Source organism: Streptomyces sp. NPDC058051 (assembly GCF_042885475.1).
GTDB lineage: Bacteria > Actinomycetota > Actinomycetes > Streptomycetales > Streptomycetaceae > Streptomyces.
Genome location: NZ_JBHVRW010000040.1, coordinates 1 through 48,495, shown reverse-complemented (window position 1 = coordinate 48,495; position 48,495 = coordinate 1). Strand labels below are relative to the sequence as shown.

Here is a 48,495-nt window from a genome sequence, read left to right as displayed (position 1 = left end):
GGGCCGGCCGGTGAGGCTCCGGCCGGCCCGGCACCCTGGCGGACGAGGACGGTCAGTCCTCGTGCCCCAGTTGGAGATCGCGTTCGGTACGTCCGCCACCCGCGACCTGGAGGACGGTGGCCACCGGCGGGTACCCGGCCGCGATCACCGTGTACTCACCGCTGGACAGGTCCACGAACCGGAAGGCGCCGTCGGGCCCGGTGGTGAGCGTGTCGACCACGTTGCCCGCCGCGTCCAGGAGCGTGACCCGGGCGTCCTCGACGGGCCGGCCGCCGCTCGCCCGTACGACCCCGCGCAGCACCGCTCCACCGGCCAGCTCGATGTCCTGCCGGGTCTCCCTGGCGGCCTGCACGCTCACCGGCAGCGCGGCGGGCCGGAAGGCGGGGGCGCTGGCGGCGAGGGTGTACTCGCCGGCCACCAACTCCGTGATCACATAGCCGCCTTCGCGGCCGGTGCGGGTGGAGGCGACCACCTCGCCCCGCACATCGGTGAGGGTGACGGCGGCATCGCGCACCGGGATGCCGTCGGCGGTGACGACGGTCCCGGCCAGGCGTCCGGCGCCGCCGAGGACCACATCGAGCTCGACGGGCCGTTCGCCCACGGTGACGCTGACGGCCTGCGGCTGGTGGCCGCCCGCCGCCGCGATGAGGACGTAGGAGCCCCCTCCGGGCACGCTCAGCGCGTACCGCCCGTCGTCCGCGCTCGCACCCCTTCCGACCTGTTGTCCCTGGACGTCGATGAGGGTGAGGGCGGCACGCGGGACCTTCGTGCCGTCGGGATGCTGGACGCTGCCGCACACCGGCACGCCCGACAGGTACACGGTCGGCGGTGGGGCGGCGGCGGCAGGGGCAGCGGTGGTGCGGGCGGTGGGGATCGGCGCGGTTTCGGCAGCGGGCTCGGGACTGTGAGAGGACACCAGCGGTTTCTCCTTGAGGAAGAAGGCGAGGAACAGGCCGAGCGCGAGCACCGGCACGAGGTAGAGGAAGATGCGCGGCATCGCGTCGGCGTACGCCTGGATGTAGCTGTCGCGCAGCGCGGGATCCATGGCGTGGACCAGCTGAGGGGTGATCGATTCGGGGTCGGGGAGGTCGACGCCGGACGGCAGTCGGACCGCGAGCGCGTCCGCGAGGCGGCCCGCGAAGAGTGTCCCGAAGACGGCGGCGCCGACGCTGCCGCCGATCTGCCGGAAGTAGTTGTGGGCGCTGGTGGCGGCGCCGATGTCGGCCGGCTTCACGGAGTTCTGCACGGCGAGCACCAGTACCGGCATGACCAGGCCGATCCCGGTGCCGAGCACGGCCTGCGCGATGCCGTATTCGAGGCGCGGGGTGTCGGTTTCGAGCCGGGAGAGCAACAGCATGCCGAGCACGGAGACGGCGCCGCCGGCCAACGGGTAGATGCGGTACCGGCCCGTCCGGGAGATCAGCTGACCGGAGACGATGGACGCAACGACGACGCCGCCCATCATCGGGAGCATCAGCAGTCCCGATTCCGTGGCCGTGGCGCCGTCGACCATCTGCAGGAACGTCGGCAGGTAGCTGGCGGCGCCGAACAGCGCGACCCCGACGACCGCGCCGACCAAGGAGGTGACGTTGAAGACCGAGTCACGGAACAGACGCAGCGGAATGATCGGTGCGGCGGCCCGTTGCTCGACGACGACGAACAGCAGGGCCGTACCGGCGGCTCCGGCGCCGAGCCCCAGGATGGTGGGCGAGCCCCAGGCGTACTCCGTACCGCCCCAGCTGGTCAGCAGCACCAGGCAGGTGGAGGCGGCGGCGAGCAGCAGCGCGCCGAGGATGTCGAGGCGGGGCCGGACGGTGGGCTTGGGAAGCTTCAGGACGACGGTGATGACGGCGAGCGTGACCAGGCCGAACGGCACGTTGATGTAGAAGCACCAGCGCCAGGAGGCGTGGTCGGTGAAGAAGCCGCCGAGCAGCGGGCCCGCGACGGACGCGAGGCCGAATGCCGCGCCGATGAGTCCCATGAACCGGCCGCGTTCCCTGGGCGGCACGACATCCGCGATGATCGCCTGGACACCGATCATGAGCCCGCCGCCGCCGATGCCCTGGACGGCGCGGAAGGCGATCAGCTCGTCCATGGTGCGGGACCAGCCGGCCAGGGCGGAGCCGATGACGAAGACGACGATCGCGAACTGGAAGACGCCCTTGCGGCCGAAGAGGTCGCCGAGCTTTCCGTAGATCGGCAGCCCGATCGTGGAGGCGAGGAGGTACGCGGTGACGGCCCAGGACATCTTCTCCAGGCCGTGCAGCTCGCCGACGATCTTGGGCAGTGCGGTGGCGACGATCATCTGGTCGAGCGCCGCGAGCAGCAGGGTGAGCATCAGCCCGAGGAAGATGAGCCGGATGTGAGGGGGGCTGGTCTCCGGTACGGCGGTGGGCGCGGCAGGGGCCGACGCCGCTTCCGCCTCGCCCGTCGCCTTACCGTCAGGGGGCGGGGACGGCGGTGCTTCCGCCGCCTCGGCACCCGCCGCACCGTTCGGTTCGTCCTCCAGCAGAGAGATCCCACCCACCACGCGCCACTCCCCTCGTCGCATCTGCGCCGCCCATTTCTCGCATCGAGCGACAAGGGAGGGCAAACGCGACGGGGGGCGCTGACGGCGCACTCAGGGGGCTTAGCCCCCGGTGGGAGGCACTACGGCGCACTACCGAGGGGCCGAGAAGACCACCCGAACCGGTGAGGCCGATCACAGCAGGGTGGGGCTACTTCTCGACCTCGGCCGCCAGGTTCTGCAGCAGCTCGTCGTAGATCCGCCCAAGTCCCTTGGGCGCGAAGGTCTTCTCGAAGAATCCGCCGATGCCCCCGGCACCGTTCCAGACGGTCGACACGACGGCCTTCGACCTGCCCTCGCCGGCCGGAGTGACCGTCCAGGTGGTGACCATCGAGGAGTTGCGGTCCTTCTCGACGAGCCGGCCGTCGTCGGGCTCGGTGACCTCCAGCAGGCAGTCGCGCACCCGCTTGCTGGTGGCCTGGAGCTTCCAGTGGACGAGGGTGCCCTCGCCGTCACCGCCCTCACGCACCTCGTACTCGCTGAACTGCCCGGGCAGCACCTTGCCCCGGGTCTCCCCGTAGTCGGCCAGCGCGTCGAACACCGTCTCCGCGTCCGCCGCGATGACTCGCTCTGTCGTGGCCTCGACCTGCGCCATGGCTGTTCCTCCAGCACTCGGTTGTTCCGGGTGCACCGAGCCAACCATCTCCGGGACGCGGCTCAAAATCCGGCCGGGGACGAAGGGGAGAAAACGATCAAGGGAACATGTGTTCTATTCTCGCTCCAGAGCTACCGAGGAGGCGTCCATGCGCTGGGAGAATCTGGTCGAGAACACCCGCGAGGCCGGGTCCGGCGCGCTCTTCGCCGCGGACGCGGTGACCTCGCACACGTTCGATACCCCCGAGTTCCGGGGCATCACCTTCCACGAGATCCGGGCCCGCTCGATCGTGAACCGGGTGCCGGGCGCATCCCGGATGCCGTTCGAGTGGACCGTCAACCCGTACCGGGGCTGCACACACGCCTGCGTCTACTGCTTCGCCCGCAAGACCCACAGCTATCTGGACCTCGACACCGGAACCGGCTTCGACTCGCAGATCGTCGTCAAGGTCAACGCCCCGGAGCTGCTGCGCGACCGCCTCGCGTCCGGCCGCTGGCACGGCGCACACATCGCGATGGGGACCAATGTCGACTGCTACCAACGCGCCGAGGGCCTTTACCGGCTGATGCCCGGCATCATCGAGGCGCTGCGCGATCACGCCAACCCCTTTTCGATCCTGACCAAGGGAACACTGATTCTGCGCGATCTGGAGCTGCTGCGGCAGGCGGCCGAGGTCACCGAAGTCGGCATCTCGGTCTCGGTCGGCTTCATCGACGAGGGGTTGTGGCGCACCGTGGAGCCGGGCACACCCTCCCCCGGGCGCCGCCTCGACGCCGTCCGCACGCTGAGCCGGAACGGCATCGACTGCGGCGTGCTGATGGCGCCCGTCATCCCGTTCCTCGGCGACCACCCGGACCAGTTGCGCGCCACGGTCCGGGCGATCGCCGCCGCCGGGGCGACCTCGGTGACGCCGCTCGTCCTCCACCTGCGGCCGGGTGCCCGGGAGTGGTACATGCAGTGGCTCGGGCAGCACCACCCCCATCTGGTGCGGCGCTACGAGCGGCTCTACGCCGAGGGGGCCTACGCTCCCACGTGGTACCAGCGGCGCATCACGCGCCACGTCCACGAGTTGGCGACCGAGTTCGGTATCGGCCCCTCACATCGCGGCTCGGCCCGCCGGCTCCCCGTGCGCCGGGAGCGGCGGTCGCCGGCCGACGGCTCCGAGCCCACCCAGCTCTCCCTGCTCTGACCCCGGCCCGTCCGGGGGCGGGGTGACCCACAGGCACGAGGACGATCCGCCCGTCCGGGGGCGGGACGATCCAGGCGTGCAGGGCGGGACGGCCCCGCACTTCCCGAACGAGCACACCGCACCCCGCCTCCCGAGCGGGCAAATGGGTCAACTCTCACCGGAACAGGTCCTACCGGGCGGGAATGCGGGGAGCATGCCGCGGGGGCTGCGCCCCACGCAGCCGCGTTCCCCCACCACGGGAGGCCATATGACGAAACGTCCAGCAATTCTGCTCGCAGCCGGGGCGACGGTCGCCGGTCTGGTGACCGCCACTCCGGTTCCGGCAACCGCCGACACCGGAGTGCGGCGCGCGGCGGACCGGCTCACCTGGACCGACTGCGCCACCAAGTCGTACCCGAGGCTCCAGTGCTCATCGGTCAGCACACCACTCGATCATGACGACCCGTCGGGTCGGCACATCACCCTCGCCCTGTCCCGGATCCCGCACACGGCGAAGGCCTTCCAGGGCCCGTTGTTCGTCAACCCGGGCGGCCCCGGGGGCAGCGGCCTGTCGATGGCCGGCTTCGTGGCGTCCTCGCTGCCGAAGGCGATTGCCGCGCAGTACGACGTGATCGGGTTCGACCCGCGCGGCGTCGGGAAGAGCGAGCCGGCGCTGAACTGCGTACCGAAGTACTTCGAGCCGCCGCGTCCCGACTCGGTGCCGGACTCGGCCGGCGTCGAGGAGGCGAACCGGAACCGGGCCCGTTCGTTCGCCGAGGCGTGCGGGCGCAAGTACCCGGATCTGCTGCCGTACATGGACACCGTCAGTGCCGCCAAGGACCTCGACGTGATCCGGCGGGCGACCGGCTCACAGCAGATCAACTATTTCGGCTACTCGTACGGGACCTACCTCGGCGCGGTGTACGCCAAGCTGTTCCCGGAGCGGGTGCGGCGTCTGGTGCTGGACTCGAACGTCGACCCGGAGGGCGTCTGGTACGACGACAACATCGGCCAGAACTACGCCTTCGACGCCCGCCACAAGGCGTTCGCCGCCTGGGTGGCGAAGCATGACAGCGCGTACCGGCTCGGCAGCGATCCGGCGGAGGTCGAGGCCGCCTGGTACGCGATGCGGGCGGCCGTCAAGGCGCGCCCCGCGGGCGGGAAGGTCGGGGCGAGCGAGCTGGAGGACACGTTCCTGCCCGGCGGCTACTACAACGGCTACTGGCCCCACCTGGCGGAGGCGTTCGCGGCGTATGTGAACGACCACGACGAGAACGCGCTGATCAAGGCGTACCAGAGGTTCGGCGCGGTCGACGCGGAGGGCGACAACGGGTACTCGGTCTACTCGGCCGTGCAGTGCCGCGACACCGAGTGGCCCCGCCCGTGGAACATCTGGCGCAACGACAGCTGGAACGTACAGGCCAAGGCACCCTTCTTCACCTGGAACAACACCTGGTACAACGCGCCGTGCGCCGACTGGCCGGTGGAGCCGCTGAACCCGGTGCGCGTCTCCAACAGCGGCCTGCCGCCGGTGCTGCTCTTCCAGGCCACCGAGGACGCGGCCACGCCGTACGAGGGCGGAGTCACCCTCCACCGCAGGCTGCGCGGCTCCCGCCTGGTCGTCGAGCAGGGCGGCGGCAATCACGGCATCACGCTGAGCGGCAACGACTGCCTGGACACCTATCTGGCGGACTACCTCGCCGACGGCACCGTCCCGCGCGGCAAGGGCGGTGGAGCGGAGGCGGACGCGGTCTGCGCCAAGTCCCCCGATCCGCAGCCGCTGACCGACCGGGCTGCGGCGAAGTCCGTCCACGGGACGGATTCCGTCACCCGGGGCAGCGTCCTGCACAGCCTGCTCGGGTTCCGCGGCTGACACCCCGCCGGGCCCGAGGCCCGATTCGCGTGCGGGCCGTCCTGGCCAGGTGTCAGGACGGCCCGTACGGCGTCGCGGACCATTCCCGGTCCGGTACCCGATGGTCCGGTACGTGCACCCCCTCAGCCCTCCCGTGCCCGCAGTCGGCTGAGGGCGTCCCGCGCCGCGCCGCCCAGGCGCGGATGCGGCAGCGCTGCCTCCAGAACCGGGCGGGCCTCCTGGCCCCCGAGCTGTCCGAGCCCTTCCACGCAGGCGAGCGCGACCCGCCAGTGCGGATCGTCCGGGGTCAGCAGGCGCCCCAGCGTGCTCATCAGCGCCGGCACGGACTCCGGGGCCCGGAGCGCCGTGAGCAGGAGCACCGGCTGCAGGGCGTACGCGGTGCGCAGGGGGTTCGTCGCCAGCGCGGCGGCGGCCCGGGGTGTACGGGGATCCGCCAGGCGCACCAGGGCGTGGGCGGCGCTGACGCAGCGCTCCGGGTCGCGGTGGTTGAGCAGCAGGACCAGCGCCTCGAAGGCCCGCCGGTCGCCGTCGCAGCCGAGCCGGAAGGCGGCGAGCTCCCGCGCCCAGAGCGGGCGATCTCGTTCCACGAGGACGCGGGCCAGTTCCTCGTTGTCGTCGGTGGCGAGCAGTCCGCGGAAGGCCGCCGACTCCCCCGCCTCGTCCGTCAGCCGGTCCGTCAGCGACCGGAACTCCTCGTCCATGACCCTCAGCGTATCGGCGATGACCGTGTGTGTGAGCCGGACCACAGCAACGCGGGGCTGGCGCGCTCGTTACCCACCGGTTAAGCTCATGTGAGCGGGACACACTCCCGTCGGCTCCGGTGGCCTGGTGACGCAGCCACCCGGAGTGCTTGTCGGTTCGGCAGCTTCGCGAGACGTGACTCCGGGACAGAGTCCGTCGCCCCTTCCCGGTCCGGACGCGCCCTTCGCGCCCGGGTCCTGAGCACCACGACACGCAATTCCCGCACGCCCTGCGCCCGTTCGGCGCGCGCCGTGCCTCCTCTCAGTCGTCACTCATTCTCTGGAGTCCCGTGATGGACATCCCGCTCAGCACCATCGCCGTCGTCGGTCTCGGCACCATGGGCACCGGCATCGCCGAAGTCCTGACCCGCGCCGGCCACGAGGTCATCGGTATCGACATCAGCGACGCGGCCGCCCGTCAGGCCGTCGCCGCCCTGGAAGCCACGACCGCGCGCGCCGTGCGGCGCGGGAGGATCACGGAGCAGGAGCGCGGCGACGCCCTCGCCCGGTTCCGTACCTTCGGCGACCTCCGGGCCGCCGCGGAGGCGGAGCTGGTCATCGAGGTCGTGCCCGAGTCGTACGAGATCAAGCAGCAGGTCTTCCGGGAGCTCGACGCGATCGTCTCCCCCACCGCGATCCTGGCGACCGGCACCAACGCCCTGTCGGTGACCCGGCTCGCCGCCGAATCGCAGCACCCCGAGCGCGTGCTCGGCCTGCACTTCTTCAACCCGGCGCCCGCGATGAAGCTGGTCGAGGTGGTCTCCTCGGTGCTGACCGCGCCACCGGCCGTCGCGGCGGTCACCGATCTGGCGCGCAGTCTGGGCAAGGAGCCGGTCGCGGTCGGCGACCGGCCGGGCTTCGTCGCCGACGGGCTGCTGTTCGGGTACCTCAACCAGGCCGCGGCGATGTACGAGGCGAACTACGCCTCGCGTGAGGACATCGACGCGGCGATGAAGCTGGGCTGCGGCCTGCCCATGGGCCCGCTCGCCCTGCTCGACCTGATCGGGATCGACACCGCCCGCACCGTGCTGGAGGCGATGTACTCCGCGTCGCGGGACCGGCTGCACGCCCCGGCCCCCGTCCTCAGGCAGCTCAGCGAGGCGGGGCTGACCGGCCGCAAGTCGGGCCGCGGCTTCTACGCGTACGCGGAGCCCGGCAGCCAGACCGTGGTGCCGGACGCGCACACCCCTGGGGAGGCGGCGTCGGCGGCCGGCGGTCGCGCGGTGCGGTCGGTGGGCGTCGCGGGCTCCGGGACGATGGCCTCGGGGATCGCCGAGGTCTTCGCGAAGGCCGGTTACGACGTGGTGCTCGCGGCCCGCAGCCAGGAGAAGGCGGACGCGGCGAAGGGCCGGATCGCCGCGTCGCTGGCGCGTTCCGTCACCAAGGGACGGCTGACCGCCGAGGCGCGGGACGAGACCCTGGCCCGGATCACCGCGGCAGACTCGCCGGACGCCCTCGCCGATGTCGATCTCGCGGTCGAGGCGGTCGCCGAGGACCTGTCGGTCAAGCAGCAGCTGTTCGGGACGCTGGACAAGGTCTGCAAGCCGGGTGCGGTGCTCGCCACCACCACCTCGTCACTGCCGGTCGTGGCGATCGCGCGCGCCACCTCGCGCCCGCAGGACGTCATCGGGATGCACTTCTTCAACCCGGCGCCCGCGATGAAGCTGGTCGAGGTCGTCCGTACGGTGCTCACCGCCGACGATGTCCACGCCACCGTCCGGGACGTGTGCGCCGAGGTCGGCAAGCACCCGGTGGACTGCGGGGACCGGGCCGGGTTCATCGTGAACGCGCTGCTGTTCCCGTACCTCAACAACGCGATCAAGATGGTCGAGGAGCACTACGCGAGCCTCGACGACATCGACGCCGCGATGAAGCTGGGCGGCGGCTATCCGATGGGCCCGTTCGAACTCCTCGACGTCGTCGGCCTCGACGTCTCGCTCGCCATCGAGAAGGTGCTGCACAACGAGTTCCGCGACCCGGGGCTGGCTCCGGCGCCGCTGCTGGAGCACCTGGTGGCCGCGGGCTGCCTCGGTCGCAAGACCGGGCGCGGCTTCCGCGAACATGCCCGGCGCTGAGCCGGGAGCAGGATGGGGCGGGCTGCTCGAACCTTCGGGCAGCCCGCCCCCACGGGCACCATCACCCGCACCGATGCAGTACGTTCACACCATGTCCCAGCCTGCCAGGTCAGCCCGTGCCTCCGCCGCGTCCGATGCCCCGGAGAGTGCCGCAGGCACCCGCGCCGCCGCCCAACGGCTCAAAATGCGCCGCGAGCTGGCCGCCGCCGCCATGGAACTCTTCGCCACGAAGGGATACGAGGCAACGACGGTCGACGAGATCGCGGGCGCCGCGGGAGTCGCCCGGCGAACCTTCTTCCGGCACTTCCGCTCCAAGGAAGAGGCGATCTTCCCGGACCACGACGACACTCTCGTCAGGGCCGAGGCCGTCCTCAACGCCGCCCCCGCGCACGAGCATCCGCTCGACACGGTGTGCCGCGGCATCAAGGAAGTCATGAAGATGTACGCGGCGAAGCCCGCGGTCTCCGTGGCCCGCTACAAACTGACCCGTGAGGTTCCCACGCTGCGTGAGGCCGAGATCGCCTCGGTGGCCCGCTACGAGCGGCTGTTCACGCGCTATCTGCTGGGCCACTTCGACGAGCGCGACCACCATGTCGGCAACGATGACCCGCTGCTCGCGGAGGTCGCGGCATCCGCCGTCGTCACCGCGCACAACCATGTGCTGCGCCGCTGGCTGCGGGCGGGCGGCGAGGGCGATGTGGAGGCCCAGCTCGACCACGCCTTCGCGATCGTCCGCGACACGTTCGGGACCGGTATCGGGGCGGGCCGGATCGTCGGCACCGAACCGGCGAAGCAGCCGGCCGCGTCGGTGACCGCCCAGGACCGGGTACTGGTCGCGGTGGCGCGGACGGACGCGCCGCTCGACGAAGTGATGCACACGATTCAGCAGGCGCTCAAGCAGCACTGAACGAGGGCGGGCGGGTCCGTTCCCGCGCGCCCGGGAACGGACCCGGCCCGCCCCGGCCGCCCCACGGGCCTGTGGGCCCCTCGGGCGGCCCCACAGGCCCGTGCGGCCCCGCGAGCCGCTCGCCCGTCGCCCCGCCCCCGTCGCCCCCGCCCTGGCCCTCGCCGCTCGCCCCGGGCCGAGCGGCCCCGGTTGCCGCGCCCGCGTCGCGGCGGAGCGCGGCGGCGGTTATCTTCAGGCCGACGCCTCCGATCGAAGCCGCCCGATCCTGCGACGCCTCGGCTTCCCGGCCCTGAGCACCCCACGACTCCGTACGTGTACCGGCTCTCGCACCGACCCCATCCACGGGGAGAAACCGCCCAGAACACCCCTCATATCGCTCATGCGTGCCCACTGGGTGACAGGTGAGAGAAATTGATGGCACCGAGTGCCTTGCAAGGTGTCACAGAGTGCCATACGTTGAAGTGGTCCGGGCGGCCGGCGTGCTGAGACCTCACGTACGCCGGCTGTCCCCGCAAGCCATGTGCCCGCGCGCCCGGACGCCTGCGTCACAGGCAAACCCTTCTGCTCCACAGAGCGAACCGCAGCCTCACCAGCCGAACCGACGGCAGCACCTCCACACCGCACAGCTCCCCCTCTGCTCGCAGGGATCCCCCAGCGTTCCCTCAGCGCCCTCATCCGCCGGAGGCACACCGTGAAGGACATCCTGGACGCGATCCAATCGCAGGACAGCACCGCCGCGGATTTCGCGGCCCTGCCCATTCCCGAGTCGTACCGCGCGGTGACCGTGCACAAGGACGAGACGGAGATGTTCGCCGGGCTCGAAACCCGCGACAAGGACCCCCGCAAGTCGCTGCACCTCGACGAGGTGCCGGTGCCCGAACTCGGCCCCGGCGAGGCACTGGTCGCCGTCATGGCCAGCTCGGTGAACTACAACTCCGTCTGGACCTCGATCTTCGAGCCCCTCTCCACCTTCGGCTTCCTGGAGCGCTACGGAAAGCTCAGCGAGCTCACCAAGCGCCACGACCTGCCGTACCACATCATCGGCTCCGACCTCGCGGGCGTCGTCCTGCGCACCGGGCCCGGCGTCAACGCCTGGCACCCGGGCGACGAGGTCGTCGCCCACTGCCTCTCGGTCGAGCTGGAGTCCTCGGACGGTCACAACGACACGATGCTCGACCCCGAGCAGCGCATCTGGGGCTTCGAGACCAACTTCGGCGGCCTCGCGGAGATCGCGCTCGTCAAGTCCAACCAGCTCATGCCGAAGCCGCAGCACCTCAGCTGGGAGGAGGCCGCGGCCCCGGGCCTGGTCAACTCCACCGCATACCGCCAGCTCGTCTCACGCAACGGCGCCGGCATGAAGCAGGGCGACAACGTGCTGATCTGGGGCGCGAGCGGCGGACTCGGTTCCTACGCCACGCAGTTCGCCCTGGCGGGTGGCGCCAACCCGGTCTGCGTCGTCTCCAGCGAGCAGAAGGCGGACATCTGCCGGAAGATGGGCGCCGAGGCGATCATCGACCGCAGCGCCGAGGGCTACGCGTTCTGGAAGGACGAGCACCACCAGGACCCGCGCGAGTGGAAGCGCTTCGGCAAGCGCATCCGTGAACTCACCGGCGGGGAAGACGTGGACATCGTCTTCGAGCACCCGGGCCGCGAGACGTTCGGCGCCTCGGTCTACGTGACCCGCAAGGGCGGCACGATCGTCACCTGCGCCTCGACGTCCGGCTACCAGCACGAGTACGACAACCGCTACCTGTGGATGTCGCTGAAGAAGATCGTGGGCTCGCACTTCGCCAACTACCGCGAGGCATGGGAGGCCAACCGCCTCGTGGCCAAGGGCAGGATCCACCCGACGCTGTCGAAGGTCTACTCCCTGGAGGACACCGGCCAGGCCGCGCACGACGTCCACCGCAACGTCCACCAGGGCAAGGTCGGCGTGCTGGCGCTGGCCCCCCGCGAGGGTCTGGGCGTGCGCGACCACGAGCTGCGCGAGAAGCACGTCGACGCCATCAACCTGTTCCGTGGCGCGTCGGCGGAGCGGACCGGCGAGCACAGCCGGGGTGTCTGACATGACAGGCCGCCAGAAGGACCGCCCGTGGCTCATGCGGACGTACGCCGGCCACTCCACCGCCGAGGCGTCCAACGAGCTGTACCGGCGCAACCTCGCCAAGGGTCAGACGGGCCTGTCCGTCGCCTTCGACCTGCCGACGCAGACCGGGTACGACCCCGACCACGTCCTCGCCCGCGGCGAGGTCGGCCGGGTCGGTGTGCCCGTGTCGCACCTCGGTGACATGCGCCGGCTGTTCCAGGACATCCCCCTGGAGCAGATGAACACCTCGATGACGATCAACGCCACCGCCATGTGGCTGCTGGCGCTCTACCAGGTGGTCGCGGAGGAGCAGGGCGCGGACATCGGCAGGCTCCAGGGCACCACGCAGAACGACATCGTCAAGGAGTACCTCTCGCGCGGGACGCACGTCTTCCCGCCCGGCCCCTCCCTGCGGCTGACCACCGACATGATCACGTACACGGTCAACCACATCCCGAAGTGGAACCCGATCAACATCTGCAGTTACCACCTGCAGGAGGCGGGAGCCACTCCCGTCCAGGAGATCGCGTACGCCCTGTCGACGGCCATCGCGGTCCTGGACGCCGTACGCGACTCCGGGCAGGTGCCCGAGGAGAAGTTCGGCGCTGTGGTCGCACGGATCTCCTTCTTCGTGAACGCGGGCGTCCGCTTCATCGAGGAGATGTGCAAGATGCGCGCCTTCGGCCGCATCTGGGACCGGATCACCCGTGAGCGGTACGGCATCACCGATGCCAAGCAGCGCCGCTTCCGCTACGGCGTCCAGGTCAACTCGCTCGGCCTGACCGAGGCGCAGCCGGAGAACAACGTCCAGCGCATCGTCCTGGAGATGCTGGCCGTCACCCTGTCCAAGGACGCCCGCGCCCGCGCCGTCCAGCTGCCCGCCTGGAACGAGGCGCTGGGGCTCCCCCGGCCCTGGGACCAGCAGTGGTCGCTGCGCATTCAGCAGGTTCTCGCGCACGAGAGCGATCTGCTGGAGTACGAGGACATCTTCGCCGGATCCCATGTCATCGAGGCGAAGGTGGGCGAGCTGGTCGACGAGTCACTCGCCGAGATCGACCGCATCCAGCGGATGGGCGGCGCCATGGCGGCCGTCGAGTCCGGCTATCTGAAGTCCGAGCTGGTCTCCTCGCACGCCGCCCGGCGGGCCCGCATCGAGGGCGGCGACGAGAAGATCGTCGGCGTCAACATCTACGGGGCGACGGAACCGAACCCGCTCACCGCGGACCTCGACGCGGCGATCATGACGGTCGACCCCGCCAATGAGGCCAAGGTCGTCTCCGCCCTCCACGAGTGGTGCGACAACCGCGACGAGGCCCGCGCCACCGACGCCCTGGCCGTGCTCAAGAAGGCAGCCGCGGGCACCGAGAACATGATGGAAGCCACGGTGGAGTGCGCCCGCGCGGGTGTCACCACCGGCGAGTGGGCCTGGGCCCTGCGTGACGTCTTCGGCGAGTACCGGGCACCGACGGGCGTCTCGTCGGCGCCGGTAGCGGTCACCGCCGAGGCCGGCACACCGCTCGCCCTGGTCCGGGAGAAGGTGGCCCGCACCGCGGCCGACCTGGGCGTCGGGCGGCTGCGGCTGCTGGTCGGCAAGCCCGGCCTGGACGGACACTCCAACGGCGCCGAACAGATCGCCGTACGGGCCCGTGACGCCGGCTTCGAGGTCGTCTACCAGGGAATCAGGCTGACCCCCGAGCAGATCGTCTCGGCCGCTCTCGCCGAGGACGTGCACTGCGTCGGTCTGTCCATCCTGTCCGGTTCGCACGCCGAACTCGTCCCCGATGTGCTGACCCGGCTGCGCGAGGCGGGCGTCGCCGACATTCCGGTGATCGCGGGCGGGATCATTCCGCCCGCCGACGCCGCGGCCCTGATCGGGGCCGGTGTCGCCGCCGTGTTCACCCCGAAGGATTTCGGTATCACGGAGATCATCGGCCGTATCGTCGACGAGATCCGGAAAGCGAACAAGCTCGACCCTCTGGAGGTTCCCGCATGACCCCGTCCGCCCACCCGTCTCCCGCCGCCGGCCTTCCGGGGAGCGGGTCCGCCACGCAGGTGACGAACCGTCTGCGTCCGCGCCGCTCGTGCCTGGCCGTGCCCGGCTCGAACCCGCGGTTCCTGGAGAAGGCCCAGGGCCTCCCGGCCGACCAGGTCTTCCTCGACCTGGAGGACGCCTGCGCGCCGCTGGCCAAGGAGGGTGCCCGGCACACCATCGTCGACGCGCTGAACAACGGCGACTGGACGGGCAAGACCCGGGTCGTGCGCGTCAACGACTGGACGACGCACTGGACGTACCGCGATGTCATCACGGTCGTCGAGGGCGCCGGCCAGAACCTCGACTGCATCATGCTGCCGAAGGTCCAGGACGCCCAGCAGGTCATCGCCCTGGACCTGCTGCTCACCCAGATCGAGAAGACGATGGGCTTCGAGGTCGGCAGGATCGGCATCGAGGCGCAGATCGAGAACGCCAAGGGCCTGGTGAACATCGACGACATCGCCGCCGCGTCGCCCCGCCTGGAGACCCTGATCTTCGGCCCGGCCGACTTCATGGCGTCGATCAACATGAAGACCCTGGTCGTCGGTCAGCAGCCGCCCGGGTACGGCGCGGACGCGTACCACTACATCCTGATGCGCATCCTGATGGCGGCCCGTACGCACGACCTCCAGGCGATCGACGGCCCCTTCCTCCAGATCCGTGACGTGGACGCGTACCGCGAGGTCGCCGGACGTGCGGCGGCGCTGGGCTTCGACGGCAAGTGGGTGCTGCACCCCGGCCAGGTGGACGCCGCCAATGAGGTGTTCTCGCCCGCGCAGGAGGACTACGACCACGCCGAGCTGATCCTCGACGCGTATGAATGGTGCACCTCGGAGGAGGGCGGCAAGAAGGGTTCGGCGATGCTCGGCGACGAGATGATCGACGAGGCCAGCCGCAAGATGGCGCTCGTCGTCGCGGGCAAGGGCCGCGCGGCCGGTATGCAGCGCACCTCCAAGTTCGAAGCGCCGGAGGTCTGATCATGCAGTTCGGACGCACCTTTGAGGAGTTCGAGGTCGGTGCGGTCTACAAGCACTGGCCCGGGAAGACGGTCACCGAGTACGACGACCACCTCTTCTGCCTGCTGACCATGAATCATCACCCGCTCCACCTGGACAGCAACTACGCGGAGCGGACGACCGACTTCGGCAAGAACGTCGTCGTCGGCAACTACGTCTACTCGCTGCTGCTCGGCATGTCCGTTCCGGACGTCTCCGGCAAGGCGATCGCCAACCTCGAAGTCGAGTCGCTGAAGCATGTCGCGCCCACCTTCCACGGCGACACGGTCTACGGCGAGACGACCGTGCTGGACAAGACCCCGTCGAAGTCCAGGAGCGACCGCGGAATCGTGTACGTGGAGACCAGGGGCTACAAGCAGGACGGGACGCTCGTCTGCGTGTTCCGCCGCAAGGTGATGGTCCCCACCGAGACGTACATCAAGGAGCGCGGCGGGGAGCAGCCCGGCCGTCCCGACCCGGACCAGCCTTCCCGGAAGAACGTGGAGAAGTAGCCATGACGCGACTTGCCCAGACCGCCGGTCTCACCGACGTCCAGCAGGAAATCCTCTCCACGGTCCGGGATTTCGTCGACAAGGAGATCATTCCGGTCGCGACCGGGCTGGAGCACCGTGACGAGTACCCGACCGAGATCGTCGAGGGGCTCAAGGAGCTCGGCCTGTTCGGTCTGATGATTCCCGAGGAGTACGGGGGTCTGGGTGAGTCGCTTCTCACCTACGCGCTGTGCGTGGAGGAAATCGCCCGCGGCTGGATGAGCGTGTCGGGAATCATCAACACGCACTTCATCGTGGCCTACATGCTCAAACAGCACGGCACTCAGGAGCAGAAGGACACGTTCCTGCCGCGGATGGCCCTGGGCGAGGTCCGTGGCGCGTTCTCGATGTCCGAGCCGGCCCTGGGTTCCGATGTCTCGGCGATCACCTCCAAGGGCGTCAGACAGGGCGACGAGTACGTCCTGAACGGCCAGAAGATGTGGCTGACGAACGGGGGCACGTCCTCGCTCGTCGCGGTGCTGTGCCGGAGTGACGAAGGCCACCCCGACGGGACCGCCCCGCACAAATCGATGACGACATTCCTGGTGGAAAAGGAGCCGGGTTTCGGCGAGGTCCACCCCGGACTCACCATTCCCGGCAAAATCGACAAAATGGGTTACAAGGGTGTCGATACGACCGAACTCATCATGGACGGGCTACGTATTCCAGCCAATCGAGTGCTGGGCGGCACCACCGGCCGAGGGTTTTACCAAATGATGGACGGGGTCGAGGTCGGCCGGGTAAATGTGGCCGCCCGTGGCTGCGGCGTCGCACAGCGTGCGTTCGAGCTGGGGGTTTCCTATGCCCAGCAGCGTCACACCTTCGGAAAGCCGATCGCACAGCACCAGGCGATCCAGTTCAAGCTGGCCGAAATGGCCACCAAGGTCGAGGCCGCCCATGCAATGATGGTGAATGCAGCGCGCAAAAAGGACTCCGGTGAACGAAATGACCTGGAGGCAGGGATGGCGAAGTACCTCGCCTCCGAATACTGCAAGGAAGTCGTCGAGGACGCCTTCCGGATCCACGGCGGTTACGGCTTCTCCAAGGAGTACGAAATCGAGCGCCTCTACCGGGAGGCACCGATGCTGCTGATCGGTGAAGGTACCGCCGAGATCCAGAAAATGATCATTGGGCGCCGACTCCTTGAGGAGTACCGGTTCCAGGGTTGATTGCCCCTTTCAAGGCGATTTGGCCGCGAAGAAGATCACACCCTGTCACCCTCAGGTGGTGCCTTCAAGCCGTCCGACTCGGCTGCTGGCTTGCCCAGTTGCGGCCCGCAACCGCTAACATCGCCGGAAAAGCCGCCGTCCCCCGTTGCCAGCGCGGCATCATCCGCTACGAAGGTCATCCATGCCCGACAGCCAAACCTCTGCACCGCGCGGCGGAGTCCGCCTTGCGCGTGGAGCTTCGCCGTGGCTCCTCCCGACCGTCGCCACCGCGGCGCTCAGTCTCGCCCGGGCCCGCAGGTCCGGACGCTGGGCCGCGGTGGCCGTGCCCACCACCGCGCTCGCGGCGGGCATGCTGTGGTTCTTCCGCGACCCCGAGCGCGAGATCACTCAGGGCCGGGTCATTTCGCCGGCCGACGGCGTGGTGCAGAGCATCATGCCCTGGAAGGACGGACGCACCCGCGTCGCGATCTTCATGAGCCCGTTGAACGTGCATGTCAACCGTGCGCCCCTGGCCGGCACAGTGGCCTCGGTCGAGCACGTCCCCGGCGGGTTCGTCCCGGCGTTCAACAAGGAGAGCGAGAACAACGAGCGCGTTGTCTGGCACTTCGACACCGAACTCGGTGACATCGAGATGGTGCAGATCGCGGGTGCGGTCGCCCGTCGCATCGTCCCCTACATCCCGCAGGGAACGAAGGTCGAGCAGGGCGAGCGCATCGGACTGATCCGATTCGGCTCCCGGGTCGACATCTACCTGCCGGAAGGTGTCGAAGTGGCGGTCGAGGTCGGTCAGGCCACCACCGCGGGGGTGACTCGAATTGACCGTGATTGATCCTGATACACAGACCTCGTGGGTGCCCGAGGCGGAGTCCGGGGAGGAAGCCGGCGAGGACATGCCGCTCTCTCTGCGGCTGTCGATAGCGGACACCCTCACACTCGGCAACGCCACGTGCGGCTTCATGGCGGTGTACTTCACCACCACCGGAATCCTGATCCCGCACCTCACGGGCAGCGACGAGAGCGGCATGGCCCGGCACTCCGCGGCCACCGCCGTGATCCTCATGCTCCTGGCCGCCGTGTTCGACCTCTTCGACGGACTCGTGGCGCGCAAGCTGCGCTCCTCGCCGATGGGAGCCGAGCTGGACAACCTCTCGGACCTGATCAGCTTCGGGCTCGCCCCGGCGTACTTCGTCCTCGTGTACGGCATGGTCGCCGACGACGCCCACCAGCGGGTGTCGGCGCTGGCGGCGATCGTGGTGCTGCTGGCGGTGGTGCTCAGACTTGCCAGATTCTCCTGCGTGACGATGAAGGACGGCATGTTCCAGGGCATGCCGAGCCCCTTCGGAGCGCTCACGGTCATCTCGATCGTGCTGCTGGAGCTGCCCTTCGTGCCGACGCTCCTCGCGATCGTCGGAGTGGCGTGGCTGATGGTCAGCCGGGTCGAGTACCCGAAGCCGCGGGGCGTCCTCGCGGTGGCGATGCTCAGCTGGATCGTGGCCGCGATGGGGCTCCTCGCCGCATGGGCGTTCGACGCCCCCGGTGGGCAGCTGCTCCTCCAGACCGGCTGTGCGCTCCAGGTGGTCCTCGGGGCGGTCATTCCGCTCTTCGCGACCGCGCGACGGGTCAACACCTTCCGCGGCAACCGGCGTGAGGCCCGTACGGCGCAGTTGCCGTAACAGCACAGAAGACGCGTCACAGGGCCCGGGTGCTCCCCAGCACCCGGGCTCTCCCGCGTGATGGGGCGGGCGGCCCGGTCGGCGGCGTCAGGTACGCGTCCCGGGACGGGCGGAGCCCGGCTCAGCCGGGGACGAGCACGGCGGCCCCGTTGACCCGGTCACCCGCCAGATCGGCGAGTGCCCGGTCGGCTCCGCTGAGCGGATAAGGGGTCACCGTGGCCCGGATGCCCACGCGCCCGGCCAGGGCGAGGAACGCGCGGCCGTCCTCGCGCGTGTTCGAGGTGACGCTGCGCAGCTGGCGTTCCTGGAACAGATGGCGTCGGTAGTTCAGCACGGGGATGTCCGACAGATGGATCCCGGCGATGGCCAGCGTGCCGGACCGGTCCAGTGCCTCCAACGCCACCGGCACCAGGTCACCGACGGGGGCGAACAGGATCGCCGAGTCCAGGGGCTCCGGCGGACGGTCGTAGGCACCGCCCGCCGACGCCGCACCGAGGTCCAGAGCGAGGGCGCGTGCCTGGGCCGAGCGGGTCAGCACATGAACGGTGGCGCCTTCGGCGAGAGCCACCTGGACCGTGAGGTGCGCCGAAGCGCCGAAGCCGTAGATACCGAGCCGTCCGCCCTCCGGCAGCGCGCTGCGCCGGAGCGAGCGGTAGCCGATGATTCCCGCACAGAGGAGAGGCGCGAGCCGGACGGCGTCCTGGTCCTCCGGCAGGCGGTAGGCGAACGCCTCCGGGACCAGCGCGGTGTCGGCGAAGCCCCCGTCCGCGTCCCATCCCGTATAGGTGGACCGCGGGCAGAGGTTCTCCCGGCCGCCCAGGCAGTACCGGCAGATCCCGCACGTCCCGCGCAGCCAGGCTCCCCCCACGCGGTCACCGGTGCGGAAGCCGCTGCCCCCGTCGCCGACGGCCGCAACCCGGCCGACGATCTCGTGACCGGGGACGGTGAAGGGCCGGTGCGGCGGGAGATCGCCCTCGGCCAGATGGAGATCCGTGCGGCAGACACCGCACGCCTCCACGTTCAGCAGCAGCTCACCGGGGCCGGGGGCCGGCATTTCGCGGTGCACGCGCGCCAAGGGCCCGGTGCCGATCGGACCGGGTGTCCGGACGGCCCAGCCGTTCTGCTCGGCCGGGGCGGACTCGGAGACAGCCACAGGTCCAGCGTGCGGCGACGGAGCCCGAGGGGCAACCAGCCCCGTCGCTCCCGTGTGAGCAAACCGGGCGGCTGAACACAGCGGGCGGCAGAGCGGACCGAACGGCTCCGCGCCCGGCCCCGGCATGATGCTTCGGCCGGTTCCACAGGTGGCTCCGCAGAAGCCGGCAGGAGGGCTAAGGTTTCAACAAGGGCGCATGACGGCGCCAAGGGGCGATATGCACCGCAACCGCAGCACACCGGACAACACCCAGGAACTCCTCATCACCCTGGGGCGTCTGGTCGACCAGGCGTTGGACAACATCAGGCTCCAGCGGGCCCGGGCGGAGCTGGGCAAAGCACTCCAGGAACACATGCTCCCGGCCGAACTGCCCGTCTTCCCGGGCCTGCGGATCTCGGCCCGGTACACGCCCTCTCAGGACGGCCTGGCGGTCGGCGGCGACTTCTACGACGCGTTCTCGATGAGGGACGGGGTGGCGGGGATCGCCATCGGCGATGTGCAGGGGCACGGCGTGGAGGCCGCCGCCTTCATGGGTGAGGCCCGTGCCAGCCTCCGAGCACTCGCCAGTGTCACGTGCGACCCCGGGAAGGTACTGGCCTCCGCCAACGATCTGCTCATCTCCCTGGGCTGCGACCTTTTCACGACCTGCTGTCTGCTGAGCATCGCCCCTGAGAGCGGTGAGCTCTGCGTCGCCCGCGCCGGGCACGTCCCGATCGTCTGGGGCACCGACGACGGCCACGCGGGCATCCTGCTCGACGTCGGCGGCGTTCCGCTCGGGATCATGGCAGGCCAGCTGTACCCCGTGACCCGTCGGCGGATGAAACGCCCCGGGTATCTGGTCCTGGTGACCGACGGGGTCGTGGAAGGCCCGACCTGCGCGATCGACGACGGACTGGCCGCGGTGTGCACGCTGGCCGGAACGGCGGACCGGGCCGACCCCTGCGAACTGGCCTCGCGCGTGATCCGGGTGGCGGACCTGACCGGACACGAGGACGACGCCGCCGTCCTCGTCGTCCGCTACGACGGCCCACGGCCGGACGGCGGCTGACGACGGCCGACGGCGGCGGCGGCCGACGGCAGGAACGCGGCCGGAGGCGGGGACGCGGGCCGTCTGCGTCATCAAACGGCGGGCTGACGGCAGGAACGCGGCCGGAGGCGGGACGCGGTCCGTCCGTCCGTGTCATCGGCGTGGTGTCGGCGTGCCTGTCCGGTCGGGACGCCCCGGCGTGGTGTCTGATGCTCTGGTGGTGGACAGCGCACAACTCCGGCAGCACGCGGCCACGGGCCTGACCATCCTCGCGGTGGCCGCCTGCTACTTCGCGACGGCCCGCCTGGGGCTGCTCCAGCAGCTGGTACGCGGCCAGGTCACACCACTGTGGCCACCCACCGGGATCGCGGTCGCGGCGCTGCTCGTGTTCGGTCTGCGGATCTGGCCCGGAATCGCGCTCGGTGCCCTCTCGGTCAACATCCTCATCGGGCCTTCCGTCCTGCCCGTGCTGATCATCGCGGCCGGCAACACCCTCGCCCCGGTCTGCTCCTTCCTGATGCTGCGCCGTGCCGGCTTCCACATCGACGTCGACCGCTTACAGGACGCGCTGGCGCTGGTCTTCCTCGGCGCGCTGAGCGGCATGCTCATCAGCGCGAGCGTGGGCGCCGGCGTCCTGGCCCTGGCGGGGACGCTCCCGCCCGGTGGGTTCTGGCCGACCTGGTCGGTCTGGTGGACGGGTGACGCCATGGGCGTCATGGTCGTCACACCCTTGCTGCTCGTCGTCCGGAGGTTCCGATGGCCGCACGGCATCGGCCCGGGAAGGTGGGCCGAGGCGGCCGCACTGGTGGCGTGCACGACGACCGTTTCCGTCCTGGCGACCGACACCTTCAACGCCTCCCTGCTCTTCCTCGCGTTCCCGTTCCTCATCTGGTCGGCCTTCCGCTTCGAGCGGGCGGGTGCCGCGTGCTGCGCCGTGGGCGTGTCCGTCTTCGCGATCCTCGCCGCCGGGCGAGGGACCGGTCCCTTCGCCCACCACGGTCTTCTCGCCAACATGATCACGCTCCAGGCGTTCAACGGAGCCGTCTCACTCACGGCTCTGATCCTCGCGGCGGTCGTCGCCGAGCGGAACCGCACCTACCAAGAAATCAAGCGGCTCTGCGTGCAACTCTCCGAGAAGGTGGCGGAGCGGGACACCTGAATCACTCCATCGGCCCTGCGACGGGTGCGCGGACCCGCGATCCGAAGCAGGCTGAGGATCGACGGCACCGCGACGAGGGCTACCGGACGCCGAAACTCGGGCGGCCGGGCGCCGTAAGAGGTGGAGCCATGCCCCATGTGTCTGCGAATGTCCACGTGTCCCGCCCCGCCGACGAGATCTTCTCGTTTCTCCGGGATCCGCGGAACCTGGCCGTGTGGTCATCGAGCATAGATCAGGTGATCGAGGGCCCGATGAGCACGGAGATCGGCGATGAGTACACCTGCAAGTTCCCGGGCAGACGACGGGTGCACCGCCTCACGTGCACCGCGAGCGCGCCCGTCGAGTACCTGGCCTTCCGGGGTGCGTGCATGTGGACCCCGCTGGGCCGGCACTCACCGGAACTCGAATTCCGGCTGAGCCCGAGCCGTAGCGGAACGCTGATCAACATGTCGGTCAAGCCCCATCTGGACGGCGGCATGATCATCCTTGCCCCGTTCGTGACGATGGCGTGGCGTCGTGACCTGCCGGTGGAGCTGCGGTGTCTGGCGGATCTGCTCACCGAGGGGGACAGTGCCGATGCGGACACGGACCCGAGCGACGGTCGGGGACCGGCACCCGTGGTGGAGTGACGCGGAGGGTCGGTGCGGGGTCGCGGCCCGGTTCCGCCGCGTGCCCGTGCCTGTGCGTCTGCGTCTGCGTCTGCCCTTGCCTCTACTTCTGCCGCTGCCCGGACTGTGCGGAACCGGGGCGCGGGCGTGACTCCCGGACGCCGGACGGGCCCGCCTCCGGGCCGGTCCGGTATACGGGAGTCACGCCCGCGGCGGACTACAGCAGGAAGTCGCGCGCGAGCGCCTCGGACGCCCGTTCCAGCAGGGGTCCTGCCTGGGCCATCGAGACCGCGGGGTCCGGTTCCAGGTCCGTGAGGGCGTACGCCCGGCTGATGCCCGCACCGGCCAGGGCCTCGGGCGGCAGGGCGAGGCGCCCGCAGACCGCGACGACCTCGACGCCCGCGGCGCGCGCCGCCGCGGCCACACCCGCCGGGGCCTTGCCGTGGAGAGTCTGCTCGTCGAGCGACCCCTCGCCGGTGATCACGAGGGTGGCGCGTGCCAGCGCGGGCGCGAAGCCGAGGACGTCGAGCATGACCTCGATGCCGGGACGGAACCGGGCGCCGAGGGCGACCAGCGCCCCGTAGCCGATGCCGCCCGCCGCACCCGCTCCCGGCAGACCGGCGTGGTCCCGGCCCAGGACGGACGCGTAGTGGGCGAGTGCCGCGTCGAGGATCGCAATGTCGTCCTCGGTCGCACCCTTCTGCCGCCCGTAGACCTCCGGCGCGCCCTTCGGGCCCGTCAACGGGTTGTCCACGTCGCTGGCGAGGATCAGGTCCACCTCGGCCATGCGCGGGTCGAGGCCGGAGAGGTCCGCCTCGGCCAGATCGGCGAGGCCACCGCCACCGGGGCCGACGGGCTTGCCGTCCGCGTCCAGGAAACGGGCGCCGAGTGCGGCCAGCATGCCCGCGCCGCCGTCCGTGGTCGCGCTGCCGCCGACGCCGAACACGATCGTCCGGGCGCCCGCGTCGAGTGCCGCGGCCAGCAGTTCGCCGGAGCCGTACGTCGTGGCCGTGAGCGGGGCGAACACTCCTGCGGGCAGGTGCTGGAGGCCCGACGCCTCGGCCATCTCCACCACCGCCGTGGTCCCGCGCAGCGCGTACGCCGCCGTCACCGGTTCCCCGAGCGGCCCCGCCACCCGGGCCTCCCGGCGCTCGAACCCGGCGGCCACCGCCGCCGCCACCGTGCCGTCACCGCCGTCCGCCACGGGCAAGGTCTCGACCCTCACCCCGGGAACGACGCGCCGCAGCCCGGTCGTCACCCGCTCCGCGACCTGTACCGCCGTGAGCGATCCCTTGAACTTGTCCGCCGCCACGAGCACGCGTGCGGTCTCCATCACTGCTCCGTCCGCCACCTTGATTCCCTTGCTTTCGAACAGGCAGTCGCGCCGCCCCCGACCCTATCCGCAGCACATACCCGCTGCCCAGAGCCGTGGTCGCACCTGCTCGGCCCCTATTACGCTGCCGACGTGACCACTACCGATTACGCCACCTACATCGCGGGACTCCCCCGGGTTCTCGCCGCCGCGGCCACCGTGTTCCGGGACGTCCACGGCCGTGTGCTGCTCGTCGAGCCCAACTACCGTGACGGCTGGGCCCTTCCCGGCGGAACGATCGAGTCGGACGAGGGTGAGAGCCCGCGTCAGGCCGCACGGCGCGAGACGGTCGAGGAGATCGGTCTCGACCTGGAGCCGGGACGGATGCTCGCGATCGACTGGGCGCGCGGCCCCGGGCGGCCACCGATCGCCGCGTACCTGTACGACGGCGGCGTGCTGGACGAGTCGGATCTGAAAGCCATCCGGCTCCAGGAGGAGGAGCTGCTGTCCTGGCGCCTGGTCGAGCGCGAGGATCTTGACCGCTACCTGCTCGGCGGTCTCGCGCGGCGCCTGAAGGCGGCGCTGGATGTGCTCGATTCCGGTGGCGGAGCGGCGGAGTTGGAGGACGGCAGCCCGGTGACGCGCTGACCCCCGGCCCCGAGACGCCGGAGCAGACGGCCCGGGTCGTGCTGAGTTCCTGGACGGGCCGGTCCGCGGCACCGTTCGGCCCTGTGGGTCCTCGGGCCCGACGTCCCTCGCGCGTCCTCCTGCCGGAGATGCGGTTGCCGCGCGCGCCGCGGTCGCACGGGGAAGCCGGTCGCGCACGGGGAAATGACCTCGCGGGAGGCTGCCGGCGCTGCGTACGCTCGCGTCATGACTCTCGTCGCGATCCTCAGCGGCGCCGGTATCTCCACCGACTCCGGCATCCCCGACTACCGCGGTCCCCAAGGGCTTTGGCGCAAGGACCCGGAGGCCGAGAAGCTGGTCACGTACGACTTCTACATGTCCGATCCGGAGATTCGCCGCCGTTCCTGGCAGATGCGCCGCACCAGCGCGACCTGGGGCGCGGAGCCCAACGCGGCCCACCGTGCGGTGGCGGAGCTGGAGCGGTCGGGCGCCCCGGTGCGGGTGATCACGCAGAACGTCGACGGTCTGCATCAGCTCGCCGGTCTGCCCGCCCGCAAGGTCCTCGAACTCCACGGGACCGCGCGTGAGACGGTCTGCACCCGCTGCCGTGCCCGCGCCCCGATGGCCGAGGCACTGGCCCGTGTGGAGGCGGGTGAGGCCGATCCTGCCTGCCCGGACTGCGGCGGCATCCTGAAATCGGCCACGATCATGTTCGGCGAGCGGCTCGATCCGGTGGTGCTGGGCGAAGCGATGGCGATCGCCAAGGCGTGCGAGGTCTTCATCGCGGTCGGTACGACGCTGCAGGTGCAGCCCGCCGCCTCACTGGCCGGGATCGCGGTGGACCACGGGGCGCGGCTGATCGTGGTGAACGCGGAGCCCACGCCGTACGACGAACTGGCCGAGGAGACCATCCGCGAGCCCATCGGCACGGCGCTTCCCGCACTGCTGAAGCGGCTGTCCGCACCCCCGGACACGGGCTCCTTCGGAGCGGACTCCCGGGGCTGAGCGCTCGGTGTCCGCGCTGTCGGCCGGAATCCGCCCGCCCCTCCCCGGCCCGACGGTGATCGGGCCGGGACGTGTCGGAGGCCCCCGCCGTGTACGGAGGCACGGGTGACGCAGGGGGACGCGAAGTCCGGGAGACACCGTGGCGGCCCTGCCTGGCCGTCACGGCAGAAGGTGGGGCGGGCCGTCAGGCCAGGATCGGGATGAGTCCCAGGCCGAAGACGACGTAGAAGAGGGCTGCCACGGCCAGCCGCCCGGGGGTGAGCTTGTGGGCGCGCATCGTGATCAGGAGGTAGACGATCGCAGCCATGGTGATCAGCCCGGCCCAGATCAGTGCGCCGTCGAACTTCCAGCTGGTGAACAGCAACCCCAGGCCGCTGGGAACGGTCGCCTGGATCATCATGGCGCCGGAGATGTTCGCCAGGGCGAGCTTGGTCTTGCCCTGGCGGACCCAGATGATCGCGTTCATGATCTCGGGCAGCTCCGTCGCGATCGGCGAAAGGAGCAGCGCGGTGACCGCGGCCGAGAGGCCGAGCATCGGGCCGATCGCGTCGAGCTGCTTCACGAACAGCTGGGACGCGAAGAAGATCACGACCAACGTGGCCAGCGTCTGGACCACCACCGCCCAGGTGGCCGGGGCGGCGGCCTTGGGCTGGAGCTTCAGCGGCTCCAGCTCCTCGTCCTCCCCGCCGTCGTCACCGCTGCGGATCTCGCGCCAGAAGTAGACGGCGTAGGCGCCGAAGAACAGCAGGCCGAGGGCGGGCTTGAAGGCGAAGGCGACCAGGCCGAGAGCGACCTTGACGATGAAGATCGGCAGGAACCACTTCTGGTCCTTCGCGAGCCGCTTCATGTCCTTCTCATCACCCAGCGCCTCAACCCCGTCGGGCCCACTGACCGGCATGCCGGTCGTGGCCAGGACCAGGGCACGCTCCTTGCGGCGCTTGAGGAGCAGCATCCCGCCGGTCACGCCGTAGGCGACCGTGGCCAGCGCCAGCGGTCCGCCCATCGCCGCGCCGACACCGATGTTCTTGGCCTCCTCGGTGGCGCCCGTGGTGACCGCGACCAGCGTCACCACCGACTCGGGCAGCGCCGTCCCGAACGCGGCCAGGATCGTGCCGACCGCCATCTTCCCGACGTTGAGGCGCTCGCCCAGCCATTCCACCGCGTTGACGAACCACTCGCACGAGAGATAGATCGCCACCGCACACACGATGAGCAAAACAAAATGGATCACACTGACCGCCCGGCTTTCCCGCACCGCGGGATCCTGGGCGATACGCGGTTGGAGTCCCGGCGTACGACCTCGGCCCCGCGACGTACGTACATCGTCGACAAAGAGCCGAAGGTCTCGCCCACCCGGCAGACTCTGCACAGGCCCGGCCACCGGGAGTCACAAGGACTCCAGCATGTCGACGACCGGTTTGCGGGGCTACTCCCCTTCGCAGCCGCCCACTGTACAACGAACAGTCCTTCAACCAGCGGGGAGAGGGGGCCGTGCGGCGGCTCCCAGCCGGGTTCGTGATAGCCGCTCGGCAAACCGACGGTACGCGACAGCACAAAACCGGCGCAGACGATCGAACAGCTGCACTACCCCGTCGGCCGGTGGGGTAGTGTGGGTGGCTGCGAAGGGGAGTAGCCCCGCAAACCGGTCGTCGACACACTGGAGCCTTCGGGTTCCCGGTGGCCGGGCCCGTAGATCCTTACGGGCGGGCGAGACCTTCGGTCAGGTATGACACGCCCGCGCATCGTGGGCGCTGACGTCGTGCCGGGCCGAGTGGTCCTCCGAGAAGCCCGAGTGGCACTTCGCGAAGGCCCCGGGGCCCGGCTCCTACAGAAAGCCACCCGGAATGCACCTCGACCCCCTGGCGATTCTCACCGCCTTCGGGCTGATCTTCCTCGCGGAACTTCCCGACAAGACGATGTTCGCGTCGCTCGCCATGGGCACCCGCATGCGACCGTTGTACGTCTGGTTCGGTACGTCGTCCGCGTTTGTCGTGCACGTCGCCATCGCCGTCGGAGCCGGCGGTCTGATCTCGCTGCTTCCCGACTGGATCGTCAAGCTCGTCTCGGCTTCCCTGTTCGCGTTCGGAGCGTTCATGCTGCTGCGCAACGGCGGCGGCGATGACGAGGAGGACGGTTCCAGCAAGACGGTGACCGGTTTCTGGCCGGTGTACTCGACCGCGTTCATGGCCGTCTTCATCAGCGAGTGGGGCGATCTCACCCAGATCACCACGGCCAATCTGGCCGCGAGCAACGGCACGTGGTCCACGGCCATCGGATCCGCTGCGGCGCTGATGTCCGTCTCGGCGCTGGCCCTGCTCGCGGGGCAGTTCATCGCCAAGCGGGTGCCGCTCAAGACGGTTCAGCGGATCGGCGGGATCTGCATGCTGGGGCTGGCGATCTGGACCGTGGTGGAGATCTTCACCGGCTGACGCCTGCGCCGGAACAGCACCGCGCAGGCCCTTCGTGCGGGGTGTCCGGACGGGCTCGGGACTCGGCGTCCCGGGCCCGTCCTCGCGTTTCCGCACGTGGACGGCCTCAGAAGAGTGCCGGGGTGGCGTCCTGCGTACCGTTCTCGAAGGCCAGCAGCCGCTGCTTCCGGTCGAGTCCGCCGCCGTAGCCGGTGAGGCTGCCGGAAGCGCCGATGACACGGTGGCAGGGCACGATGATGCCCACCGGATTCTTGCCGTTGGCGAGGCCCACCGCGCGTGAGGCGCCCGGCTTGCCGAGGAACTCGGCCAACTCGCCGTACGAGCGGGTCTCGCCGTACGGAATCCGTTGGAGCTGCGCCCAGACGCTGCGCTGGAACGGGGTGCCCTCCAGACGCAGCGGCAGGTCGAACACGTGCAGCTCACCGGCGAAGTAGGCATCGAGCTGGCGCATCGCCTCGGCGAAGGGGCGCGGGTCGGGCTCGCCGAAGGTCTCCTCCGGCGGCCGGTGCCGCTGGCCCTCCATGTAGAGACCGGAGAGGACGCCGTCGGTGGCGACGAGCGTGAGCGGACCGTACGGGCTGTCGGCGACCGTGTGCCGCCGGGCCGTCTCACGTGCGGGCGTGGCGATCATGACTGAGTCTCCCAGGGCTTTCATGCGGGCAGGTGGTTGATGGGGTGGTCGTCCACGGTCCAGAGGTACTGGACCGCGTAGGCCCGCCAGGGCCGCCAGGACGCCGCGCGGCCGGTGAGCGCCGCGGGAGTCGACGGGAGGCCGAGCTGTTCGGCCGCGCGCCGGATGCCGAGGTCGGTGGGGAGGAAGGCGTCCGGATCGCCGAGCGCCCTCATCGCGATCACCTCGACGGTCCAGGGACCGAAGCCGGGAAGTGCGGCCAGTTCGGCCCGCGCCTTCTCCCAGTCGGTGTCGGTGCCGAGCCGCAGTGTGCCGTCGGCGAGTGCGCCGACGAGTGTGGTGAGGGTGGTGCGGCGGCTGCGTGGCAGGGCGAGCTGTTCGGGGTCGAGCCCGGCAAGGGCCTCGGGCGTCGGGAAGAGGTGGGTGAGGCCGCCCTCCGGGTCGTCGACGGGGAGGCCGTGGGCGGTGACCAGACGGGCCGCGTGGGTGCGCGCGGCCGCGGTGGAGACCTGCTGGCCGAGCACGGCCCGGATGGCGAATTCCGCTCCGTCGACGGTGCGTGGCACCCGTCGGCCCGGCGCTTGGCCGACCAGGGGGGCGAGCAGCGGATCGGTGCGCAGTTGGGCGTCGACGGCCACGGGGTCGGCGTCCAGGTCGAGCAGCCACCGGCAGCGGCTGATCGCGAGGGTGAGGTCGCGCGGATCGGTGAGGGAGAGCCGGCAGGCGATGTGGTCGGGGCGCGGGGTGAGCGCGACGATGCCGTGTCCGTAGCGGAGGGTGAGCGTGCGCCGGTAGGCGCCGTCGCGCCATTCCTCGACGCCCGGCACGGCGGTCGCGGCGAGGTGGCCGAAGAGGTTGGTGGGGTTGAGCGGGGCGCGGTACGGCAGGCGCAGCGCCATCACGCCCGGAGTGGGCGACGGTGCGACGGACCGGGCGGCGCGGCTGCGCAGCTCTCCCGGGGCGAGGGCGAAGACCTCGCGGACGGTGTCGTTGAAGGTGCGGATCGAGGAGAACCCGGCGGCGAACGCGACCTCGGCCATGGGGAGTGCGGTCGTCTCGATGAGCAGCCGCGCGGTCTGGGCGCGCTGTGCCCGGGCCAGGGCGAGCGGCCCGGCGCCCAGCTCGGCGAGCAGTTGGCGCTCGATCTGCCGTGCGGAGTAGCCCAGCCGGGCCGCGAGACCGGGGACGCCTTCGCGGTCGACGACGCCGTCCTGGATGAGCCGCATCGCACGGGCGACGGAGTCGGCACGGGCGTTCCACTCGGGGGATCCGGGGCTGGTGTCGGGGCGGCAGCGCTTGCAGGCGCGGAATCCGGCCTGCTGGCAGGCGGCGGCGCTGGGGTAGAAGGTCATGTTCTCGACCTTGGGCGGCACGACGGGGCAGCTGGGGCGGCAGTAGATCCGGGTGGTCAGGACCGCCGTGAAGAACCAGCCGTCGAAGCGGGCGTCCTTGGACTGGACGGCCCGTACGCAGCGCTCGGTGTCGGTGTGCATGGCTCCAGCATCGGCCACGGAACGGGTGAGAGCTGGCGAAAATCCGACATCGGCCTCGCGCGGCCAGGGCCTCTTCCGTTGGCTCTTCGGTGCCGGGCTGGGCGAGCGGGCCGGTGATGGATCTTGAGCAGAATGATCAAAAGAGCGATCAATGAGCATTAGCGACGCCCTTCTGGCTCCTTCCGGGCGCCCGGCCCTAACGTTCCGGTCGCCCTCGCAGGGCAGGCAACCGGGTACGGGGCGTTCCCTCCCGGAGGCCCTTCGGACCCACATCCGGGAGACCAACGATGAAGCGTACGGCTCGCGCAGCAACCGCCCTGGCCGTCACCGTCGCACTCGCGGCGGCCGGTACCGTCACCAGTCTCGCCAGCACCGACAACAACGCCGACAACCTGACGACCTGGGCCGTCGCACCGCAGAAGAAGGTGGTTCCGCAGACCCCCGAGCAGGACGAGTACAACAAGACGCACGGCCGCCCTCTCCCCTCTCCGGAGCTGCTCCAGCCTGCGCTCGACGCCGGCCTGGGGACGTACCGGGCCCGGCCGAAGAACTCGTTGCGCGGCGACTACGAGTGCGGCGCCTCGGACGTGCTCGCCGATCTCTCCCAAAAGTGGATCAAGGAATTCGAGAAGAAGTACCCCAAGGTCCACATCAGTGTGAATCCGCCCTACGCCGGAAGTCTGGGCGCTCTTGAACTGATCAAGGGCAATCTCGACTGCGTCTTCGTCTCGCGGGAGCTGAAGCCGACCGACATCGATGGCTTCCACGACGCTTTCGGCTACGACCCGCTCAGCATCCCGATATCCGGCGGAAGCTACCGGCACTTCGGCTTCCTGGACTCCGTCGGATTCATGGTCAACAAGAACAACCCGGTGGACAAGCTCTCCCTCGACCAGCTCGACGCCGTACTGTCCACCACCCACAACCGCGGGGGCAAGGCAGCCACCACCTGGGGCGATCTGGGCGCGACGGGCGACTGGGCCGACAAGCCGGTCCACATCGTGGGCCTTCAGCCGTGGAACGGCTTCGAGGAGTTCGTCCGCCAGCGGGTGCTCGACCACAACGGCAAGCGCGGCGAGTGGCGCCCGGGTGCGGCGGACGGCAGCACTCCCGCCGATCCCGCGGTGCACTGGGAGAAGACGGTCTTCAACCTCTCCAAGGCCGTCTCCGAAGACCCCTACGCCCTCGGGTACACGGGGATGGCCTACGTCGACTCGGCGGTCAAGGTCATCTCGCTCAGCGACCACGTCGGCGACCCGGCCTACGCGCCCACGTACGAGAACGTCGCCTCGGCCGCGTACCCGCTGAGCCGGGTCACCTACTTCAACGTCAACAAGCAGCCGGGGAAGCAGTTGGACCCGGTCATGGAGGAACTGATCCGGTTCGTCCTCAGCAAGCAGGGCCAGCAGGTGGTTTCGGATCAGCAGACCTTCCTGCCCCTGCGCTCCGGACAGACCCGCGACAGCCTCGACGCGCTCGACACCGCCCCCTGATCCCGCCCGGCCGTGGCCACCGCCCGGCCCGGTACGCATGACACAGCGCCAGAGCCCCGGTGAGCCGATTCGGTCACCGGGGCCGTGTCATGTCGCACCGTCACGTCATGTCGTACCTTCACGCGGCGAGCCCCGGCACAGCCGCGGGCGACGCCGAGAAGGAGGCCGAAGAACCGCCTCCTCCGGGCCGGGCAACGACTGTCCGCATCCCTCCCCGGCAGAGCACGGCCCACCGCCGCCGCTCCCGCCGGGGAGCGCGGCCGACCGCCGCCGCTCCCGCCCGGGAGCACGACCGTGTCCGCCACCACTCGCCAACGGCTCGTTCACCAGGAGGACTTGGTGACCCCGGGCAGAAATCCGGCATGCGCCTGCTCACGCACCCGGACGCGGGAGAGGCCGAACTTCCGCAGGTGCCCGCGCGGCCGTCCGTCCACGCTGTCCCTGTTGCGCACCCTGGTGGCACTGGCATCGCGCGGCTGACGCCGCAACTCGTCCACGGCGGCGCGGCGTTCGGCGTCCGTGGCGGACGGCCGACGGATGGTCTCCTTCAACTCGGCGCGGCGCGCGGCGTATCGGGCGACGATCGCCCGGCGCCTGTCGTTCTTCGCGATCTTGCTCTTCCTGGCCATCAGACCTTCCCTCCCCTGGCGCGGATGCGGGCGACGGCCGCCTCGATCCCGATGCTGTCGACGGTCTTGATCGCCCTGGCGCTGAGGGTCAGCCGGACGCTCCGGCCCTCGCTCGGCAACCAGTACCTCTTGCGCTGGATGTTGGGGTCGAAGCGGCGCGAGGTGCGCCGGTGCGAGTGGGAGATGTGGTTGCCGAAGCCCGGTCGGGCGCCGGTCAGTTGGCAGTGGGCGGACATGGAGTCACCTGTCTCGACTTGTTGAAAATGGAAATCATTGCCATATAGTAGCGCCCATGGCACGCAACGAACTACGCCCGGTCGTCAAACTCCGCTCCTCCGCGGGGACCGGCCACACGTACGTCACCCGCAAGAACCGCCGGAACGACCCCGAGCGCATGGTCCTGCGCAAGTACGACCCGGTCGTCCGCAAGCACGTCGACTTCCGTGAAGAACGCTGACCGCTCCCCCGCCAGATCCAGAAGGACACCGTCATGAAGCCTGGAATCCACCCCGCGTACGGCCCCGTCGTCTTCCGCGACAAGGCCGCCGGCTCCGCCTTCCTCACCCGTTCCACCGCGACCAGCGACAGGACGGTCGAGTGGGAGGACGGACACACCTACCCCGTCGTCGATGTCGAGATCTCCTCCGCGAGCCACCCGTTCTACACAGGCACCGCACGCGTGCTGGACACCGCCGGACGTGTCGAGCGGTTCGAGCGCCGCTACGGCCGGCGCGGGGCGAAGTGATGCGGGACCGGGCCCGGCTGCCCGTCGTGATCGTCGGCGGACTCCACTCCGACGCCCGCGAGGAGGTCGTGGACCGGCTGCTGCACGCGGTCCCCGGCAGCGTCGCTCTCCACCACGATCTGGCCTCCGCAGCCGACGGCACCGTGCGGCGCCTCGTACGCGACGCGTCGGGCGAACTGTCGTGCGGCGTCGCACCGCTCGTCAACGACTGTGCCTGCTGCGCGCTGCGCGAGGACCTGGTACCCGAGCTGGAACGCCTGGCCGCCGACGGTTCCACCCGGCTGGCCGTCGTCGAGCTGTGGGACTCCGTCGAGCCGAGGTCGATGGCCGAGGTCGTCGTCGCACACGGCGGCCACGTACTCGACCTCACGAATGTGATGACCGCGGTCGACCCCGCGCTCGTACTGCCGTGTCTCGCGAACGGCGACGACCTGGCCGAGGCGGGTCTCGCGGCGGCCGCCACGGACCGGCGAACCGTGGGAGACACCTGGGCGAGACAGCTGGAGTACGCACCCGTGCTCGCGCTGGTCGACAGCAAAGAGGCCGACGAGGAGGACCGCGCGCTGCTCACCCAGCTCCACCCGACCGCGCTTCAGGTGTCCGCCGGTTCGGACGAACTCGGCCGACTGGCCTTCGCCGGCTTCGACGTGGAAGCGGCGGCTGCCGCCCAGCACCCCGCCTGCGCCCTGCTGCCGCAGGAGGCGGAAGCGGCGGGGGTCGCCACGCTCGTCTGGCACCGCCGCCGCCCCTTCCATCCCGAACGGCTCTACCGGGCGCTGGAAGACCTGTGCTGCGCCGCCGCGCGCAGCCGTGGCCGGTTCTGGCTGGCCGACCGCCCCGACACCCTTCTGGCCTGGGACGCCGCCGGTGGTGCGCTCTGCGTGGAGGGAGCGGGCCCGTGGCTGGCTTCCCTTCCGGACGCGGCCTGGGACATGGTGCCTCCCCTGCGCAGGGTGGCCGCCTCGCTCGACTGGCATCCCGAGCACGGCGACCGCTGCCAGCACCTCGTCTTCACCTCACCCGGCCTCGATCGGGAACGGCTGACCGCGCTCCTCGATTCCTGTCTGCTCACCGATGCCGAGTACGCCGCGGGGCCGGAGGCGTGGAAACAGCTCCCTGCCCCCTTCGACTCCCTGCTCGACCCTGTCTCCTGACCACCGTTCCGTCCGGACGCGGCTGCGCGGCCGATCAGACCTCCGGGCCCTCATCCAAGGAATGCGCATGGCGCGACATACCGATCCGCGGCGGACTGCCACGTCCCGCCCCAATCCGCTGGACGCGGCCGGCATCACCCGTATCGACTACAAGGACACCGATCTGCTGCGGAAGTTCATCTCCGACCGCGGCAAGATCCGCAGTCGACGTGTGACTCGGGTCACCGCTCGGCAGCAGCGACAGCTCGCCCGAGCGATCAGGACCGCCCGCGAGATGGCGCTGTTGCCTTACGCGCTGAGGTGAACAGCCCAGAGGTGAACAGCCCAGAGGTGAACAGCACAGAGGTCAACACCGCACAGGTCAACAGCCCAGAGGTCAACACCGCACAGGTGGAATGCGGGCTGTTCCTCCGGGCAGCTTCGAGGCCGCCGGCGAGAGGCGGCCGGACAGGGGCGGCCGGACAGGGGCGATCGCACGGTGCGGCCGTGTCGATCCCCTCTGCCCGGTGCGGGCGGACGATCAGACCTCGTCCCGGGCCATGGCGATCAGCCGGTCCAGCACGGCGGCGTCGGCACGCACGCCGTCGTGGGCATAGGCATCGGTCACCCAGGTCCGCAGCCCGCGGACCGCGTCGGCGGTGATGAGCGCCTGCTCGCGGTCCACGTACATGTCGTCGTGGTAGACCGCGGCGACGACGGGGACCTCGTTGGCGGCGAGCCGGTCCAGGTCGTAGAGGGGCGGCCAGTCGGTGCGGGCGGCGAGGGCCTCGGCGGCACCGCGCAGCGGGACGAGCGCGGGGTCCTCCTCGAACTGCCAGGGGTAGACCATCTCGCCGGTGAACCGGAGCGGGAGCCCCGCGCCTGCGTCGAAGGCGGGGAACTCCTGCCGGATGCGATGGGCGGACCAGTCGGTGGGGCGGCCGCCCTGCGCGTAGATCGGCTCGTGGAGTGCGGCGTACAGGGGGCGTTCGGCGAAGGAGACGGCGGCCTCGACACCGCGCAGGAAGGTGTCGGTGAGCTCCGGGCCGTGGGCGCCTTCGGTGAAGGCGGTCTCCAGCAGGTAGTGGAGCGAGTCGAACTTCGCCGAGGTGCCGAAGGTGATGCCGACGGTCTGGAAGCGACGGACGGTGAGGCGTTCGCCGGTCGGCATGCGGACGTCGTGCGCGGCGAGGTGTGCGGCGACGGCGTCGGCGAGCCGCTGGTCGCCGGGGTAGCGGGCGAAGTAGCGCTCGTTGTGGGCGAGGGTACGGGCGTAGGCGGCCCGGTACACGTCGTCGGCGTGCCCGGTGAGGGTCGGCAGCCCGCCGGTGATGTACGCCTGGTCGAGTCCCTCGGGGGCGAGGCTGAGGTAGGTGAGGGTGGAGAAGCCGCCGAAGCTCTGGCCGAGGACGCTCCAGGGCCGGTCGCCCTGGAGGCGGCGACGCAGCAGTTCGGCGTCGCGGACGATCGAGTCGGCGCGGAAGTGTGCGAGATACCCGGCGGCGGCCTCGAAGTCCGTGCCGAACCGGGCCAGGGTGACGCGGTCGGCCGGCGTGGAACGGCCGGTTCCGCGCTGGTCCAGCAGGACGACGCGATAGTCGGTGAGAGCACGGCGCAGCCAGGCGCCCGCCGCGTTGGGACGCTCCGCACGGCCGCCGGGGCCGCCCTGGAGCCAGAGCAGCCGGGGCAGGTCCTCGTGCTCACGGCCCGCTGCGACCACTTCACGGGCGAACAGTCCGATGGTGGGGCCGTCGGGGGTGTGGTGGTCGAGCGGCACGTCGAGGGTGTGGTCGGTGCAGACCAGGCCGCCGTGGCGGTAGGAGACGGGGGCGGGCGTGGACATGGGCGTTCCTTTCGCGTGGCAGAACGGTTTCACGGACGACGGCCGGGCCCGCACCGGGGTGGTGCGGGCCCGGCCGTGCGGGGCTCAGTAGCCTGCGACGCCGAGGTCGCGGCAGATCTCCACGAGCTCCGGGTGCACGTAGCGCCCGTTCTCCTCGATGGCGACGCCGTCCAGGTAGATGGACGGGCCGAGGACGCTGCCGTCGGTGTGCGCGGCGGCCACCCACGGTTCGCCGCCGATCCAGGCGCCCTTGGTGCCGATGCCCAGCTCGACGCAGCCGAAGACCCGCTCGTCCTCGACGATCCGGCCGGTCGGGGCGAGTACGCCCGGGTTGAAGCCGAGCGACCAGTGGGCGACGCGGAACATGTTCGGGTCGTCGAAGGACTCCATCCAGCGACGGAAGGTGTCCGCGTCGGCGCCCCCCTCGATCTTGGTGACGACGCCCTTCTCGACGGTGCAGCGGACCGGGGAGCGGAGCAGGCCGATCTCGTCCGGCGGCCACAGGGCGCCGTCGAAGACCAGAACACCGTCCTGGGTCTCTTCGAGCGGGTTCCAGGAGATCTGGCCGGAGAGCATGACGGTCTCGCCGGGCTTCTCGGCGGGCTTGCCGCGCAGGTTGATCGGCCGGTCGCCGTTGCGGCCGACCAGGTCGGTGCCGTTGGCGGAGGTGATACGGACCTCGTCGGCGGCCTCCAGAAGGGCGACGAGGGCCTTGCCGAGGCGGATGACGCCCTGGAAGTCGGGGCGTCCCACCGTGGCGACCAGCATCTGGACGTCCATCGCGGTGAGGTTGGTGTAACGGCATCCGTTGGCCATGGCGGCGCGGAAGGCGTCGGAGTGCATCAGGTACGAGACGGCGAACTCGATCCACACGTCGGCGTCGGCGATGGCACCGGCCACCGGCCTGGGCGGCTCCATGGAGGCGCCGGGCAGCGTCTCGTACCAGACGATGACGGGGTGCGCACCGGCGGCGGCAACGGCCTGCGCGGTGGCCTCGATGACCCGGCGGTCGCTGCTGGTGTCGCCGGTGAGGACGACGTGCTCGCCGCGCTTGACGAGCATGACCTCCTCGACGAGCTTGCGGGCGGCCAGGGCGAGTTCGAAGCTGAGGTACTCGGGGCGCGGTTCGAGCCTGCTGTACATGTCCATGGAGGGTTCTCCTTGCCGTGCGGGTGGTGCTGGGTGGTGCGGAGGGTGGTTTCAGGGGGAGGGGGCTGCGGTCAGGTCTTGAGGATCTGGGCGGAGTCGCCGAGCGCACCGCCCGCGACCAGTCCGGCGCCGACCAGGTTGAGCTCCTCGTCGGCGGCGGGGCCGCGCAGCTTGCGGTAGACGACCCGGACGAGGAGGGCGCCGAGGACCAGCCAGCAGGCCTTCGGGCTGAGGATGAGCAGACCGGTGGCGAGCATCACGCCCAACTGTCGGCGGGTGCCGCCGAGCAGCTGGATGACGGCGCCGGGGATCGCCCAGAGCAGCATGGTGCGCACCGCGTCCGGGTCGCTGAGCCCGCTCTTGATGGTGTCGGCGTACACCTTGGCGACGGGCGGGATGAGGCCCTGCCCGAAGTAGGAGCGCCAGGCCAGGGCGACGACGACCAGGGCGACGCCGAATCCGATGAGGGCGGCCAGGAACTGCTGGCGACGGCCTTCGCGCTCGTACGGATCCCAGGGGCGGTGGTCGCGGCGCAGCAGCCAGCCGGCCTTGAGGTCGTAGCCCATGTCGGCGAAGGCGGGGCCGGTGGCGGAGACGTATCCCACCAGGAGGGCGAGCGGTACGGAGGGGATTCCTATGGCCAGGCCGAGAATCAGGAAGATCAGGGTGACGGCGAAGGACGGGAACCAGCCGGACTGCATGGCGGCGAGGCCGACGATCAGTTCGTGGACCAGGGCGGCGAACGCGGCGAACAGGACCCATCCGACGATGCCGAGCGGGCTCATGTCGCCGATCAGCCCGCCGAGCACGGCGAGGATCGCGGCGCCCGCGGTGAACAGCACGTAGCCGCGGATGAGGGAGAGCCGCAGGGCGCGCTCGTCGACGGTGTACTCGGTGGTCGGGTCCGGAGCCGCCTGGGCCGGTGCGCTGGGCGCTGCCTCGGCGGCCGCCTGCCGCTTGCGTTCGCGACGGCCGAGCAGGAGATGCACGGCCTGGCCGAGGGCCACGATTCCGGCGCCCACCATGACGCCGTGCGGAATGTATCCGGCACCGAGGTCGGTGTCGAAGAAGTCGGGGCTGTACTGGCGCAGCATCAGACCGACGCCGAACATCGCCAGCGCCCAGACGTTGCCCAGGAAGGCGATTCCGGCCGCGGAGAGCGGCAGGCTGAAGAGGGTTCCGGCGAGGCCGACGGCCGTACCGCCGGCGAGGATGAGAGCGCGACGTCCGCCCTGGTCACCGGCCTTGATCGTCTCGGCGGCGGCCGTTCCGGGCGGCCAGGCCGCGTCGGCGGGCAGCAGCCGGGATCCGAAGGCCCGATAGAGCACCCAGGCGTCCACGACCAGGCCGATGAACGCTCCCGCGAGCATCGGCCAGACGAGGTCCTCACGTCCGAAGACGTAGGGCACGGCGACGGAGGTCAGGAGCGCGTTCGCGGAGGCGAAGGTGGCGGCGGAGATCGCGCTCTGGGCGAGGTTCTGCCGGTGGACGGAGCGCATCCGGCGGAGGAAGCCCAGTGGGATGCGGCCGATCAGCATGGCGACGAGAGCGCCGACCACGGACGTGTTGGCGGAGATGCCGAGCTTGGAGACCAGGTCGATGCCGATGACGGCGCCGACGGCGGCGAGCGCCACCAGGATCACCAGTAGTACGGGTTCCAGGACGCGCGGATGGGACCGGGCGTCGTCGGAGTCGGGGCCCGGCGACGGGGCAGGGTGCGGCGCGGAGACATGGTGCGCCATGGGGCACCCCCTTCGGTGAGCAGGACTGGAGGTCGGGTTCCGTGCGTGCGTGCGGGCGGGTGCGGGCCGCGTGCACGGGCGACGGGGGTTCTGCGGGCTGAGCGATGGGTGTTACGGGGTACGGCGTTCCGGTTCAGCCGCCGAGGGCGGCGGTGATCTCCGCCGCTCCGGCGCGGACCAGCATGACGAGGGAGTCGGCGGCCCGGTCCACCCGGTGGGAGGGGCCGATGACGGTCAGGGAGGCGGGAACGCCGTCCCCCTGGAAGACGGGTGCGGAGACCGCGGTCACGGCCTCGTCGTACTCGCCGTGGCTGATGCAGTACCCGTCGGCACGGACCTGGGCGTAGCAGGCGAGCAGTGCGTCCAGGTCGGTGATGGTGCGGTCGTTGAAGCGGGTCAGCCCGGTGGGGCCGAACATCTGCCGGATCTCGCGTTCGGGGTGGTACGCGAAGATGGTGTGTCCGGAGGCTCCGGCGTGGCCCGGCATGACCGCGCCGATGATCGCGGTGTAGCGAACGGGTCCGGTGCCGTCGACGGCGGCTTCGCAGCGGTAGCTGCCGCCGTGCGGAACGTTGAGGACGATGCTCTCACCGGTCTCGCGGAGGAGTCGGGCGAGAACCGGCCTGGCGAGCGAGGAGAGCACGCCGCTGTGTTCGCTGACCCTGGCCAGCCGGGACAGCGCCGGCCCCGGACGGTAGCGGCGGGTGTGTTCGTCGCAGACCAGGAACGCGCGCGCGGTCAGGGTGGTGAGGAGGCGCTGGACGACGGCCTTGTCCCAGCCGTGGTGACGGGCCAGCTCGCTGACGCCCCACTCGGGCCGCTGCTCGGTGAAGGTGAGCAGGACGAGCAGGGCCCGGTCCACGGTCTGCAGGACGCCGGGGGCCTGGGGTCTTCCTTCGGCCGGGGCGCTGGTGTCCGTGCCGTGTTCCGCCATGGGGCCGAGCCTCCTTCGTCCGCATCATTGAATCCGGTGCGGAAATCGCAACGGTGTTGCGATTTCCGGCGACAGAATGCGGGTGCACTCAGCGGCTGTCAAGGGTTTCCCGGGAATTCGCCCTGGTGGCGCGCTCGCGCCGCCCGAAAGCTGGTGGGGCGCGGCGCAGCGGCGGCGTGGCCGACAGGGGCACGGCACGGCGGAGGCGGAGGCGGCGCGGTCGACGGGAGTGCGGCACGGCGGAGACGGAGGCGGCGCGGTCGACGGGAGTGCGGCACGGCGGAGACGGAGGCGGCGCGGTCGACGGGAGTGCCCGCTCGGTCCGGTACGGCCTCCATCAACGCCACGCGCCCCCTCCCGGCGGACCGGCGGACCGGCGGACCGGCGGACCGGCGGACCGGCGGACCGGCGGACCGAGAGGGGGCGCGGACGAATGAGGACGTCAGCTGTTCTGCTGTTGCTTCCACTCCGCCTGAGCCTTGTCGAGCCGCTCAGCCAGGGTGTCCAGGAACTGCTTGGCGCTCACCCTGCCGAGCAGCACCTTCTGGAAGTCCGGCTCGCTGTCGGCCTTGGAGAGGGTGTTCCAGTCGGGCAGGTAGTACGGGAGCTGGACGATCTTGGTGTTGCCGGAGAACAGTGCCTCGGCGCCGAGCTTGGTGGTCTCGGCCTTGTCGATCCAGTCGTCCTGAGCGGCTTCCTCGTTGGCCGGGATGAGGCCCGCGGACTCACTGAACTTGGAGTTCGCTTCGTGCGAGGCGGCGTACTCGATGAATTTCCAAGCCGCCGCCTTGTTCCCGGACGACTTGAACAGACTGAGGCCGGAGACCGGGTTGGAGACCATCACCCGTGTGCCGTCGGCCAGTTCGGGCTGAGGGATGCCACGGAACTTGTCGGTGCCCAGCGCCTTCACATGGTCCTGGTAGGAGCCCATGTTGTGGTTGAGCATGCCGATGGTTCCGGCGTCGAACTGGGCGACCATCTTGGTGAAGTCGTTGTTGAGGTCGGCGGCGGGGGTGACCTTCCGGTACAGGCCGACGTACTTCTCCAACGCCTCCACGTTCTTGGGGTCGTTGACCGTGGTCCTGCTCCCGGAGGCGTCCCAGAAGGAGTCGATGCCGGACTGCCCGTACATCGCGTCCAACGCCTGGGCGATGGAGCCCGGCCCGCCACGGATGGTGTAGCCGAACACGTTCTTCTTCTTGTCCGTCAACTTCTCCGCGGCCTTGTAGAACGCGTCCCAGGTGCCGGGCTCGTCCAGGCCGGCCTTCTCGAACAGGTCGGTGCGGTAGTAGAGGACCCCGTTGGTGGCGGAGATCGGCACCGCGTACGTCTCGTCCCGGCCGCCGGCGACCTTCACGTTCTCCGTCATCGCCTTGTTGAGCTTGCCGTTGAGGCCGCTCTTCGCGACCCGGTCGTCCAGCGGCTCCAGAGCGTCCTGTGCGGTGATGCCGGCGAGCATCGCCGCGCCCACACCACCGACGTCCGGCAGCCCGCCGCCCTGGATGGCGGTGTCGTACTTGGACTGCGCCTCCGTGGAGGCGAGGCCCACGTACTCCACGTCGATGTCCGGGTTGGCCTTCTCGAAGTCGGCGATGATCTCCTTCCAGACCGCCGTACGGACACCGCCGTTCTCGTCCCAGAAGACGATCTTCCCGGTCCCCGCTCCCTCACTGCCCTTCTGGCCGGCCATGCCGCTGCCGTCGTCACCGCAGGCGGTGGCCGTCAGGACCAGGACGGAAGCCAGGGAGATCGCGGTGGCGAGTCGACGACTGCGGTGGTTGCTCATGATCGGCCCTCTTGTCTGCATGGCGGCTCTCAGATCTCTCATATCGCGTCTCATATATGACATACGAAGAACAACGCGACGAAGGTAAGTCCGCCTTCTGCCACCGTCAATGCGCAGGACAAAAGAAATCTTCGATCGGGGCACGGACGTGCTGAAACATCATGATTGACGAGGAAATCAGCCCAGTTGGGCCACGCAGGCCGGGGGACACGGCCGGGGCGGACCCGGCGTCGCCGGGAGCCGGGGCCGCGCGCGAGGAGGCAACTCCTGGTGCGCACGCGGTCGCCTACGCGGCGTCGGCGGCCAGGGAGACAGGGCCCGGCCCGCGCCCCCGCTCACGCCGGATACGGCGCCGGAGCGCCCGTTCTCCCTTGGACCGAAGGGCTTCTGACGCTCCGAAGCCGCCTTCGGCATGCCGAAGGCGGCTTGATGCTCGGACGTCTTGACACCGCGCCGCCCTGACGCCGCGCTGCCTTGGCGCCCTGACGCTGTGCAAGGCGCTGCGCTGCGCGGCTCAGACCACTCCGCTACTCAGACCACTCCGCTGCTCAGGTCGCCCGGAGACGCCGCCAGACGGCCTTCGCCGCGTGGTGGCCCGACATGCCGTGCACGCCCGGGCCGGGAGGAGTGGCCGAGGAGCAGATGAACACCGCCGGATGTGCCGTCGCGTACGGCACGCGCGCGAGCTTGGGCCGCATCACCGTCTGAAGGCCGGTGAACGCGCCGCACCCGATGTCGCCACCGACGTAATTGGCGTTGCGCGCCGCGAGCTGGGGCGGGCCGGTGACCGCCCGGGCGAGAACCAGGTCGCGGAAGCCGGGAGCGAAACGCTCCAGCTGCCGTTCGATGGCATCGGTGGCGTCGCCCTCCCAGCCCGACGGGGCATGTCCGTACGCCCAGAAGACGTGCCGGCCCTCGGGCGCGCGGGAGGGGTCGACCAGGGAGGGTTGCGCGGTGATCAGGAACGGCACGCTCGGATCGCGGCCCGCCACCGCGGCGCCCAGCGCGGCGTCGATCTCGGAGGCCGTGGGGCCGATGTGGACCGTTCCCGCGCGGCGCGCCTCTTTCGCGGTCCAGGGAACGGGGCCCGACAGCGCGTAATCGATCTTGAAGCAGGATGCGCCGTACCGGTATCCGCTGTAGGCGCGGCCCAGGCCCGCGATGCGAGCGAGCGCGGTGGGTGAGGTGTCGAAGATGTAGGCGCGGGCGGGCGGGAGTTCGTCCAGGCGCTTGACCTCCGTACCGGTGTGGATCTCACCGCCCTGTTCGCGCAGGTACGAGGCGAGGGCGTCCGAGATGGCCTGCGATCCGCCTCGCGGCACCGGCCAGCCCTTCTCGTGCGCGGCAAGGGCGAAGAGCAGGGCGATCCCGCCGGTGGCCAGGCCGCTGACGGGAGCTATGGCGTGGGCGCCGAGCCCGGCGAAGAGACCGCGCGCCTTCGCGCCGCGGAAGCGGCGGGAGAGCAGCGTCGCGGGCTGGAGCGCGTCCAGGCCGAAGCGGACCCAGCGGTACGGATCACGGGGCAGCCCGTCCCAGGGTGTACGCAGGAAGTCCTCGGCAAGGGTGTCCCAGTGGCCGAGGAACGGGGCCACGAGCCTGCGGTACGCCCCGGCGTCCTGGGCGCCGAGCGACATGGCGCTCTCCCCCACCGAGCCGGTGAGCACGGCGGCCGACCCGTCCGGGAACGGGTGGGCGAGTGCCAGTTCGGGCTGAAGCCACTCCAGGCCGTGCCGGGCGAGCGGCATGGCGTTGAACGCGGGCGAGCCGATGCCCAGCGGGTGCACGGCGGAACAGGGGTCGTGCCGGAAGCCGGGGAGGGTGAGCTCTTCGGTACGGGCGCCGCCTCCGACGGTGTCGGCCGCCTCGAAGACCTCCACGGCGAAGCCACGGCGGGCCAGTTCGGCCGCGGCGGTCAGCCCGTTGGGTCCTGCCCCCACAACGGCGGCATCAAGCATCGACGGCACCTTCGGACTCCTTCGTCAGCCGACGGCCAGGACACCCAGGATATTCCGAGGCGTCGGCGGCGGGGCCGCGGGTAGGGTCGCCGATCGATGAACACTCGGAACGCACACACCGCGCCCATGGCACGCGCCTGCCCGGTCGTGCCCGCGCGCATCGCGGACATGGCCTCCCGGCTCGCCGCGCTGCCCGGAATCCGGGCTGTCGCCCTGGGCGGCAGCCGGGCCCGTGGCACGCATCGCCCGGACTCCGACTGGGACCTCGGCGTGTACTACCGGGGCCGTCCCGACCTGGCCGCACTGACCGCGCTGGCATCCGAGGCGCAGGGTTCCCCGGCGCAGGTCCCGGCCCCCGGCGCGTGGGGGCCCTGGGTCGACGGCGGGGCCTGGCTGCGGGTGGACGGTGATCCGGTGGACTGGATCCTGCGCGACCTGGACCGGGTGGAGGCGGTCTGGTCCGACTGTCTCGACGGCCGGTTCGAAGTGGGCGTACAGCCGGGGCATCCGCTCGGTTTCTGGTCCCCCGCCCATCCCGGCGAGGTCGCTCTCGGGCACGTACTCGCCGACCCGGCAGGCGAACTGACGGAGCTTCAGCGACGGACCAGGGCCTATCCCGAGGCACTGCGCACCGCGCTCACCGACGCCGCGTGGGAGGCGGAGTTCTCGGTGGCGGCCGCGCGCAAGTCGGCCCCCGCCGGGGATCCGCTCCATGTCGCACTGTGCCTGTCGCGGGCGTTCGGCATCCTCGCCCAGTCGCTCCACGCCCACCACCGCACCTGGTGCCTGAACGAGAAGGGTGCGCCGGCCGCTGCGGCCGTCCTGCCGGACGCTCCCGCGGAGTTCGCGGAACGGGTCGGCGAGGCACTGCGGGGGCTGGACGCGGCGGCGGTGAAGAAGGCCGCGGACGTGGTGCGGGAGGCCCGGTCGGTACTCGCCACGGGTGCGACAGGGACCGGGAGCCGCTCATGAACGCGCAACTCCAGTGCGTGGTGCTCGACTGTGCCGATCCCGCCCGCCTCGCCTCCTTCTACCACTGCCTGCTCGGCGGGGAGATCAACCGGCCGGACCGGCGCTGGGCGACGGGTGACAGCTGGGCGACCCTCCACACGGAAGCCGGGCTGGTGCTCGCCTTCCAGCGAGTGGCGGACCACCGTCCGCCGCGGTGGGGGGATCCGGCGTACCCGCAGCAGTTCCATCTGGACTTCGGAGTCCCGGATCTGGACGCGGCGCAGGGACAAGCGGTGGCGGCCGGGGCGGTGGTCCTCGACGAGGGCAGCGGTACGGGGCGCCCGTGGCGGATCTACGCGGACCCGGCGGGCCATCCGTTCTGCCTGGTCCGGCACGGCAACGACACGTAGTGCCGCCGCCTCGATGCGGGGCGGGTCCGTCAGCCCGACGGGACGGCCCTGGGGGGTTGCCTGTCGGCGCGACGGCAGGCGGTCAGGCCCCGTCGCGGAGGGCCTGGAGGACACGTTCGGCAGTCGCCTCGTCGCGGGCCGCCGTGAACGGCAGGGCGTTGCCGCCGGTGATACGGAAGGGGGCGCCGGAAAGCGTGGCCTGGGCGCCGCCCGCCTCGGTGACCAGGAGCAGGCCCGCCGCGTGGTCCCAGGCATACTCCCAGGTGAAGGCGACCGCGTCGTTGTCGCCACGGGCGACGGCGAGGTATTCGAGGCCCGCGGAACCACAGGGGCGGGCGTCGATGCCCTCGGTGCGCAGGCCGAGCAACGCGTGCTTCTGAGCATCGGTGGTGTAGTCGGGGTGGGACATCGCCACGTGCAGGACGGAGCCGGGGGCAGGTGAGCCGGAGCGTATCGGCGTGCCGTTGAGCGTGGCTCCGCGACCGCGGACGGCGATCGCCATCTCGTCGAGGACCGGGGCGTAGGTCCACGAAGCGAGGAGTTCGCCGTGGTGGGCGAGGGCGACGAGGGTGCAGAAGCCTGCTTCGCCGCGGACGAACTGGCGGGTGCCGTCGACCGGGTCGACGATCCACACCGGTGCGTCGCCGCTCAGGGCGTCGTACACCCGAGGATCGGCGTGGACCGCCTCCTCGCCGACGACCACGGAGCCCGGCAGGAGCCTGGTCAGGGACGCGGTGAGGTGTTCCTCGGCGCGGCGGTCCGCAATGGTGACGAGGTCGTGCGGACCGCTCTTCTCGACGATCTCATGTGCGGCGAGCTGTCGGTGGCGCGGCATGATCTCGGCGGCGGCAGCTGCGCGGACCGCCGCCTCCACTGCGGTCAGGTGCCCTGCGGACCCGGCGTCTCCCGCGTTGCCGGCGTTCCCCGCATTCCCCGCGTTCCTTGCGTTCCTTGCGTTCCTTGCGTTCCTTGCGTTTCCTGCGTGCTGTGCGTTTCCTGCGTTCTTTGCGTTCTCAGCGAGAAGTTCATCGATCACGCCCCCCAGCTAAGCACGGCCGACTGGACAGCTGACGGCCTGGTCATGGCGGGGAGGTGGCCGGTCACCGTCCGACGGCGTACCCCTGCATGCCGCGCGGGTTCGCGGCCGCGGAGAGCACTCCGGTCTCCGGGTCGCGGGCCACGGCGCACATCCGGCCCTCGGACCACGGGTCGCCGACGGTGACGTCGTGGCCGCGGCGGCGCAGCTCCTCGACGACCTCCGGGGCCATGCGCTCCTCGACGGTGACGCTGCCGGGACGCATTTCGCGGGGGAAGAACGAGCTGGGGAAGCTGTCGTTGTGCCAGTTCGGCGCGTCGATGGCGCCTTGGAGGTCGAGGCCGCCGCGGACCGCCGGACGCAGGGCGACCGCGAGGAAGAAGTGGATCTGCCACTGGTCCTGCTGATCGCCGCCGGGCGTGCCGAACGCCATGACGGGGACGCCGTCGCGCAGGGCGAGGGACGGGGTGAGGGTGGTGCGGGGGCGGCGTCCGGGGGTGAGGGAGTTCGGCAGGCCCTCGTCGAGCCAGGCCATCTGGAGCCGGGTTCCGAGCGGGAAGCCGAGCTCCGGAACGACCGGGTTGGACTGGAGCCAGCCGCCGCTCGGTGTGGCGGCAACCATGTTGCCCCAGCGGTCGACGATGTCGAGGTGGCAGGTGTCACCACGCGTGGCGCCGTCCTTGGCGACGGTCGGCTCGCCGACGCCCGCCGTCGGTATGCCCAGGGCGTCGAAGCCGGCCTCGCCGGAGGCCACGGCGTGGGCGTGCCGGCTGAGGACGGGAGTGCGGCCGTCCGGGCTTCCGGGGCGGAGTTCGCGCGAGGCCCGGTCGGTGACGAGGGCGCGACGCTCGGCGTTGTACGGCTCCGAGAGCAGCGTGTCGAGAGGTACATCGACGGCGTCGCCGTACCAGGCCTCACGGTCGGCCATGGCGAGCTTGCAGCCCTCGATGAGCAGGTGGACGTAGGCCGCGGAGCCGTACTGCGGCAGCTCGGCCGGGAGCAGGGCGAGCTGCTGGAGGAAGGCGGGGCCCTGGCTCCAGCCGGCCGCTTTGGCGAGTGTCCAGCCGTTCCAGTCGTACGTGGCGGGTGCCTCGTAGGACGCCGACCAGCCGGCCAGGTCGGCGGCGGTGAGAGTGCCGGAGTGGCGGGAGCCGCTGGTGTCCATGGTGGGACGGGCGGCCTGGCGGACCAGGGCCTCGGCGATGAAGCCCTCCCTCCAGATCGTGCGGGCGGCCTCGATCTGGGCGACGCGGTCCTCGCCGCCCGTCTCCTGCGCCTCGTCGATCAGGCGGCGCCAGGTGGCGGCGAGTGCGGAGTTGCGGAACAGCTCGCCCGGTCGGGGCGGTGTGCCACCGGGCAGGTAGATGTCGGCGGACGACCGCCACTCGTTCTCGAAGAGTTCCCGCACGGTCTCGACGGTCTGGCCGAGCCGCTCGACAGGTGCGTGGCCGTCCTCGGCGTACCCGATGGCGTACCGCAGCACCTCGGCGACGGTCTTGGTGCCGTGGTCGCGCAGCAGGAGCATCCAGGCGTCGAAGGCGCCCGGCACGGCCGCGGCGAGCGGTCCGGTGCCGGGAACCAGGTCGAGGCCGAGGGCGCGGTAGTGGGCGGGAGTGGCACCGGCGGGGGCCGGGCCCTGGCCGCAGAGGACCTGCACCTCGCCGTCCTTCGGCGCCAGGATCATCGGCACCTCACCGGCCGGCCCGTTGAGGTGCGGTTCGACGACGTGCAGGACGAATCCGGCCGCGACGGCGGCGTCGAAGGCGTTGCCGCCGTCCTCCAGGACGGCCATCGCGGACTGCGAGGCGAGCCAGTGGGTGGAGGCCACCATGCCGAAGGTGCCCTGCAGGGTGGGGCGGGTGGTGAACATACGGGGTCTCACCTCGTTGTTTACGCGCGTCGGACGGTCGAATCCGCACTCACGATCGGGCCTGGGGAGAATCTGGGGAGCTTGGACCGGAACTCTCCTCCGCCCGCTCCCCCAGCAGGCTATCGATCGCCCTGCGCCCCTTCTTCCCCGCCTCCGGCATGAAGTGCGCGTAGTGATCGAGCGTGATGGTCGGCGATGAATGCCCCAACCACTTGGCGAGTGTGACGACCGACTCTCCTGCCTCCAGCACGAGGGATGCGTACGTGTGCCTCAGCACATGGAACCCGTCCTTCGGTGCCGCTTGCCACTGCCAAGGTTTCGCCCCCTTGACACGCGGAGGGATGACACCTGCCCTGGCCAAGGCAGGCTTCCAGATCTCGGTGTTCCACGTGTTGGCGGCGATCGCGTTCCCGTACTTCGTTGTCAGTACGAGGCCGAACTCCTTCCGCTCCCTGTCCGATTCAGGACCGCCCCAGGGAAGCTCGACCTTGTCGCCGGGGTATGCCCTGGCATGCTTCACCAGCTCGTCGGCCACGGAACGCGGCATGTCTGCAACGCGGGTCTTGCCACCCTTTGGAAGCGTAAAGCACTTCCGGCCATTGACTATTTGCACCTGACGTCGGACGTGGAGGACTCCGCGCGCGTGGTCGACGTCCTCCATGCTCAGGCCGAAGACTTCGCCCTGACGCAGACCGCACCCAAGCCCAAGAATTACCGCTATACGGTGCCTCTGGCTGATCTCATCACGCACCCTCCGAGCCAGCGCCTCAGGCCACGCCTCGCGACGCTCATCGGGCAGCTTCGGCCATCGGACCGACTTGGACCTCATCGGGTTCCGAGCAAGACGCTTGCCGAAGGCGCTCACCGCGATCCGGTCGGCGCGGGCCGAAGTACGCTCGCGGGCCTGGGAACTGGCCGGGGCGAACGGTCCGGCCACCGACGGCT

Annotated in this window: 43 protein-coding genes and 1 pseudogene; 25 read left to right on the top strand and 19 right to left on the bottom strand. The window is 70.6% G+C overall.

Translation table 11 applies throughout. From position 1 onward, the window contains the following. Positions 1–52: 52 nt before the first annotated feature. Positions 53–2,530, bottom strand: a complete 2,478-nt coding sequence (locus tag ACFVUT_RS35575) for an MFS transporter (RefSeq protein WP_389653098.1) — start codon at positions 2,528–2,530, stop codon at positions 53–55. A 187-nt stretch (positions 2,531–2,717) separates the two neighbouring features. Then, positions 2,718–3,161 (bottom strand): SRPBCC family protein, encoded by a 444-nt coding sequence (locus ACFVUT_RS35570; RefSeq protein WP_389653096.1) that lies wholly within the window; start codon positions 3,159–3,161, stop codon positions 2,718–2,720. A gap of 148 nt (positions 3,162–3,309) precedes the next feature. Here ACFVUT_RS35570 and ACFVUT_RS35565 point away from each other — a divergent pair, with 148 nt between their 5' ends. Next, positions 3,310–4,350 carry an Rv2578c family radical SAM protein gene (locus ACFVUT_RS35565; RefSeq protein WP_389653093.1) on the top strand — a complete coding sequence of 347 codons (1,041 nt, stop codon included), beginning with the start codon at positions 3,310–3,312 and terminating at the stop codon, positions 4,348–4,350. 247 nt (positions 4,351–4,597) lie between these two features. Next, complete coding sequence (locus tag ACFVUT_RS35560; RefSeq protein WP_389653091.1) at positions 4,598–6,202, top strand: alpha/beta hydrolase; 1,605 nt, start codon at positions 4,598–4,600, stop codon at positions 6,200–6,202. Between the two features lie 122 nt (positions 6,203–6,324). On the opposite strand, the gene ACFVUT_RS35555 is transcribed toward ACFVUT_RS35560, so the two are convergent. Continuing rightward, on the bottom strand, positions 6,325–6,903 hold the full coding sequence (locus tag ACFVUT_RS35555) for a HEAT repeat domain-containing protein (RefSeq protein ID WP_389653088.1): 579 nt from the start codon (positions 6,901–6,903) through the stop codon (positions 6,325–6,327). Between the two features lie 332 nt (positions 6,904–7,235). On the opposite strand from ACFVUT_RS35555, the gene ACFVUT_RS35550 reads away from it, so the two are divergent. From ACFVUT_RS35550 to pssA, 10 genes and pseudogenes are all read left to right on the top strand, one after another. Then, a complete protein-coding gene (locus tag ACFVUT_RS35550; RefSeq protein WP_389653085.1) occupies positions 7,236–9,017 on the top strand; it encodes a 3-hydroxyacyl-CoA dehydrogenase family protein in 1,782 nt (593 codons plus the stop codon). 91 nt (positions 9,018–9,108) lie between these two features. Beyond that, positions 9,109–9,924, top strand: a complete 816-nt coding sequence (locus ACFVUT_RS35545; protein ID WP_389653082.1) for a TetR family transcriptional regulator — start codon at positions 9,109–9,111, stop codon at positions 9,922–9,924. 193 nt (positions 9,925–10,117) lie between these two features. Continuing rightward, positions 10,118–10,329 (top strand): annotated as a pseudogene (locus tag ACFVUT_RS35540) (hypothetical protein); the annotation flags it as partial. Positions 10,330–10,615: 286 nt separating this feature from the next. Then, entirely contained in the window at positions 10,616–11,989 is a 1,374-nt protein-coding gene (gene ccrA / locus ACFVUT_RS35535) for a crotonyl-CoA carboxylase/reductase (protein ID WP_389653079.1), read from the top strand. Between the two features lies 1 nt (position 11,990). Next, positions 11,991–14,003 (top strand): protein meaA, encoded by a 2,013-nt coding sequence (locus ACFVUT_RS35530; RefSeq protein ID WP_389653076.1) that lies wholly within the window; start codon positions 11,991–11,993, stop codon positions 14,001–14,003. After that, positions 14,000–15,019, top strand: a complete 1,020-nt coding sequence (locus ACFVUT_RS35525; protein WP_389653073.1) for an HpcH/HpaI aldolase/citrate lyase family protein — start codon at positions 14,000–14,002, stop codon at positions 15,017–15,019. Before ACFVUT_RS35530 ends, ACFVUT_RS35525 begins: the two co-directional genes overlap by 4 nt. Positions 15,020–15,021: 2 nt before the next feature. Then, entirely contained in the window at positions 15,022–15,549 is a 528-nt protein-coding gene (locus tag ACFVUT_RS35520; protein WP_389653070.1) for a MaoC family dehydratase, read from the top strand. Positions 15,550–15,551: 2 nt separating this feature from the next. Next, complete coding sequence (locus tag ACFVUT_RS35515) at positions 15,552–16,757, top strand: acyl-CoA dehydrogenase family protein (protein WP_389653067.1); 1,206 nt, start codon at positions 15,552–15,554, stop codon at positions 16,755–16,757. A 181-nt stretch (positions 16,758–16,938) separates the two neighbouring features. Continuing rightward, entirely contained in the window at positions 16,939–17,586 is a 648-nt protein-coding gene (locus tag ACFVUT_RS35510; RefSeq protein ID WP_389653064.1) for a phosphatidylserine decarboxylase, read from the top strand. A 22-nt stretch (positions 17,587–17,608) separates the two neighbouring features. Beyond that, positions 17,609–18,430 (top strand): CDP-diacylglycerol--serine O-phosphatidyltransferase, encoded by an 822-nt coding sequence (gene pssA, locus ACFVUT_RS35505; protein ID WP_389653424.1) that lies wholly within the window; start codon positions 17,609–17,611, stop codon positions 18,428–18,430. Positions 18,431–18,551: 121 nt separating this feature from the next. Here the strand turns inward: pssA and ACFVUT_RS35500 are convergent, their stop codons facing one another. Further along, positions 18,552–19,583 carry a zinc-binding alcohol dehydrogenase family protein gene (locus ACFVUT_RS35500; RefSeq protein ID WP_389653061.1) on the bottom strand — a complete coding sequence of 344 codons (1,032 nt, stop codon included), beginning with the start codon at positions 19,581–19,583 and terminating at the stop codon, positions 18,552–18,554. Positions 19,584–19,779: 196 nt separating this feature from the next. Here ACFVUT_RS35500 and ACFVUT_RS35495 point away from each other — a divergent pair, with 196 nt between their 5' ends. From ACFVUT_RS35495 to ACFVUT_RS35485, 3 genes are all read left to right on the top strand, one after another. Continuing rightward, positions 19,780–20,631 carry a PP2C family protein-serine/threonine phosphatase gene (locus ACFVUT_RS35495; protein WP_389653058.1) on the top strand — a complete coding sequence of 284 codons (852 nt, stop codon included), beginning with the start codon at positions 19,780–19,782 and terminating at the stop codon, positions 20,629–20,631. Positions 20,632–20,809: 178 nt separating this feature from the next. Continuing rightward, the gene (locus ACFVUT_RS35490) at positions 20,810–21,769 is read left to right on the top strand and encodes an MASE1 domain-containing protein (protein ID WP_389653055.1); all 960 of its coding nucleotides are present in this window, start codon (positions 20,810–20,812) and stop codon (positions 21,767–21,769) included. Between the two features lie 128 nt (positions 21,770–21,897). Continuing rightward, a complete protein-coding gene (locus ACFVUT_RS35485) occupies positions 21,898–22,398 on the top strand; it encodes an SRPBCC family protein (RefSeq protein ID WP_389653052.1) in 501 nt (166 codons plus the stop codon). A 196-nt stretch (positions 22,399–22,594) separates the two neighbouring features. Here the strand turns inward: ACFVUT_RS35485 and ACFVUT_RS35480 are convergent, their stop codons facing one another. Continuing rightward, entirely contained in the window at positions 22,595–23,710 is a 1,116-nt protein-coding gene (locus ACFVUT_RS35480) for a glycerate kinase (protein WP_389653049.1), read from the bottom strand. Between the two features lie 132 nt (positions 23,711–23,842). On the opposite strand from ACFVUT_RS35480, the gene ACFVUT_RS35475 reads away from it, so the two are divergent. Together ACFVUT_RS35475 and ACFVUT_RS35470 are read left to right on the top strand one after the other, a co-directional pair. Further along, the gene (locus ACFVUT_RS35475) at positions 23,843–24,337 is read left to right on the top strand and encodes an NUDIX domain-containing protein (RefSeq protein ID WP_389653046.1); all 495 of its coding nucleotides are present in this window, start codon (positions 23,843–23,845) and stop codon (positions 24,335–24,337) included. Positions 24,338–24,562: 225 nt separating this feature from the next. Beyond that, positions 24,563–25,321 (top strand): NAD-dependent deacetylase, encoded by a 759-nt coding sequence (locus ACFVUT_RS35470; protein WP_389653043.1) that lies wholly within the window; start codon positions 24,563–24,565, stop codon positions 25,319–25,321. A gap of 184 nt (positions 25,322–25,505) precedes the next feature. Here the strand turns inward: ACFVUT_RS35470 and ACFVUT_RS35465 are convergent, their stop codons facing one another. Beyond that, positions 25,506–26,552 carry a sodium:calcium antiporter gene (locus tag ACFVUT_RS35465; protein WP_389653041.1) on the bottom strand — a complete coding sequence of 349 codons (1,047 nt, stop codon included), beginning with the start codon at positions 26,550–26,552 and terminating at the stop codon, positions 25,506–25,508. Between the two features lie 613 nt (positions 26,553–27,165). On the opposite strand from ACFVUT_RS35465, the gene ACFVUT_RS35460 reads away from it, so the two are divergent. Further along, positions 27,166–27,750: a TMEM165/GDT1 family protein gene (locus ACFVUT_RS35460; protein ID WP_389653038.1), complete on the top strand. Its 585-nt coding sequence runs from the start codon at positions 27,166–27,168 to the stop codon at positions 27,748–27,750. Between the two features lie 106 nt (positions 27,751–27,856). Here ACFVUT_RS35460 and ACFVUT_RS35455 read toward each other — a convergent pair whose 3' ends face one another. Both ACFVUT_RS35455 and ACFVUT_RS35450 read right to left on the bottom strand, forming a co-directional pair. Then, positions 27,857–28,381: a methylated-DNA--[protein]-cysteine S-methyltransferase gene (locus tag ACFVUT_RS35455; RefSeq protein WP_389653035.1), complete on the bottom strand. Its 525-nt coding sequence runs from the start codon at positions 28,379–28,381 to the stop codon at positions 27,857–27,859. 20 nt (positions 28,382–28,401) lie between these two features. Next, on the bottom strand, positions 28,402–29,874 hold the full coding sequence (locus tag ACFVUT_RS35450) for an AlkA N-terminal domain-containing protein (RefSeq protein ID WP_389653032.1): 1,473 nt from the start codon (positions 29,872–29,874) through the stop codon (positions 28,402–28,404). Between the two features lie 287 nt (positions 29,875–30,161). On the opposite strand from ACFVUT_RS35450, the gene ACFVUT_RS35445 reads away from it, so the two are divergent. Then, positions 30,162–31,367: a PstS family phosphate ABC transporter substrate-binding protein gene (locus ACFVUT_RS35445; protein WP_389653029.1), complete on the top strand. Its 1,206-nt coding sequence runs from the start codon at positions 30,162–30,164 to the stop codon at positions 31,365–31,367. A gap of 323 nt (positions 31,368–31,690) precedes the next feature. Here the strand turns inward: ACFVUT_RS35445 and rpsN are convergent, their stop codons facing one another. Continuing rightward, complete coding sequence (rpsN, locus tag ACFVUT_RS35440; protein ID WP_389653026.1) at positions 31,691–31,996, bottom strand: 30S ribosomal protein S14; 306 nt, start codon at positions 31,994–31,996, stop codon at positions 31,691–31,693. Continuing rightward, entirely contained in the window at positions 31,996–32,232 is a 237-nt protein-coding gene (gene rpmB, locus ACFVUT_RS35435) for a 50S ribosomal protein L28 (protein WP_389653023.1), read from the bottom strand. Before rpmB ends, rpsN begins: the two co-directional genes overlap by 1 nt. A gap of 56 nt (positions 32,233–32,288) precedes the next feature. Between rpmB and rpmG the strand changes: the two genes are divergently transcribed. The 4 genes from rpmG (at position 32,289) to rpsR (ending at position 34,199) form a co-directional block, all read left to right on the top strand. Then, a complete protein-coding gene (gene rpmG, locus ACFVUT_RS35430) occupies positions 32,289–32,453 on the top strand; it encodes a 50S ribosomal protein L33 (protein WP_389653020.1) in 165 nt (54 codons plus the stop codon). A 33-nt stretch (positions 32,454–32,486) separates the two neighbouring features. Beyond that, a complete protein-coding gene (locus ACFVUT_RS35425; RefSeq protein WP_389653017.1) occupies positions 32,487–32,741 on the top strand; it encodes a type B 50S ribosomal protein L31 in 255 nt (84 codons plus the stop codon). Next, the gene (locus ACFVUT_RS35420) at positions 32,741–33,895 is read left to right on the top strand and encodes a CobW family GTP-binding protein (RefSeq protein ID WP_389653014.1); all 1,155 of its coding nucleotides are present in this window, start codon (positions 32,741–32,743) and stop codon (positions 33,893–33,895) included. The genes ACFVUT_RS35425 and ACFVUT_RS35420 overlap by 1 nt, the downstream gene beginning before the upstream one ends. Positions 33,896–33,962: 67 nt before the next feature. Further along, on the top strand, positions 33,963–34,199 hold the full coding sequence (gene rpsR / locus ACFVUT_RS35415) for a 30S ribosomal protein S18 (protein ID WP_389653011.1): 237 nt from the start codon (positions 33,963–33,965) through the stop codon (positions 34,197–34,199). A gap of 216 nt (positions 34,200–34,415) precedes the next feature. Here the strand turns inward: rpsR and ACFVUT_RS35410 are convergent, their stop codons facing one another. The 6 genes from ACFVUT_RS35410 to ACFVUT_RS35385 all read right to left on the bottom strand — a co-directional run bounded on the left by ACFVUT_RS35410 (position 34,416) and on the right by ACFVUT_RS35385 (position 43,292). Next, the gene (locus ACFVUT_RS35410; RefSeq protein WP_389653008.1) at positions 34,416–35,717 is read right to left on the bottom strand and encodes an alpha/beta fold hydrolase; all 1,302 of its coding nucleotides are present in this window, start codon (positions 35,715–35,717) and stop codon (positions 34,416–34,418) included. Between the two features lie 84 nt (positions 35,718–35,801). Continuing rightward, positions 35,802–36,866 carry a hypothetical protein gene (locus ACFVUT_RS35405; RefSeq protein ID WP_389653005.1) on the bottom strand — a complete coding sequence of 355 codons (1,065 nt, stop codon included), beginning with the start codon at positions 36,864–36,866 and terminating at the stop codon, positions 35,802–35,804. A 71-nt stretch (positions 36,867–36,937) separates the two neighbouring features. Further along, a complete protein-coding gene (locus tag ACFVUT_RS35400; RefSeq protein WP_389653002.1) occupies positions 36,938–38,608 on the bottom strand; it encodes an OPT/YSL family transporter in 1,671 nt (556 codons plus the stop codon). A 133-nt stretch (positions 38,609–38,741) separates the two neighbouring features. Then, positions 38,742–39,542 carry an IclR family transcriptional regulator gene (locus ACFVUT_RS35395; protein ID WP_389652999.1) on the bottom strand — a complete coding sequence of 267 codons (801 nt, stop codon included), beginning with the start codon at positions 39,540–39,542 and terminating at the stop codon, positions 38,742–38,744. A 442-nt stretch (positions 39,543–39,984) separates the two neighbouring features. Further along, the gene (locus tag ACFVUT_RS35390; RefSeq protein WP_389652996.1) at positions 39,985–41,328 is read right to left on the bottom strand and encodes an ABC transporter substrate-binding protein; all 1,344 of its coding nucleotides are present in this window, start codon (positions 41,326–41,328) and stop codon (positions 39,985–39,987) included. 548 nt (positions 41,329–41,876) lie between these two features. After that, positions 41,877–43,292: a phytoene desaturase family protein gene (locus ACFVUT_RS35385; protein ID WP_389652993.1), complete on the bottom strand. Its 1,416-nt coding sequence runs from the start codon at positions 43,290–43,292 to the stop codon at positions 41,877–41,879. An 87-nt stretch (positions 43,293–43,379) separates the two neighbouring features. Here ACFVUT_RS35385 and ACFVUT_RS35380 point away from each other — a divergent pair, with 87 nt between their 5' ends. Both ACFVUT_RS35380 and ACFVUT_RS35375 read left to right on the top strand, forming a co-directional pair. Continuing rightward, positions 43,380–44,255, top strand: a complete 876-nt coding sequence (locus tag ACFVUT_RS35380; protein ID WP_389652991.1) for a nucleotidyltransferase family protein — start codon at positions 43,380–43,382, stop codon at positions 44,253–44,255. Next, positions 44,252–44,644, top strand: a complete 393-nt coding sequence (locus tag ACFVUT_RS35375) for a VOC family protein (RefSeq protein ID WP_389652989.1) — start codon at positions 44,252–44,254, stop codon at positions 44,642–44,644. Before ACFVUT_RS35380 ends, ACFVUT_RS35375 begins: the two co-directional genes overlap by 4 nt. A gap of 82 nt (positions 44,645–44,726) precedes the next feature. On the opposite strand, the gene ACFVUT_RS35370 is transcribed toward ACFVUT_RS35375, so the two are convergent. The 3 genes from ACFVUT_RS35370 to ACFVUT_RS35360 all read right to left on the bottom strand — a co-directional run. Then, positions 44,727–45,527, bottom strand: coding sequence for an inositol monophosphatase family protein (locus ACFVUT_RS35370; protein ID WP_389653421.1), 801 nt, complete (start codon positions 45,525–45,527; stop codon positions 44,727–44,729). Between the two features lie 217 nt (positions 45,528–45,744). After that, positions 45,745–47,550: a gamma-glutamyltransferase family protein gene (locus ACFVUT_RS35365; protein WP_389652986.1), complete on the bottom strand. Its 1,806-nt coding sequence runs from the start codon at positions 47,548–47,550 to the stop codon at positions 45,745–45,747. A gap of 49 nt (positions 47,551–47,599) precedes the next feature. Beyond that, positions 47,600–48,495, bottom strand: an 896-nt coding sequence (locus ACFVUT_RS35360; protein WP_389652983.1) for a tyrosine-type recombinase/integrase, incomplete at its 5' end; no start/stop codon positions are given.

What these genes read in the sequence shown, in the direction of transcription:
- ACFVUT_RS35570 (WP_389653096.1), bottom strand. Translation starts at nt 3,161, where the DNA reads ATGGCGCAGGTCGAGGCCACGACAGAGCGAGTCATCGCGGCGGACGCG.
- ACFVUT_RS35565 (WP_389653093.1), top strand. Translation starts at nt 3,310, where the DNA reads ATGCGCTGGGAGAATCTGGTCGAGAACACCCGCGAGGCCGGGTCCGGC.
- ACFVUT_RS35560 (WP_389653091.1), top strand. Translation starts at nt 4,598, where the DNA reads ATGACGAAACGTCCAGCAATTCTGCTCGCAGCCGGGGCGACGGTCGCC.
- ACFVUT_RS35555 (WP_389653088.1), bottom strand. Translation starts at nt 6,903, where the DNA reads ATGGACGAGGAGTTCCGGTCGCTGACGGACCGGCTGACGGACGAGGCG.
- ACFVUT_RS35550 (WP_389653085.1), top strand. Translation starts at nt 7,236, where the DNA reads ATGGACATCCCGCTCAGCACCATCGCCGTCGTCGGTCTCGGCACCATG.
- ACFVUT_RS35545 (WP_389653082.1), top strand. Translation starts at nt 9,109, where the DNA reads ATGTCCCAGCCTGCCAGGTCAGCCCGTGCCTCCGCCGCGTCCGATGCC.
- ACFVUT_RS35530 (WP_389653076.1), top strand. Translation starts at nt 11,991, where the DNA reads ATGACAGGCCGCCAGAAGGACCGCCCGTGGCTCATGCGGACGTACGCC.
- ACFVUT_RS35525 (WP_389653073.1), top strand. Translation starts at nt 14,000, where the DNA reads ATGACCCCGTCCGCCCACCCGTCTCCCGCCGCCGGCCTTCCGGGGAGC.
- ACFVUT_RS35520 (WP_389653070.1), top strand. Translation starts at nt 15,022, where the DNA reads ATGCAGTTCGGACGCACCTTTGAGGAGTTCGAGGTCGGTGCGGTCTAC.
- ACFVUT_RS35515 (WP_389653067.1), top strand. Translation starts at nt 15,552, where the DNA reads ATGACGCGACTTGCCCAGACCGCCGGTCTCACCGACGTCCAGCAGGAA.
- ACFVUT_RS35510 (WP_389653064.1), top strand. Translation starts at nt 16,939, where the DNA reads ATGCCCGACAGCCAAACCTCTGCACCGCGCGGCGGAGTCCGCCTTGCG.
- ACFVUT_RS35495 (WP_389653058.1), top strand. Translation starts at nt 19,780, where the DNA reads ATGACGGCGCCAAGGGGCGATATGCACCGCAACCGCAGCACACCGGAC.
- ACFVUT_RS35485 (WP_389653052.1), top strand. Translation starts at nt 21,898, where the DNA reads ATGCCCCATGTGTCTGCGAATGTCCACGTGTCCCGCCCCGCCGACGAG.
- ACFVUT_RS35480 (WP_389653049.1), bottom strand. Translation starts at nt 23,710, where the DNA reads ATGGAGACCGCACGCGTGCTCGTGGCGGCGGACAAGTTCAAGGGATCG.
- ACFVUT_RS35470 (WP_389653043.1), top strand. Translation starts at nt 24,563, where the DNA reads ATGACTCTCGTCGCGATCCTCAGCGGCGCCGGTATCTCCACCGACTCC.
- ACFVUT_RS35460 (WP_389653038.1), top strand. Translation starts at nt 27,166, where the DNA reads ATGCACCTCGACCCCCTGGCGATTCTCACCGCCTTCGGGCTGATCTTC.
- ACFVUT_RS35455 (WP_389653035.1), bottom strand. Translation starts at nt 28,381, where the DNA reads ATGATCGCCACGCCCGCACGTGAGACGGCCCGGCGGCACACGGTCGCC.
- ACFVUT_RS35450 (WP_389653032.1), bottom strand. Translation starts at nt 29,874, where the DNA reads ATGCACACCGACACCGAGCGCTGCGTACGGGCCGTCCAGTCCAAGGAC.
- ACFVUT_RS35445 (WP_389653029.1), top strand. Translation starts at nt 30,162, where the DNA reads ATGAAGCGTACGGCTCGCGCAGCAACCGCCCTGGCCGTCACCGTCGCA.
- rpsN (WP_389653026.1), bottom strand. Translation starts at nt 31,996, where the DNA reads ATGGCCAGGAAGAGCAAGATCGCGAAGAACGACAGGCGCCGGGCGATC.
- rpmB (WP_389653023.1), bottom strand. Translation starts at nt 32,232, where the DNA reads ATGTCCGCCCACTGCCAACTGACCGGCGCCCGACCGGGCTTCGGCAAC.
- rpmG (WP_389653020.1), top strand. Translation starts at nt 32,289, where the DNA reads ATGGCACGCAACGAACTACGCCCGGTCGTCAAACTCCGCTCCTCCGCG.
- ACFVUT_RS35425 (WP_389653017.1), top strand. Translation starts at nt 32,487, where the DNA reads ATGAAGCCTGGAATCCACCCCGCGTACGGCCCCGTCGTCTTCCGCGAC.
- ACFVUT_RS35420 (WP_389653014.1), top strand. Translation starts at nt 32,741, where the DNA reads ATGCGGGACCGGGCCCGGCTGCCCGTCGTGATCGTCGGCGGACTCCAC.
- rpsR (WP_389653011.1), top strand. Translation starts at nt 33,963, where the DNA reads ATGGCGCGACATACCGATCCGCGGCGGACTGCCACGTCCCGCCCCAAT.
- ACFVUT_RS35410 (WP_389653008.1), bottom strand. Translation starts at nt 35,717, where the DNA reads ATGTCCACGCCCGCCCCCGTCTCCTACCGCCACGGCGGCCTGGTCTGC.
- ACFVUT_RS35405 (WP_389653005.1), bottom strand. Translation starts at nt 36,866, where the DNA reads ATGGACATGTACAGCAGGCTCGAACCGCGCCCCGAGTACCTCAGCTTC.
- ACFVUT_RS35400 (WP_389653002.1), bottom strand. Translation starts at nt 38,608, where the DNA reads ATGGCGCACCATGTCTCCGCGCCGCACCCTGCCCCGTCGCCGGGCCCC.
- ACFVUT_RS35395 (WP_389652999.1), bottom strand. Translation starts at nt 39,542, where the DNA reads ATGGCGGAACACGGCACGGACACCAGCGCCCCGGCCGAAGGAAGACCC.
- ACFVUT_RS35390 (WP_389652996.1), bottom strand. Translation starts at nt 41,328, where the DNA reads ATGAGCAACCACCGCAGTCGTCGACTCGCCACCGCGATCTCCCTGGCT.
- ACFVUT_RS35380 (WP_389652991.1), top strand. Translation starts at nt 43,380, where the DNA reads ATGAACACTCGGAACGCACACACCGCGCCCATGGCACGCGCCTGCCCG.
- ACFVUT_RS35375 (WP_389652989.1), top strand. Translation starts at nt 44,252, where the DNA reads ATGAACGCGCAACTCCAGTGCGTGGTGCTCGACTGTGCCGATCCCGCC.
- ACFVUT_RS35365 (WP_389652986.1), bottom strand. Translation starts at nt 47,550, where the DNA reads ATGTTCACCACCCGCCCCACCCTGCAGGGCACCTTCGGCATGGTGGCC.